A 45183-nucleotide genomic window follows, 5' to 3' on the forward strand; every position below is an offset into this window, starting at 1 on the left:
GGTATTAAAGCCTCATTCAGCAGTTCGTTAAGCGGGCATCTCGGGGTGGGGTATAGCCATGGTGCCGGTGTGGAATCCCCGTGGAACGCGGTGGCTGGTGTGAACTGGTCGTTCTGACCATCAACGAAAAAGCCCACATCTGTGGGCTTTCATATCACCAGGAGCCGCGGCTCCTTTGCGTATCCTTTTATGTCTCCTCACCGTCTGGTCGGTGTCTTGCTGAGACTTCTAACTTCCTGTTTTTGTTGGTGTTGTCCTTGTACCGTCCAATCATGATTGCTGGCGTCTCTGTAATTAGTTATGTAATAACATGATAAATAAATGGTTATTTGATTTAATAATAATTTAGGGTGCTAAAAAGGAACCATTAAATCTAAACTATCTGGTATTGCCGCATTTCTTATCAACCATATGATGGGCAAGATAGCACAACCATCAGTTCAGCTACCATCAGGGAGTTGAATTCAAAGTCATCACAACAAAACCCTCTCTGTTTGCTATAAACGAGATGAAGATTGGTATTGCCACCACTACCGTATCAATCAGGGCGAAAGGTTGAGCTAAAGAGGGTAAAGCTCGACCTCACGTCTTAGAAAATGCTGTCCTTCAAACATGATTAGTGCAGAATTTAAACTGATTACTCGTAATGCCCTAATAAATATGAATATTTTAAAATAGGTTAAAACAGCCAAACTTATAGCACTTTTTGCTAAAGTCCTTAAAGCCTCGTCCTGTCACCTCATCCACGCTGCTCTTCGCCATCTGTGTAAAAAATGCTCAATAACGAAATAATTCCGGCAAAGCAGGTGTTGATTGTCATACGCGATATTCGAATAATAACTCCATCAAAACAACAATGGAGAAATATATGGCAGTAAGAAGATTTATTCGTTTACCTGAAGTTATCAACAGAACTGGCTATGGCAAAACATGGATTTATCACCTTATCAAGCGGGGTGAATTCCCTGAACCTATAAAGACTGGTGCAAGAACAATAGCATTTATTGAAAGTGAGATTGATGAATGGATTGAAGCTATTATTCGAAACTCACGCCAGAACGCAGCATAAAAACAGAAATAGGATCTCGTGTCGAACAGATATCTGTTCGCTCAGGGAATCTTATTACCCTAAACAATAATGGAGAAGAGTATGAAGATAGAACTTATTACGACAAAACAGTTTATTGAACAAGCCGAATGTTATTTCAGGAACTATATAGACGGATTGCGGAGGAATGCACCAGATGATTTTTATTATTTTCTCAACAATAAATACAATATGAATGACATTATGGAAAGTATCATTAAAAAAACGAGATATCATTTTTATGATGACACAGAAGAAGGTAAAAGGAATCGGATTTATGGAGAAGTAAGCCACAGTAAGGTAAAGCAACACCTTCGTCAGCTTTGGATTGTCTATAAATGTGTATACCGCTAATACTTATACAAATATTTTGCTATTCCAATATTAAACTAAATAGGAAATAAAAATGAATACATTTAAAAATAAATCTACTGAAATCTTTTATGTTGTGTCCTTGCATATCTACGCGGAGCTTTTTAACTCAAAGGATAAAACGACCAGCAATATGATTATAACGCATGTAATGGATCATGAGTTTGTCTGTAGGCTAATCGATCTGGCGATGAGAAATGCTGAGAAGCATCTTCTGAAAAAAGCATGGAAAAAGAACGCTGCTGAAAAACTGTCTGAGGTGGATTTTAAAGGGGTTAAGCAGGCATTAGCTAAAATGCATTACACTGTTCTGGCGGAATCAATATGTTGATATGTTCTGACGTCTATCGGCCCCTTCTTGGGGCTGATAATCGGATGATTAAGGTGCTATTCTGCGGCGAGCTTTGTTTTGCTGCTGTTCAATGGTTGAGGCTATGGTCGATAGTTGCTCAAGACTCTGTTCAATTGAACGCTGGAACGCAACAGCGGCTTCAGTACGTTGTTTTATGACCAAGGCTACTATTTCTTCATCGCTCTTTTCTGAAATGGCCTTACGGTATAATACGCGTTCGTTAAATAAATCGAGATTACCAGTTGGTCTCGCTGATGTATTAGCTTTTGAACTGCTGATGGGATTTAACTCGTCAATAAAGTATTCAATAAGAGATTCTCTCTTCTTTTCAAGTCTGCGAAGTTCGGTATGTGCAGATTTAAATTTCTGAGCCTTAACTAATGGAATATCATCGGAACGCAGTTTGCGATATTCATTTCTTTATTCTTCTATCGAAATATGATTTTATAGTTCTTTGACTGTATTTACACATTCGATTAAATCACTGTTGTCTGTTTTTACTTTTCTCATAAGAAATACCTCGTAAATAAAATGGTTGATATATTTATATTACGAGATATGGTGTTAGTGTCAAATTAGCTCTTTAGCTCTCTTGGCAAGAAAATACCTTTAATGCAATCGTAGTTTATTACGGTGATTTTTTTAACCTGTTTCCCGCTGGTAATTAATTTTTATTATTCACTGGTTTCTTTTTTTCCTTCAAGTAATAAGTTTTCATGAAAGTCAAACGATCACCATTAAACATATAGTCTGGATTAATAAAATAATAGTTTTGTATCATGGTCTCAGCAATAAATTTCTTGTCAGCAAGTTCTTTCATCCCTTTGAAATATGTCGTTCTTGATATTTTTACAATCTCTTGATCAACAATATCGAATGACATTAATATCGTATCTGTATCTTTATTGTCTCTAATAGCAAGATACAGTATCTTAAATACTTTCTTACCTGATGAGGATAAACCCTCAATAGCTGATACGCCATCCACATAAAGTTTCACGAACTGTGTCTTGTCTACTTCCATTGACTGAAAGAAACCACCATGTCCAACCTGTTCTCCTGTATTTTCATTTACTACGGCTAAGCGATCTTTTCCTGTTGTGATACGTCTGATACCTGTTTTTGTATGTATATTTGTATCATTAAGGAATGGGTTTTTTACATGGCGAGGTAGACCTCTTCTTGATTTCTTTACTTCCGTTTGTATTTTATTTTCTATCATGATATTTACTCCTTTATTTTTTTAGTTATACATTTAAGTAAATACTATATTTTGTGTGCAAGTCAATACTTAAAATTTATATTTTTTAAAATAACTAACACTTGATGTTTTTACGTATAAAACTTGTAGTGCTACAGAATATATACAAATAACACTTTATTATTTTTATTTGAGAATAGTTATCAACTTAAGTACCGGGATTCGGGACTTTAACTCCCGAGAGTGCGTACTTTGTTTTAAGCTATAGCTGGCTTGAGAGCAGTTTTCTTCTTCATTATTCAAATAGCGAAGCTTTGGATGACATTTTAAAGAATGTAATATTGAAAATAGTTCTTCTTTTTAGTTTATTGGTGCCTTATCAAAATGGCACCAGTGGTGTTATCTGTTTTATTTTTCCGACTATGTTATTACAGCGAAGTGATTGTGTGGAACAATCACGAATCGCTGCTTTTATTGTGAGAGCTTAATTAATTTTTCTTTTACTTTATATGCGTCTTCGACGCGATCTTTTTTTGGATAAATCCATCATTAACAGGGGCAAGCCCTGTCCAGCAAAGTGATTGTCGGCAACAATCACGAAATGCTGCTACTAAAGATATAGTTTTCCTATACGTTTAAGAGCAAATGCTATATGTCAGATGGGGAATGCTATGTTTAAACATAGGATCTGAATTAAAAGTTAAAAGGAAAATAGATCTAACTATGTTCGAATACATTCGCTTATTACCTCATAGTAGTAAAATAAAATACAAAATGTCAGTTTTAGGGCGTAGCCGTGCGTAAGCATAGAGATAAATATCTTTTCAAAAAGAAGTTTAAAAATAATAAGTAAAAGCATGAAGAAAACACAGATATATTTGATTTTTACGCTTACGATAGAGTATTAAGCAGTAATAAATAAAAAAGGGAAAACACAATGAACAATATCAAAATGATTACGCTCTTCTATCCCCATGAAAAAACACCATTTATGATCTGTATTGTAAACAAAGTAGAAGATACAGAACTTGGATTGAAATTAACTCTTGAAAACGGCAACAACATTTGTGTCAATAATTATAGTCATTATCTGTTATCAGAGTCTGTAAATCGTTGTAATAAAGAAAGGTTAAAGAGTATTTATATTCGCTTGGTTTCAGAACTCACGCAGATGAGTGAAGAAACTATAAAATCGCAGATGTTTTAAAAGTTATATTGAACATAATAAATATTTTTGATATTACGGTCAGTTGCATGGTATTAAATAAAAGAATAACAGGAAAAATATCATGCGAAAAATAAAAACAAAAATCTACTTGCCTACAGCTTTAACAGGAAACATGGATAAACACTATATCCCTGTTCTAGAGGATTTAAGAAAAGCGATATACAGCGACAGAATGTTATCAAGGCTTGCAGATAACGGTAGTATTGTTATCCATAGTTCAGTTGGGTATCCGGTTGCTAAATACAAAAACACGGGGATTAGCATAGGTATAGAACCATTGAATCCAATGATAAGACAAGATCTGACTCTTGGATATATCGTGGTCGTCAGAAACGGGAAATCATCACAGGAGATTAATGGTTTACTTAACAGGTCATTGCCAAAAGCAATAAGCACTTTTAAGGATCACATCAATGAATATGAAGCAGTAAAAAGTAAAATGCGACAACAAACTATGATCTGGTAAAATATTTAATCTGATAACTTCAGGAGGAGGATGAGCGATGGAAGGTAAGTTAATTTTTTGTTCCGATGCAATACTACGGTTTCAGTCCGATTACGATGAAACCGCTGCCGTTCCATTGCTATCCATCCAGAACGTCATAGCCGATACCGATCCGTTCTTTCTTCTCCGTTTCTTCCACCATACCGTTCTGATTGAAGAAGGAACAACGCTGGCAAGTATCTTTCTGGCAATAGAACCGTGGAAGGCTTTGTTAGCGGCTTATCTGGACAGAGATGTTGGTGCTTATATAGATGAGGTAAGAAAACCGTCCGGGCCAACGACATGGGATATTGAATGGATTGGGATTGATCGTCGTAGCATGGTTTACCGCGCTTATAAACGTCAGGAGATGCAGGATGGAGAGGATTTTTCTGACTATTTAAACCGGGAACGCGTTCTGACCGATGAATTTGAAATTGAAAGTGGCTGTGAGGCTTCTGGCTACATTAAAGGTGATAAAGAACGCTGGAGCATCAGTGGTGATGTTCACGAGATAAAGAATCTGCCTGTAATCCTCTATAGCAAACAGACATTGATGACTTCACCGAAAGACGGTTTGCTGAAGAAAAACGTATCGGGTGTGAAGAGTTCCAAGCACAGTTGCTTCGTTTATGGCGATACCTCGTTTTCATTGAGAGAGGTTATGGAAGCCATCTACATTAGCGGGCTGTTCTTCTATGCGCCAAGAGACGCCGCCAGTAGTCTTGATGCGCTGAAAGCGAGTGTGGCTGGACTGGAAGACGAACTGACCGAGGTGCCTGAAACAGAATCGGATAATAATGAAACAGATGAAGAACCTACCATCGTCGTAGCCGACGGTGCTTTTGATTCGCTCGCTGCTCACATGGAGTCTGAAAAAGCGGAGTGGCAATACATTAAGAAGTTGTGCCAGCAAGATAGCGAGCTGCCCATACGTATTGGTAGTATCAGAATAGCTGAGCCTGCGGAGCTATGTATTGGCGGGAAAATCTTACATGAATAGGTACAGGCAACAGTTAGCATTGTGGTGAAAGGATATGGTGTATGTTTGCTCACTTTTTTGTGTTATCTCCTGATCAACCCTATGTCGACTATGGTAAAATTCCCAACTTTAACACCAACGTAGCAAGTGTTTTATGAGCGCGTAGTCAACCAGTAAGGACATTGAATTGAACATTAACGCAACACCAGTATTAATTACACTTGTCTACGAAGCGCTTTTAAGATCCTTTTGGCGTAAACCCGCACTCAAAAAATTTTTGTTATCGTCGCATATTTCTGAAAGCTTCATTTCAACTTGGAGAGAAGATGAATCAAAAAGAAATTTTTTAGATCGTTTGTTCCCTAAATTACAAAGTAGTGCAAAAGGAAAAAATGTTATCTGCCATATGGCAGTTAATCTTTCTGAACAGACTTCTTTTCCTGATTTAAAAGGCTGGGAAGATTCTCTACAAATGATTCAATCTGCAACTGATGCCATAAAAGATTTAAAAAACTATATAACAAAACAAAATGAAGAACATCAGACTGAAAAAGAAAAACAAGAGTTCAGAGCACGAGCAGAAAAAGAGAGAACTGAAATAAAACGCTCTGAGACGGATTTGATGAAATTAAAGAATGAATTTGAGTGTTTGCATAATGAAATAGGAACTCAAAATGGTGGCTACGCATTTGAAAAGTGGTTTTTTAAACTTGTAGACTACTGTGAAATTGTCTGTAAAAAACCATATAAAACTAATGGTAGGCAAGTAGATGGAGCCATAACTATTGAAGGCACTACGTACCTTGTTGAATTAAAATTTCAGAAAACACAGGCTGACGCCATCGACATCGACTCATTAAAAGCTAAAGTGAGTAAAATGGCTGATAACACGATGGCTGTAATGATTTCTGTATCAGGTTATTCCTCTGTTGCCATAACTGAATCATCGGGTAGTCGAACCCCTTTATTATTATTAGATTATAGCCATTTATATTTATTCTTGAGTGGTGGAATGAGATTTGATGAAATAATTACACGGATAAGACGCCATTCTTCACAAACAGGAGAATCTTACCTATCTGTAAATTCATTTGGTGGATTTTAAATAAACAATAATGCTGTATGAAGTAATCTCAGCATTATTGTTTCCAATAATTAATGTTGGTTAATCCATCAAGCCGCGTGAAGTCTTACTTGCAGTATGACGAAAATCATAACGTTCCACAACATCACCCTTAAACCAGATATCCAGTGATTTAATATGTGCTGTGCTGCTATTGGTCAACAGAGCAAGGCCCGGTATGTAGTTAGATAGCTGGCTTTCTCCCGTCATACTTGAGTAGTTCCACATCTCCTGTCCATCATTCGTAGCGCGTGTCTGAGGCTCTCCAAAGGCAGCAAGAATTTCTTGTTGGGTTGTTTTTCCATTGACGATTTTAACTTTAACCGTCTGATGATTTTCATCAGTTAGGGATTTATTACCATGAACGGTACAGCCACTAAGTGGTAATATGATAAAAATAGCAAATAACAATTTTTTCATTTTAGTTCCATAAATAGATGATAGATGAGACTCAGAAAACATACTTTTTGAATACCAGCATCCATCGCTCGCAAAGTTCGTGATTTGAAGTGCTTTTATTTTTTAGGGGAACATTAACTTTCCACATGGGATTTTTAATATCATCGGTTAAAATATTGAGGCCAGACCGTTTATTCGCTGAAAGTTGTTCTCTCCAGTTAGCAATAGCCGCATTATTCATACCTCGTAATGTTCCATTGCCGTAAAACTTACCACCCTCTGAAAGCGTGTAATTTATTTCCCGGATTTCATCAAAAGTATATGTGCTGTCTTTATCTTTATTGAAAATACGGACAGTATGTTTTTGAGTATCAATTACAATACCTGTCTGCTGGCATTCATAAGAAAGAATGTCGCCGTCCAGAACTTCCGTAAAGCTGTTGTAGTGCTTTTTCTTCTGTATATCTGCTGCGGTCATGATAATGACGAAGAGCACCACTAAAAATACGATACCTGTTGCTTCCACTCTTACTTCCTCCATGTAAATGAGTTAAAGAGACTGAACCCGCTCACAGAGCTTTGCTTCGTTTTATACGTGCTACAGCACCAAACTCATGGCGTCGGTCTCGGCGTTGCAAGGCTATCAGAACTTGAAATTATGATCGATATAAAAGATCGATAATTTGTTATTGATAGATAATAACGATTGAAAGCGCGATATCGATCGGTGCTTAATTGTTATTATCGATCGAATATCTATTTATGATAGTTGTAAGCTATCGTGCGGTCGTTTTTGATCGTTTTAAACGATATGACGAGACGCTAAAAGAATTGAATCCTATCAATTGGTTAAGCGGTGGTTTTGCCATGTGATATCAGCCGGATCCCGCAACAACTCTAGCCCTGACCGGATTAGGTCAAAAATTTAGGCACTTTGATTATCAGGATGGATAAGCAGATGAAGAAGATTTTACTCGTTGCTGGCGCAGCTCTGGCACTGGCGGGATGTGGTGAGAAAGGTGAGTTTGAGAAAGCGATTAATGCCAAGATTGGGCAAGACAAATACTGCTTCTCGCTGGATAACAATAACACCAGCTTCCCTATCCGTCTTGCCAAGCCACTACTTGATTCGACTGGCACAGGGACGAATTCAGTGATCCTCGATGGTTTTATTGAGCAGGGCCTGATGGTTTTTGAGCAGGGTTATGATTCGAATGTATTAGGGATAACAGAGGAAGGCAAAAAAGCCAAAGTCTGGAGCACAACAGACGGTGCCTGTGTTGGTCGTCGTGCTGTTGACGATATTAAGGAATGGACTGAGCCGGGCAACGGTAATCAGAAAGTCGTTCGCGTGTCTTATACGTGGAAGCTGGTTGACGTTCCGGGCTGGATTGACAAAAAAGCGTTCGCCAACGTCAAAGGAATGAATGAACCTGCTGATGGTGCAATAAATCTCGTTAAAACCAGTAATGGCTGGAGAGCTAACTAAAAGGATGCTGGATCGTTAAATGCCCCTGCTACGCTGTGGAAAGTGACAGAAGGGGCATGAATTGTATTTCATTTAATGTAGTGAATGATATTTTATTGTATCGATTTGTTAGATACTTTCATCAATTTCTCTTGAATTTTTCTTATTCTTTCAAGTTCTTCAACAATGGGATTTTTCTCGCCTTCACTTTGCATGAAAGGGCTTAAGTCTATATTGTTTTTTTCAACAACTTCTTTATTCATATAACTGTACGTTGCGGTTATTGTAAATTGTTGTGGTAACGGATTTTTCGATTCTCCAAAAATAACCCAACCTTGACCAAGGGCGAAGAATAACTCTTGATTGGGCGCTAAGCTATCAATAGTCGATGTAAAAATACTTGTTTCTTTTAGGTTTTTAGTTGGCTCATCGAACTGATAAAAATCCTTATCTAATTCTAATTTTACATTCAGGGCTGGTGTCTTACCGCTATTATAAATTTTCAGGTATAGGAATTGCGAGTGAGGTCTTACCATTGGCTGGATTATTATATAAGGACGAGACATTGCCTCGGTTTGCTCATTCATTATCTGAGCTGTTCGTTCGCTTATTCTCGACATCTTGTATGTCAAAAATGCATAAATTCCTGTAATGATAACAAGAATTGCTGTAAGTATTTCCATTGTCATGATTAACTCCTAAGTATAATGATTCATACCAGTAAGGTATAATATTTTAACTATTATTGCATTTTTTTTCTGTTGAATAGTTGATTATATCCAAGTTCCATTTCTTCAATAAAATCTTCATTAAATGTTGGAAATCCACACGCCAGTGGTTCTTTCCCTCGAATTTTGAATAAGTTATAAAGATAACTACTTTCTTTATATGCGACATGAATGGCAGGATATGGCCTATTTTTTATAATCTTATTGTTTAGTTCCTTATCATTGATAATGTTATATTGATCCCCCGTTATATCAACTACAATATTATCTATCTCAAGCCAGTAATGGGTTATTTGACTATTTTTTCCGGTAGTTGCGCTAACTCCTTTTAGCTCACATTCAGGCCATAGGGTCAGAAAATGGTAAGAAAGAAGCATTGAGGTAAGCTTACAACTCATAACAGGAAAACAGTCTATAACAAGACTGGTGTTCTTTTTATCACAACTTTCAATTAATCTACGAAGCTTAACTGCTTCTTCTTTTATTTCGATAATGGTTGGCAAGATCAGCTCCCTAACTACATGATGTGCCGAGCATTTAATATATACGATACATAGGTCATTAAAAAGTATGTTCTAAATTTAGTGTTTCTTATGGCTCGGTGGACTCAGTTTTGGCGCGCTTCCTTGCCTCATGTGTTCTGGTGGCATTGAAGGTGTGAGATTTATGCTTCTATTAACTTCCGGCTGTTCCTGATTAGGACGGCTTGGTAAACGTTTGATTTCATCAGGTGTTAATTTATAGTCACCATTGTTAAATTTGGTACGTTTTTCAAACTCCGAGCGTGGAACATTGACACCCAGCACTTCATCATAGACATAGTTCTCTGCGATACGCTTATCATGGTCAGCATCAATGGTATCGGGTTTCCTTCTGGCCCATACAAATCTCTCTTTGAAGAAGCCCACCACAAGCAGTGTGAAACGCTTAAACAAACCATTTTGTCGTGGCTTAGTCTGTTTCCTACTTCTCATCGGAGCACGGTTTATCGCTCTGGTGTTTCGAGAAGAAGGGGTTTCCAGTTTAGTGGATGCAGTTGGTTCAGGAACAATCAGAACGGGAGATTTCTTCCCTGAAATACTTACTTTACTGACCTTATTAGGATTACGGTATGATTTTGCTGCTGGTCTTCTGCTTGTAGTTGCTGTTGCCACAATCGGCTGTTGTTCTACTGTTACCGGGTCGTCTGGAAGAACAATCTCTTCGGGGTCAGGAAGAATTGTTATCTCAAAGCTTCTGACATCAACAACGATCTCCAGTGGTAGCTCACTGAATGTGGTGTAGACCTTCTTGGCCTCTTCAATTTGATGATCGCGTTGAGCTTGTTCAACAGATCGCTGTTCCTGAGACTCTTTGTCATTCCATTTAGCACGATGAACACGTTGCATTGCCGGGCGGTTAGTTTCCGTTGCTTTGGCAAGCCAGAACGCTTTTTCTTCAGCGCTGAATGCTTCTTCTGCCTGAGCAAGGGCATCAGCACATTGAGTTCTGAGAGAACGGTGATCGATACGTTCTTCACTGCCTGCAGTCTCAAGGTAGCTGTTTGACATCGTGGCCCATGACTCACGCCACTGAACAACCATCTTCTTATCATTCCAGCTTCTGTCTTTTTTACCGAAGCCTTCGGGACCGATAGTTTTCAGGGTTAACATGACGTGAGCATGGGGATTCTTACCATCTAAATCGTGGAATGCGATATCAGCAATCATTCCTTTATCAGCAAAGTTCTTCTGGCAGTATTCGGCAACTAATTTTTTCTTGTCATCATTGCTGAGTTCTACGGGAATAGCGACATCAAAATAACGGGCTGTTTGACCATTGTTCTGGCGTTCCACTCTTTCAACTTCATTCCAGAGTGCTGACGAGCTTTCAACAATATGAGCAGGTGCGGAAACAGGGGCTAATATAATATGACCATGAAGATCTGTTCTGTGGCTGAAATCAAATGTCTCGCCAATGCGATCATCTTTAATACGTGTACGGGCATGGTAGGCAGCTTTCGCAACAGAAGTCATGCCTTCGCTTCGTTTCACAATTTTAAAATCCAGATGAAAAATCGCCATTAAAAATATAACCTCAAATAAAAGTAATGCTGTTAGTTTTTCGTAAGAAAAACTTCGGGGTTGACGTTGACCTTGGTTTTACTTTTAGCCTGCGGCAGCAACCGTCGGTAGACCCCACACACTGCGTAGCAGTGTATAGGTGGGCATTGTCTTTAAGAAAATAAGCCAATGTAAAATGCCCCTCTTATTAATTAATACGAAATATATGTATGGTTGTAAAATAATACGCCGGAATAAGCGGCGCAAACTGGATTAAAGGTGTAGGTTTCACGTCCACAGAACAAAAAGAGTAAAGAAAAGGCCCGTAAGGGCAAAAGAAATATTAATTATTCCCGCCGTAAGGCGGGATAGCTAAATTTGATGGAAAAAAACCAATAAAACAGAGAGTGTTATGTGTTGCACAATTCACAGGTTGAGATTGGAAAATAGAGTTTAAAATTGACAGGTGAAAATAAAAGCACAAATGCGCAAAAATAAGTAACGCGGAGAGTGCCAGATGTTTTTGGTTAGTGAATACTATCATATGCGTTGCACATATTTATAAAGAAATGTATCAGAATCATTCTCTCTGACAAAACAGACTAAATTTGACGTTATTTATCTTTGTGATAATTAAAATAAGATATAATAATAGAAGGAGGTAGTATGGATAATGAAAGTAAAAGACCAAGAACAGAAAAAACATTAAAGCAAAAGGTTGCTTTTGCTCAGCTTGAACTTAATCGTCTTAAGTCTCTGGAAAAATCAGAGCGAAAGAAAGTTGAAACAAGACTCAAGATTATACTTGGTGCGGAAGTGGCTAAGGCTATGAATTGTAGTGTCGAACAGGTGGATAAAGAGCTTGTTATGGGGATTTTGCTTTCAGCATCTGACCTGAATGATATTGAAAAAATAACATATATAAAAGCAGGCAGTAAGTTTCTCGCGCAAATGGAGGGAAGACAAAAATAATAATATTTAAATTTATTTTGATTCAGGTATTGATATCTGATTATTATCTGTTATCTATATAAAAGAACAGAACGCAGGATCATCCTTTATTAATATTTTTTCCTTTTCAATCATGCGTTCTGTTCGACCAGTAATCTGTTAATTTTTATCTTTATGTAGTGAACGTTATTATTACTTTTTTATCAGATATGATAAATATCCCATGAGGAAGTAATAATAACAGTAGTAGTGATAACAAATGTTGTTTTTAAATCTCCCGGAAGGCAAAGAGAAATCTTTGCCTTTTTTAATTCATCCGTCTGTCAGATAGAATTAAATATATCTTTCTATTTCTATTGCCAGATATGAGAGAAGCGTTATAACAGGAGTTATCATTAAAACAAAAAAGGAGATGATAATGGTTTTATTAAATAACAAAAGAAAAGGCAAGAAAGGTTTCTCACTACTCGAGCTATTACTTGTTTTAGGCATCATTGCTGCATTAGTGGTAGCGGCTTTTATCGTTTATCCCAAGGTTCAGGCTTCACAAAGAGCACAGGCCGAATCCAATAACATTGCCACCATACAGGCAGGTGTTAAAGCGTTATACACATCGGCTTCAAGTTTTACTGGCCTGACAAATACTGTGGCTGTTCAGGCAAAAATCTTCCCTGACAATATGTTAAGTGGGTCAGGAACGGCTGCTAAACCCATCAATGCCTTTAAAGGTAATGTGACGCTGGCTGCTACAGCTACAGGACCATCATCAGCGGCTGGCTCTTCTTTCACTATCACATACGATAATGTGCCAGCAGCGGAATGTGTGAAGATTGCGACAGCGGCAGCAGGTAATTTCTACATTACCACGGTTGGAACCAAGGTTGTTAAAGCCGCAAGAGGAACACTTGATGTGGCAGCTACGGCAGCGGCCTGTAATAACGCCACAAGTAATACATTAGTTTTCACGTCTATCTAATGAAGAGGGCGCAGGCCCTTTTCTTTCTTATTGCTAAAACAGGGAGATAATTATGATAAAGAATAAAGGATTTACCTTACTGGAAGTCAGTATTGTGTTAGGCATTGGAACACTTATCGCTTTTATGAAGTTTCAGGATATGAGAAACAATCAGGAAGCGGTATTGGCTGATAATGTTGGAACACAGATTAAACAGCTTGGCGAAGCTGTTAACCGCTATATCAGTATTCGCTATGACAAGATTTCCACACTGTCATCATCCAACAATCAAAGTAGCGATCCGGGGCCAAGAACATGTTCGGCTGCTGGTTGTGAAATCACTTACCAGACGTTAATTAATGAAGGTCTGTTGCCTGTCGGCTATACAGGAACTAACGCGCAAAAAGCATCTTACAAGATTGTGTTAAAGCGTTCAGGAACAGCGCCTGATTACGTTATTAATGGTCTTATAACAACCGCTAGCCCGTGGGAAGAAGGTGGTCGTATTCGTTATGATCTATTAGGTAAAGCGGTTCAGGCGGCAGGTGTTGATGGTGGTATGAGCAGAAACACCAAGATAGCTTCCGGCTATGGTGGTCAGTGGAGTGAGAACTCTAATAGCTACAGCAATATCACGGGTGGTGGATTGCTGGCTTACCGCGTGGGGTATAACTCTTCAATGTATTCTGTTTATCTGCGTCGTGATGGAACGTTGCCAATGACGGGTGATCTGAATCTTGGTGGGAAGAGCATCAAAAACATCAAAGATATGACAGCATCAGGGACAACAACAACCGGAGCACTTAAGACAACGGGTAATGCGTCTGTTGCGTCAGATCTGAGTGTGGGTGGAACCTCGACCCTTAATGGTCCTGTAAATATCAACAACAACCTGAAAGTAAAATTTGATACCTATCTTAATACGCTATCAACAACAGGTCTGGCGAAGTTTGGTAGCCGTATTGCGACGAACGGACTTAATCCAAACGATCTGCCCGCTGGCTGGGCTGGCGGTGTTCGCACCTATGATTTGTATGCGTCGGGGACTGTTGGTGTTGGAACCGGTAAAACAGTTAAAGCTTACATGAACAATGCGGGTAATATTTATGCGTCAGGTAATCTTACCGCCGGGACGATAAAATCCAACGGAACAATTGAATCAACAGGCAGAATCAAAGCAGGTGAATATCTCCACCTGAATGGTCAGGCAACGTTGAATGCGAAATGTACGCCTAATGGTTTGGTGGGACGAGACAGTACAGGTCGAGTGTTATCGTGTGTTAACGGTAAATGGCAGACAGCAAGTGGTGATGGCCTGAAAGGTATTTTTATAACGATAACAGATCAAATCTCTGGTTATAAATGCGTTATACCGAATAGTGATACTGGAACATGTGCCTGTCCGGGATCAACGTATAGTCCTCAGTTTGGTTATATATCTGGAACCCTTATTGCAGAATATAATGAGGAGCGTTGTAGTGGTGGTAGGAATACACATTGTTATAGTAATTTCAGAAGGTTATATGCATGTCGGTAATCTCGCTATGGATGATTTCATAAATTACAGGTAAGAAGGGCCGATAGGCCCTTTCAGCTATTATGAGGTTTGTAATAAAGAGAAGGCGTCATCCAATAGAATTTTCTCGCTATTGTTTATCTCTTTATTTAATAGAAATGATCTCACTGATTTTGCATTACCGATACAAATTTGTTTCGCTTTTCCTGCGAAATATTTCTTATTTATTTCATTGATATCAAAAAGTGGATTGTCATTAATTTCGTTTTTTTTATATTCTGCTACGGTAAATAGCATTTGCTCATTATTACCAGATTCATTTCCTAAGAACTTAAAAATAAGATCTCTATTTCCAATATCTATATCTTCTTTGAATATAGCATCTAACAAAAATGGAAATTTATGGATTGTTTTTCTTTTATTGATTAATTTAATAAAGGAAAAATGATAAGCCATGATTATTTTATGTAATTCAACCCCTTGGAAGGGGAAGGATGTAATGGAATAAAGATTTTGATACCTTGGATTATTAGGTATTATTATCTTCAAAGCTTTTGCTTTTTCGCTGAAAATAGTTAAAAATTCCTTGTCAATGTTGTTTCGGAGAGAGTTAATTTGTGAATCTGTGAGTAGGTTGTCAATTTGGGTGTTAAGGTTTGATATTTTTTCGACATAATTAGCTTCTTTAATTTTAATATCATTTAAAATGGTGATATTTGCACGGTGATTAACCCAATGGTCAAAGTCAATATTTTCGATTCTCGATTCTTTTAACACCTCATACTCAAGCTTTATTTTTTCACTATCGTGTTTGATCTTTCTTTCAACAGAATTTAATGATGACGAAACATTTTTAATTTCTTCAGTTATACGTTCTTTTTCTCGTAACGCATCGTTAATATCTTGAGTATAGATATATAATTGTCTAAGATCGCCGGGTAGCGTTTGTTCGCATACAGGACATGTGTCAACGCTGGGTTTTTGAAGTTTTAAATTTCGAATAGTTTGTAAAAGTACTTTTTGACGCCCACGTAACATACTGAGTTTATTGCATAGTTTTTCATAATTAGCTTCTTCCGTAATCAGATTTTCTGCTAATATGTTGTATTTTTTTAAGTAATCAATTGCTTCCCCTTTGAATCGAGACTCTAATATCTCAGAGATTTTAAGAGAGCTATCTTTTGTTTTGTATTGAATTAATTGCTCTCTTTCATATTCAATTTGTTGTTTTTCTTTTTGCAACATATATTTTTGCAATCTGTCCGTACGATCTTTTATGCCTGCGTAGTAATCAAGGTAGTCATATTTGAAGTCTTTATAAAATCTATAATCACCTATTGATTCTCTTAGATAAACCCAACCAACAGATTGAGATATATAGAATGGCAAGAATGCAGCTTCTATCGGTGCATCAGTAAACTTAGTTTGGTTCTGTAATGTTAGATTAAAGTCAAATAAGTGGTTAAATAATTTTTTGTATCTTGCATATTCATATGAGTTATTTCCATTAATGCCATCAAACCGTAGGGGGACTCTATCATCAATGCGAACGACGAGAGTATCATCAAATCGAACAAATACAACCGTATGAGATGATTTTACTTTTATTATTTCACACTCAAGACGAAAGAGTACTCTTTCTGTAAGAATGTCGTGCAAATTTTCTTTGGAATCATTAACACCCATTGTGTACAAAATTGATTGCATTAATGTACTTTTCCCTGATGTGTTCCTCCCGTGAATAATATTGACTGAGTCACCAAAATCAGTGCAAAAAAAACCTTTATTATTCATAGAGTATGCTAAAATGCTTTTCAGAATTAATTTAGACATACATTCCTCTTGTCTCAACATATGCAGCTATTATCGCAAATGCAATCATGTGTTTTTCTAACCTTGAATTATATGTGTTAATATAAGTTTGATATAATTCAGTAATACAATCTGCTTCATCTGTATGTTTATAATCTATTTGTGTGTTTTCTGATACAAATTTATAAATCTTTTTGTATTCTACTTGTTGAAAATCTTTAAAAAAATCGAAACAGTTATCTAATAATTCTTGCGCTCTTCTTTTTATAGGGAGCTTAATTGATAATCCTTTCGCCAATTTATCTGCATGAGAACGCCAAAAGTTGAAAGCTTTTTTACTTTCTTGGAACATACTGAATGTTGCATCAATTTTTTGTTTGGTCAAACGCTTTGACCTATCTGTAAGTAAAGCATATCCAGCATTATTATATGTTAACTCAACATCTTGCAATAAAGCCATTAGAGTTGTTATTACAGCGTCATGATCACTAACCTTACAACCTAGAACCTCAGTAGATAAACCTGTTAGCGTTCTTCTCCACCCTTTATAAGTTTGAGGAAGGTCAATGAAACTAAATTTTACATTAGAGAGTTGCTTAAAATCTGCAATTTCTCCATCTATTAGTTTTGATTGAATGTTTTCTTTGATTTCATCATGTAGATCAGAATAATTTTTAGAGATGTTTGTTACTTGTATTTTTTCTACTTTGCATTTTTTACCTTTTTCTTTCTTACCCTGAAGTATAATATTTCGATTTGTCAAGAAAGATAGAGTGTGTTTGTAATCATCAGATTTGGGGTGTTTATCGTTGATAAGTTCATTTCCAACAAGCGATATTTTTCCGATGATCTCACAAAATTTTTGATCCGTTTTCCAGTCATCTCTTGATTTTTTAGCTTGATAAGTATCAATGCGACTAATGTCACCATTTTCATCAACAAAGGCAAAAAGAAAATCTTCATGGTGTTCAACACATATAAAATAATCTAGCAATGGAGAGTTTAGTTTTTCGTAATCATCAAAAAGAAGGTATACAACACAACAACGTTGGAATGTATATCCTGAGCCTCCCTCAACTCCTGAGTTGACGCTTTCTGACATTTTTTGTTGCCCCTGTTAATCAAATCATAGCGTAAATCTATTAATACATATTTAACATTGGCTTTATGTATGAAATACGCATTCTCCTTAGCTAAAGGATATTATAAAGTGGACTAAAAATCATCTAACACCTTGCAAAATGTGAAGTTTTTCTTCATGTAAAACTCATAAATAACGTTACTATTCTGTTAGTAACGAAATAATCGGGAAACTTGCTATTTACGGTTTACAGGAATCTTAATCAAAGTTGTGTAAAAGTTTAATCTTACTTATTGAGCAAATTCAAACTGCCTGACCATCCCATCCCGGTTAGCATCAAGAAAATCTGCCCACCACTGTAGCATTAACCTTCGCTGCTCAAGATGCTTGGCCTTATGGGTATAGGCAGCACGAACACTGTTGCTTTCCTTGTGGATCATCTGGAGTTCCACCGCATCTTCAGACCATAGCCCTGATTTAATCAGAGCACTACATGCCAGTGTGCGGAAACCATGACCAGAGATGTCCTGTGTGGTGTCATAGCCCATTTATGCATTCTCTTGTTATCAAGCAGCCATAGCCCTATACTTTTGCGCCTTAACGTAATCTCCCCACCATTGCATAAGCACTTCTCGCTCCCCTAAATATTCAGCTCGATTGTAGGCTGCTATGATTTCAGTGCTTTTGGTATGGGCCAATGCTGCTTCAAGAACTTCTGTTCTGAATTTGCCACTCTCTTCGGCGGCTGTTCTGGCAATAGAACGCATACCATGAGCTACCAGTTCACCACCCAACCCCATACGAATCAATGCGGCGTTGGCTGTCTGCTCATGCATGTGGGCCAATGGTGTTTTTATGCTGGGAAATACCCATTCACGATGACCGCTGATAGGCTGCATGTTTTCCAGAATGCGAAGTGCCTCTTTGCTTAATGGCACTTTATGAGGCCGTTTCATCTTCATAAACTCTGGTGGGATGTTCCAGATTTTATTCTCTGTATCGATGTCAGCCCAACGAGCACGAACAGCCTCACCGGGGCGAACCCATGTCAGCAGTTGCCATTCAATCAGCATACGGGTTTCCAGACGGATGGATGCGTTTGCCAGTGCAATCATAAACCGGGGGATTTCGCTTGGTGGTAATGCTGGCATATTTTGTTTTTTGGGCTTACTGAAACGTTGACCAAGGTTGTCGGCTGGGTTGAACTCAATGAGTTCTTCTGTGGCAGCATAGCGAAAAATTTCATTCAGGCGGGAAATGATGCGACGTAGAGTTTCAAGCACACCCCGTTGTTCAATTGGGTCGAGATGCTGCTTGAGCATTTTGGGGCGGATCTCTTTGATAGGGACATCACCCAGAGTGGGAAAGATGTTCCGTTCAAGGCTACGCCAGATGTCTTCTGCATGATCTTGGGATATACCGGAAGTCTTAATCTTTTCATCCAACCACTTTCTTGCAACAGCCTGTAGCGTGTTTTCAGTCGCATCTTTTAGTGCATTGGCTTTTTCGTTGTTATGGACTTGAGGATCGATACCGTTGGCAAGTAGGGAGAGATACTCATCCCGCAAAGTTCGTGCCTTAGCCAAGGTAAGGTGAGGGTAGGTTCCAAGACTCATTTTTGTGCGTTTTTTGGTCACTGGCACTGAATACCTGAAATACCAGTTTTTCTTCCCTCCTTTTGTGTCTGGCGCTATGCGTAGCAGTAATCCATCTCCATCAAAGAGGTTGATTTCCTTATCGCCGGGTTTGGTATTTTTGATTTCAGTATCAGTAAGTTTTTTTGCGAGCTTTGCCATTTGGGACCCTCAAGTTTTGGACCCTTTCCGTTGGGTCCCAAAAAGGGTGCCATAAGTTGTGGTTCTCAGCAATTCTCCCTGAACTATAGTGAACGTAAAAAAGCCCGCAGAGCTTGTGCTGTGCGGGCTTAGTGAACTTCACTGAACGTTAGTGTATCAATATTTGGTGGAGCTGGCGGGAGTTGAACCCGCGTCCGAAATTCCTACATCCTCGGTACTACATGCTTAGTCAGTCTTTACATTCGCTTGCCAGCTGCGGACGGACACGCCACTAACAAACTAGCCTGATTAAGTTTTAACGCTTCAACCCCAGGCAGGGCTTCCACGCGATCTCTTTTGGGTTTGACCTCTCTTGATCCCCGTCCTAAGAGCGGAGGCTAGGGAGAGAGGGCTCTAAGCAGGTTATTAAGCTGCTAAAGCGTAGTTTTCGTCGTTTGCGACTATTTTTTGCGGCTTTTTACGAGGCCAACCGCCCCTCGGCATGCACCTTGGGTTTCGCAAATCCCGTCGAATCCAGAATCAGCCCCAATGTGTAACGGTAAGTATACCAGATTCATGAGTGCCATGACCAGCCTCAATGGCGTTATCGTTAAAGATTTAGCACCCGTGTAGCCTGATTTTTATTCGATTAAGCAATGGGATGGCAACATTTGGGTCGGATGTGATAGCCAATAAGATGTTCATTCGCGCCGCCGGAGAGGGTGGCGCGGTGAGGAACCGGTCAATAATTGGAGTGCAGATTTAACGGTGGGCGTTTTTCATGATACGCGCTTTATCCACCTGCCATTCGCGTTCTTTGATGTCTGAACGTTTATCGTGCTGTTTCTTACCTTTAGCGACGCCGATTTTCACTTTGCACCAGGCATTTTTCCAGTACAGGGAGAGCGCCACTACGGTATAGCCTTCTCGATTGACGCGACCGTACAATGAGTCCAGTTCGCGCTGGTTGAGAAGTAACTTGCGGGTACGGGTAGGATCGCACACCACATGCGTGGATGCCACAGCCATTGGCGTGATGTTAGCGCCAAACAGAAATGCTTCTCCATCACGTAGAAGGACGTAGCTGTCGCTGATATTGGCTTTTCCTGCGCGCAGGGATTTAACCTCCCAGCCTTGCAGGGCAAGTCCCGCTTCGAACTCTTCTTCGATAAAGTATTCGTGACGGGCGCGCTTGTTAAGCGCGATGGTCGCTGAACCAGGTTTATGTGCTTTTTTCTTCGTCATAAGCGTTGTGAATCATCGGTAATCTGAAATCGAAAACACCCCATATCAATCCTGCGGGGGACAAGGCTCTATCTTAGCATGAACCCGATGTTACCCAGCGCCGGGATAGCGTTTTTTTTACAGCAGGATAAATGATATTATTTGTTGGATTTTTGTTGATGGAAATTGTTATGCCTCAGATTAGCCGGACCGCACTGGTACCCTACAGCGCGGAGCAAATGTATCAGTTAGTGAATGACGTTCAGTCTTATCCTCAGTTTTTGCCGGGTTGTACCGGAAGTCGGATTCTGGAGTCCACTCCTGGGCAGATGACCGCGGCGGTAGATGTCTCTAAGGCTGGGATCAGCAAAACGTTTACTACCCGCAACCAGTTGACCAGTAACCAAAGTATTCTTATGAATCTGGTGGATGGGCCGTTCAAGAAATTGATCGGTGGATGGAAGTTTACGCCGCTGAGCCAGGAGGCGTGTCGTATCGAGTTTCATCTCGACTTTGAGTTTACCAATAAGTTGATTGAACTCGCCTTTGGCCGCGTGTTTAAAGAGCTGGCGGCTAATATGGTCCAGGCTTTTACGGTTCGTGCGAAAGAGGTTTACAGTGCCAGGTAAAATTGCCGTTGAGGTGGCTTATGCTCTACCTGAGAAGCAGTACCTGCAGCGCGTGACGCTGCAGGAGGGCGCGACGGTTGAAGAAGCTATTCGCACCAGTGGCTTGCTGGAATTGCGTACCGATATCGATTTAACTAAAAACAAAGTCGGCATTTACAGCCGTCCGGCAAAACTGAGCGATACCGTGCATGATGGCGATCGGGTGGAGATTTATCGTCCTCTCATTGCCGATCCGAAAGAGCTTCGCAGGCAACGAGCAGAAAAATCAGCGAATAAATAACAGACGTTAAAAAAGGTGCTCATTGAGCACCTTTTTTAACGTCTTTGAGAGCAACTTTATTATTAGTTACCACTCAGCGCAGGTTTGTTATCAATGTTGGTCAACACCCCGCTACTGTTAAAGGTCAGCGTCAGCGTTTGCTGCGTTACACCTTCATGACCTGGTTGCTGGCGGAAGACATAGAACCAGGTATTCGTACCAAATGGATCGGACATCAGCGGTGTACCCAATGCGTACGCAACTTGTTGTTGCGTCATGCCAACACGTATTTTGGATACGTCGTTAGCGGTCAGATAGTTCCCCTGGTTGATGTCAGGACGGTAAACCACTCGCTCCAGAGTGGAACAGCCTGCGGTCAACATCAATAGTACTGCTGCTGCAGCAGTCAGCGTTTTACAGCGCATAGTGATTTGATTCCTTTTCGGGCCCGAGCAGTACGTGGCTCATCTGTAATATGCCGATGATAATAGACCTTTCATCACTTTAAAACCTTTTGCTTTCCGGTCTTACGGCGTTTTGCTGTTTACTCTGACCGTGAAGCAGGAAAAAAGTTTACGCCGCAAGCAGTTCTTTCGCATTCGCCAGTGTGTTACGTGTGACTTCACTGCCACCAAGCAGGCGCGCCAGCTCTTGTAACCGCGCTTTTTTGTCCAGCGACTCCATATGCGTTTCTGTCATCGCACCATCGGTTTCTTTGCTGACAAAATAGTGTTGATGACCACATCCCGCGACTTGTGGCAGGTGGGTAACACACATCACCTGAGTTGATTCGCCGAGTTGACGCAGCAGTTTGCCGACAACTGCCGCTGTTGGACCGCTAATCCCTACATCCACTTCATCAAAAATCAGTGCCGGGGTTTCCATTTTACGCGCTGTGATGACCTGAATTGCCAATGCGATGCGGGACAATTCACCACCAGATGCGACTTTGGCAATAGGCTGCATTGGCTGACCTGGGTTGGTGGTTACCCGAAACTCAATACGATCAGCGCCGTCAGCGCCCAAGTGATGCTCGTCAAATTTAACATCAATCGTAAACTGCCCATGCGGCATAGAGAGTGCATGCATACTATCGGTGATCAGCTGTGCCAACTCATTTGCATAATGCTGGCGTTGCTGGTGTAACGCGCGTGCCGTTTCCAGTGCTTGCTGATGATGTTTCGTTACCGCCAGCGCGAGCGTTTCTTGTGAGTCGGCCTGATCGTCCAGTTGCTGCTGTTCTTCCAGTAGCGACTGGTAATACTGTGGCAATACCTCAGGGCTGACGTGATGTTTACGTGCCAGCGAAATCTGTTTTGAGATGCGCTGTTCAAGTTCAAACAGTCGGTTGGGATCGAGATCCAGACGATCGCAGTAGTGGCGTAGTTCGTCGCTGGCTTCAACAATCTGGATGGTAGCTTCTTCCAGCATATCAAGTACGCCGGACAGTTTGCTATCCATGCCAATCAATTCGCTCACCAGTTGTTTAGCCGTGTAAAGCTGGCTTTGCAGGTTTGCGTCTTCGCCGTCGGCCATTAATGCCAATGCATTCTGGCTGGTGGTCAGTAATTGACCGCTGTTCGCCAGACGTTTGTACTCTTCGTCGATTTGCTCAAACTCTCCGGGCTGCGGATTAAATTCGTTAAGTTCTTTTAATTGGTATTGCAGCAGTTCCGCACGAGCGGCGCGTTCCTGACTTAACTGTTGATGATGCGCGAGGTCACGGCAGCTCTGATGCCACAACTGATAACGTGCGGTCATTTCCTGGAGCAGAGAGGTTTCATTGGCATAGCCATCAAGCAGGAATTTTTGGTGCTCGGGTTTGGTGAGTAATTGATGGGCGTGCTGACCATGGATCTGAATGAGCAACTGGCCCAGTTCGCGCAGTTGTGACAGTGGAACAGCTGTACCGTTGATAAAACCACGAGAGCGACCATCGCTACTGATTACGCGACGAAGCAGGCATTCACGGCCATCTTCCAGTTGGTTTTCTTCCAGCCAGCGCAGTGCTGCGGGTGTATCTTTCAGAGAAAAACGGGCGCACAGATCTGCGCGAGCAGCTCCGGTACGCACCATGTCGGCTTCAGCGCGACCGCCGAGACAAAGGCCCAGGGCATCTATTGCAATAGATTTACCCGCGCCAGTCTCGCCGGTGATTACGGTCATGCCGCTGTGAAAATCAATCTCAAGCTCACGAACGATAGCAAAGTTGCTGATGGTCAGTTGTGCCAACATAGTTGTTTTCCTGTATGAAAAACCATTACTGATATTGTGTACAGTATAAACTGGTTTTATATACAGTAAAGAGGCTGGCGTAAAATTAGAATAATTTTTTTGACCAGCCGAGCTTGGTGCTTAATGTATTGAAATAACTGTAATCTTTCGGATGAATCAGATTCAGATGGTAATCACAGCGACGAATCAGGACATCTTCTCCTTCCTGAATCGGTAGTGCTATCTGGCTGTCGCAACTGATTTCCAGGTCGTTACGGCGATGTGAAAAACGCAGACGGATCGTGCTGCTGCTGTTTATGACCAGTGGTCGTGCTGACAACGTATGCGGGAACATGGGCACCAGGGTAATTGCATCCAGAGAAGGCGTCAGGATTGGACCGCCTGCCGAGAGAGAATAGGCAGTAGAGCCTGTAGGTGTCGAAATAATCAGGCCATCGGAACGCTGCGAAAACGCAAAGATCTCGTCGATATATACTTCGAATTCAATCATATGCGCCACTTTTCCTGGGTGAAGCACCACTTCATTTATCGCGGTGCTGATGCGCTTTTGGCAATCTTGCTGACAGACTTGCGCTTCCAGCAAAAAACGTTTCTCGCTGATGTAGTGACCTTCCAGCACATCGGCTAATTGTTGCTGAGCGTTATCGGGGTCAAGGTCGGTCAGGAAACCTAGGTTGCCACGGTTGATTCCAATAACTTTAATATCGTAACGGGCGAGTGTGCGCGCCGCGCCCAGCATATTACCGTCGCCACCAACGACTACCGCGAGATCAGCCAGTTGCCCAATCTCCGCGAGCGTGCCAGTTTTCACATTCTTCAGTTGCAGTTCGTGAGCGATTTGTTGCTCGACGATGACCTCGTAACCTTTTGTGCACAGCCAGCGGTAGAGCATTTCATGTGTTGTCAGTGCAGTAGGGTGCCGTGGGTGTCCCACAATGCCAATACACTTGAAATGATTATTCATTTTTCCGAGGTCCTTGTTGCGAAGATTGATGACAATGTGAGTGCTTCCCTTGAAACCCTGAAACTGATCCCCATAATAAGCGAAGTTAGCGAGATGAATGCGAAAAAAAACGCGGAGAAATTCATGAGTAGTAAAGAACAGAAAACGCCTGAGGGGCAAGCCCCGGAAGAAATTATCATGGATCAGCACGAAGAGATTGAGGCAGTTGAGCCAGAAGCTTCTGCTGAGCAGGTGGATCCGCGCGATGAAAAAATTGCGAATCTCGAAGCTCAGCTGGCTGAAGCCCAGACCCGTGAACGTGACGGCATTTTGCGCGTAAAAGCCGAAATGGAAAACCTGCGTCGCCGTACTGAACTGGATATCGAAAAAGCACATAAATTCGCGCTGGAGAAATTCATCAACGAATTGCTGCCGGTGATTGATAGCCTGGATCGTGCGCTGGAAGTGGCTGATAAAGCTAACCCGGATATGTCCGCGATGGTTGAAGGTATTGAGCTGACGCTGAAGTCGATGCTGGATGTTGTGCGTAAGTTTGGCGTTGAAGTGATCGCCGAAACTAACGTGCCGCTGGACCCGAACGTGCATCAGGCCATCGCAATGGTGGAATCTGATGACGTTGCGCCAGGTAACGTACTGGGTATTATGCAGAAGGGTTATACGCTGAATGGTCGTACGATTCGTGCGGCGATGGTTACTGTAGCGAAAGCAAAAGCTTAATTTCTGCTTTCGTAATAAATCACGGCCCAGCATGCGAATGCCGGGCCGTTTTCGTTACTCCGCCACACTCTCACGCAGCGGTTTTACAGGAAAAACTTTTACCTGTTTAATCATATTGTCCTGTACGTCGAGAATATCGATATCGTACTCGCCAATACGCACGCGAGTTCCTGCGACAGGAATCTCTTCCAGTGCCTCAAGAATGACGCCATTAACCGTTCGTGCATCATCTTCCGGTAGATGCCAGTTAAAGGCTTTGTTGATTTCCCGCACGTTGGCAGTGCCATCGATAATCACCGAACCGTCGTTTTGCGGCGTGACCTCTTCGGCGAGCGTTGGCGACATCGACGTGGTGAAATCACCAACAATCTCTTCGAGAATATCTTCGACCGTCACCAGCCCCTGAATATCTCCATACTCGTTGACGACCAGGCCGACTTTCTTTTTGTTGCGCTGAAACTTCACCAGCTGCGTGCTGAGCGGCGTACCTTCCGGGACAAAATAGATTTCGTCCGCGGCGCGTAGCATGGTTTCTTTGGTGAACTCTTTTTTCTCCGACATCAACCGCCAGGCTTCACGCACACGCAGCATACTGATGGCATCGTCCAGCGAGTCACGGTAGAGCACGATGCGTCCGTGAGGTGAGTGGGAGAGTTGGCGGAGAATCGATTTCCAGTCATCGTTGATATCAATACCGATAATTTCACTGCGCGGCACCATGATGTCATCGACAGTCATTTTTTCCAGATCGAGTACCGACAACAGCATATCCTGATTGCGACGGGAAATTTGTGACCGCGATTCGTGCACAATGGTGCGTAATTCTTCTTTGCTTAAAGAGCCACTAACCACGATATCGGTTTTGATGCCCATCATGCGCATTAACATGCGGGTAATAGCGTTTAGCAACCAGACCAGCGGCATCATCAAAATTTGCAGCGGTGCCAGCAGAAAACTACTTGGATAGGCGACTTTTTCCGGGTACAGCGCGGCAATGGTTTTCGGCAATACTTCAGCAAAAACCAGTACGACAAAAGTAAGCACACCAGTCGCAATTGCCACGCCCGCATCCCCGTACAAACGCATCCCCACAATAGTGCCGAGCGCGGAGGCAAGAATATTGACCAGGTTATTGCCGATTAACACCAGGCTTATCAGGCGGTCTGGCTTACGCAGCAATTTTTCGACACGTTTGGCCGAGCGATTACCCTGTTTCGCCATATGCCGCAGACGATAGCGGTTGAGGGTCATCATTCCGGTTTCGGACCCGGAAAAATAGGCTGAAATGACCACCATGATGATCAGAATAATGATCAACGTGGTAGTAGATATGTGTTCCAGGGGAAACTCCTTTTCTGGGGTTAGCTGATTAACTGCTGGACAATTCGGCTACCGAAGTAGGCCAGTGTCAGAATGACCGCACCCGCAACGTTAAACCAGACGACGCGGCGTCCACGCCATCCTTCATGATAATGTCCCCACAGCAGCACAATATAGACAAACCACGCCACGATAGAGAGCACGGCCTTGTCGATATTTTCCATGCTAAATAAGTTGTGCATGTAGAAGAGACCAGTGCAAAGAGTGAGCGTTAACAGCACCACGCCAATCTGCGTGATGTGGAACATTTTACGCTCGATACTCATCAACGGCGGCATTTCCTGGTTAAACGCCAGCTTCTTGTTCTTCAGTTGGTAATCAATCCACGCCAGTTGTAATGCATACAGAGCGGCGATAATCAGCGTGGCATAGGAAAAGAGCGATAAGCCAATGTGAACCAGCATCCCAGGCGTTGCTTCCAGATGGGTGATGTATTCATTGGGCATAAAGGTGGCCAGCGCCAGGTTGATAAGCGCAAAGGCATAGACAATGGGTAGCAGTAACCAGCCACGATTGCGGGAAGCCACGATGGTCATTACCGTACAGATCATCAAACTGACCAGCGAACCAACGTTCAGTAAGCTGAGGTTTTGTCCGCTATCACCGTCGGGCAGGATGCGGGCTTCCAGAGCGATTGCGTGGCAGACCAGCGCGATGACCGCAGAAATAATAGCCATGCGCCGCCAGCCGCCGTTTTTTTGCAGCAGACCGGGAACAATCAGCGCAAGACTGACGGAGTAGGCGACAAGCGCGAGCAGAGCAAAAACGGGCATAGTAATGTCGACAGTTTGAGCAATAAGAAAGAGAAGCAGTATAGCGTCAGGTGAACGCTGCTCCAACCGTTGCATAACAACAAAGACGCCTTCATGTTATACTGCGGCAAAATACTGATGATGTGTCGCGATTGCGGCCAACCGTTTCCACCCCAGGCGAGAGACAATGTTTGATAATTTAACCGATCGTTTGTCGCGCACGCTGCGCAATATCAGTGGCCGTGGACGCCTCACTGAAGACAACGTAAAAGATACGCTGCGCGAAGTGCGCATGGCGCTGCTGGAGGCGGACGTCGCCCTGCCGGTAGTGCGTGAGTTTATCAATCGCGTAAAAGAGAAAGCGGTTGGTCATGAAGTTAATAAGAGCCTGACGCCGGGGCAGGAGTTCGTCAAAATCGTCCGTAACGAACTGGTTGCGGCGATGGGCGAAGAGAACCAGACCCTGAATCTGGCTGCGCAACCGCCAGCGGTGGTACTGATGGCGGGCCTGCAAGGTGCCGGTAAAACAACCAGCGTGGGCAAGCTCGGTAAGTTCCTGCGTGAGAAGCACAAGAAGAAAGTGCTGGTGGTTTCTGCTGACGTCTATCGCCCGGCGGCAATCAAACAGCTTGAGACGCTGGCAGAGCAGGTGGGCGTTGATTTCTTCCCTTCTGATGTTGGTCAGAAGCCGGTTGATATTGTTAACGCGGCGCTGAAAGAAGCCAAACTGAAATTCTACGACGTGCTGCTGGTGGATACCGCTGGTCGTCTGCACGTTGACGAAGCGATGATGGACGAGATCAAACAAGTCCATGCGTCGATTAACCCGGTTGAAACCCTGTTTGTGGTTGACGCCATGACCGGTCAGGATGCGGCCAATACGGCAAAAGCATTCAATGAAGCGTTACCGCTGACCGGTGTGGTACTGACTAAAGTCGACGGCGATGCTCGTGGCGGTGCGGCGCTCTCTATTCGTCACATTACGGGCAAACCGATCAAGTTCCTCGGTGTTGGCGAGAAAACCGAGGCGCTGGAGCCGTTCCATCCGGACCGCATCGCTTCCCGTATTCTCGGCATGGGCGACGTGCTGTCGCTGATCGAAGATATCGAAAGTAAAGTTGACCGCGCGCAGGCAGAGAAATTAGCCAGCAAGCTGAAAAAAGGCGACGGCTTCGATCTCAACGACTTCCTTGAGCAACTGCGCCAGATGAAAAATATGGGCGGCATGGCTAGCCTGATGGGCAAACTGCCGGGCATGGGGCAGATCCCGGATAACGTCAAGTCGCAGATGGACGATAAAGTGCTGGTGCGTATGGAAGCCATCATCAACTCGATGACGATGAAAGAGCGCGCTAAGCCAGAAATCATCAAAGGTTCGCGTAAACGCCGTATCGCTGCCGGTTGCGGTATGCAGGTGCAGGACGTTAACCGTCTTCTGAAACAGTTCGACGACATGCAGCGCATGATGAAGAAAATGAAGAAGGGCGGAATGGCGAAGATGATGAGAAGCATGAAAGGGATGATGCCGCCGGGATTTCCTGGTCGCTAAATGACCTTATGCGACAGAGTTATTAACTGCTGATTGCATTTTCTCCAGAAATCAGTAAAATTTTCGGGCTTTTAATATGACACCGGACTCCGTTCCTCGATGGGGTCCGGTTGTTTTATTCACACAAGAGGATGTTATGGTAACTATTCGTTTAGCACGTCACGGCGCTAAAAAGCGTCCGTTCTACCAGGTTGTTGTCGCTGACAGCCGTAATGCACGCAACGGTCGCTTCATCGAGCGCGTTGGTTTCTTCAACCCAATCGCTAGCGAAAAAGAAGAAGGCACTCGCCTGGATCTGGATCGCATCGCTCACTGGGTTGGCCAGGGCGCAACTATTTCTGATCGCGTTGCAGCGCTGATCAAAGAAGTAAACAAAGCAGCTTAATCTGTCACGGTGGTCATGATGAGCAAACAACTCACCGCGCAAGCACCTGTTGATCCCATCGTTTTGGGAAAAATGGGTTCGTCTTACGGTATTCGTGGGTGGCTCAGAGTGTTTTCTTCCACCGAAGACGCCGAAAGCATTTTTGACTATCAGCCCTGGTTTATCCAGAAGGCGGGTCAGTGGCAGCAAGTCCAGCTGGAAAGCTGGAAGCACCACAATCAGGACATGATCATCAAGCTGAAAGGCGTTGACGATCGTGATGCGGCGAACCTGCTGACGAATTGTGAAATTGTCGTGGATTCATCGCAGCTGCCTCAGCTTGAAGAGGGTGACTACTACTGGAAAGACCTGATGGGCTGCCAGGTAATAACCACTGAAGGCTACGATCTCGGTAAAGTCATCGATATGATGGAAACCGGATCTAATGACGTTCTCGTCATTAAGGCAAACCTGAAAGATGCGTTTGGTATCAAGGAACGTCTCGTACCGTTCCTCGATGGGCAGGTTATCAAGAAAGTCGATCTCACTACTCGTTCAATCGAAGTAGATTGGGATCCTGGTTTTTAAACCACCGGATAAACGGTAAAAGACGGCGCTATGTGGATTGGCATAATTAGCCTGTTTCCTGAAATGTTCCGCGCAATTACCGATTACGGGGTAACTGGCCGGGCAGTTAAAAATGGCCTGCTGAGCATCCAGAGCTGGAGTCCTCGTGACTTCACGCATGACCGGCACCGTACTGTGGACGATCGTCCTTACGGCGGCGGACCGGGGATGTTAATGATGGTGCAACCTTTACGGGACGCCATTCATGCAGCAAAAGCCGCGGCGGGTGAAGGCGCAAAGGTGATTTATCTGTCACCGCAGGGGCGCAAGCTTGATCAAGCAGGCGTCAGCGAACTGGCAACGAATCAAAAATTGATTCTGGTGTGCGGTCGCTACGAAGGTATAGATGAGCGCGTGATCCAAACCGAAATTGACGAAGAATGGTCAATCGGCGATTACGTTCTCAGTGGTGGTGAGTTACCAGCAATGACGCTGATTGACTCCGTTTCCCGGTTTATTCCGGGAGTACTGGGACATGAAGCTTCGGCAACGGAAGATTCCTTTGCTGAAGGATTGCTGGATTGCCCGCACTATACACGGCCTGAGGTGTTAGAAGGGATGGAAGTTCCGTCAGTGTTACTGTCGGGCAACCATGCTGAGATACGTCGCTGGCGTTTGAAACAGTCGCTGGGCCGTACCTGGCTTAGAAGACCTGAACTTCTGGAAAACCTGGCTCTGACTGAAGAGCAAGCAAGGTTGCTGGCGGAGTTCAAAACGGAACACGCACAACAGCAACATAAACATGATGGGATGGCGTAAGCCCCCGAGATATCAGTTTACCCAGGATAAGAGATTAAATTATGAGCAACATTATTAAGCAACTTGAACAAGAGCAGATGAAGCAGGACGTACCTTCCTTCCGTCCGGGTGATACCGTGGAAGTGAAAGTATGGGTTGTTGAAGGTTCCAAAAAACGTCTGCAGGCATTCGAGGGCGTGGTTATCGCTATTCGTAACCGCGGTCTGCACTCTGCATTCACTGTTCGTAAAATTTCCAACGGCGAAGGCGTTGAGCGTGTCTTCCAGACTCACTCTCCGGTAGTTGACAGCATTTCTGTCAAACGTCGTGGTGCTGTTCGTAAAGCTAAACTGTACTACCTGCGTGAGCGTACTGGTAAGGCTGCTCGTATCAAAGAGCGTCTTAACTAAGATTTCGCTTAAGCGACATCCTGTTAAGAAGGGCTGGCCAATTGGCTGGCCCTTTTTTTATCTGTTTGCTCGTGTTTTAAGGGGTAGTAATCACTACTGCGACGCGGCGGTTCTCGGCGCGGCCCTGGGCGGTCTTGTTACTGGCTATGGGATATTTTTTTCCTAAACCCTGTGTGGTGAGGTTGCTGCGCGGAATTTGTCCACCTATAGCCCATGCATCGGCCACAACATTCGCCCGTTTCAATGATAAGGCTTCGTTGTAACTGTCTTCACCATAGTTGTCGGTGTGTCCATCCATACGGGCATGCGTTAGCCCTGTCGAGGCCAATTTGGCTGCCATGGTTTGGATCTGTTGCTGGCTTTCCGGGAGCAATTTGTAGTCATTTTTTGCGAACAGAATGGCATCTGATAATCCCAGCGACCAGTCGCCGGCGGATTCAGTAAATCCATAAGATTGCATAGCGGCAACTTGCTCAGGAGTAAACTTTCCCTGAGGGGACTGGCAGCCAGTCAGTACTAGCGAGGTGAAAATCAGGGGTGCTACCAGGTGCTTTATCATATCGATATATCCTTGTTATCTCACCAGCTTTTCGGCACGCTGGTGTTTGGCCTGATACATATTGTGATCGGCCAGCTCTTGTAATTTTTCCGCAGAGGCATGCTCAATGGTCATCGCGTAACCAATGCTTAATGTCATGGTGGTCTGATGACCATTATGAAGATCAAACGGGCGATTAAAGATTTGTGTCAGTGCTGAGCATATCCGCTGCACTTCAGATTCCGACTGTACACCATAGAGCACCATCGCGAATTCATCGCCGCCTATGCGGTATGCTTTATGTTGCAGCCCGCCAAATTCTGCTAACCGTTTTGCTACCTCAATCAAGACCCGATCGCCCGTCGCATGACCCCAGGTATCGTTGATATATTTAAAATTATCGCCATCAAGAAACAGTAACGCCGACGTTTTTCTGGCATCGGAACTGCTCATCAACGTGTTGATGCCGCTACGAAACGCAGCCCGGTTCGCCAGCCCGGTTAATGGGTCATGTAGCGCGGTACGTAGAAGCTGCGCATTTTTGGCCTGTAAACGAAGCTGCCACTCTTCCATTTCATCCAGCAGACTGTTGAAGTCGAGAGCGAAGCGGTGAAACTCAGCGATACGTTCTTCCGAAACTCGTCGGGAAAAATTGCGGTTGGAACGCACATCATGTACGACATCGGTGATATTTTTCAGCGCTTCCACCAGGCCATTGTGCAAATGGCGGGTGAGGGTAATTGCGATGCCTGATGCCAGCAGAATACAACCGGTCAGGACAGCGAGCGAAAACCAGATAAAATGGCTGATCGAGCTGTCGCGAGCGGTTAAGCGTACTTCGCCAATGGTTTCACCATTGTGACGAATCGGCTGAGTGATGGGGGCAGGGAAGAGCCAGTGGCTTATGAAATTGCTGAAAGTATCGCCTGGATCCTTACGGGTGTAATGCCAGGATGCCAGAATATTTTGCTGCTTATCACGCACTTCTGCAGTTGAAAATTGCCCTTGCTTCCCCAGCGCTGCCAGTGTTTGAGTTGCTGCAGGGCCATCGGCAAAAACGACCGCTGCTTCCAGACTGTAAGTCATTGTTGCTGCTGTCAGTGCCAGGTTTTTTTGCGCGTACTGTTTCAGGGTCAGCACCGAGGTCACGGAAAGCAGCAACCAGATCAGCATCATAGTGATAAATATGCTGGTCATACTGATGTTGCGTAATGCTCTTTTAAACGTGGGGCGCTTATTAAGAGAATTATCGTTATCCATCATTTTTCTTCCGTGCGAGCATTAAGACATCTGGGTTCACCTTTACACCGCTACGCGATAAGGCATCCAGGTTTACGGCAAATCTGACGTCATTATTGTGGATGATCAGACAAAAGGCGCTGCCAATAATGCACTCGGCATTTTGTTCGGCAATTAATAATAACGCCTTTGACGGATATTGTTCGGTTAATTCCATCTGGAATGTTGGTGACTCGTTGCCAAAATAAAAACCATTGCAGCCTGATATCATCGCCTCTTGTTGAGAGTGAATGATGACAGGCAGATAAGGCAAAGATGTCGCGCCATTCTCTTGTAGGGCGGTACTAAAACGTGAAGATGAAAAGATACATAACTTTGGTAGGCCTGATAGCGCAGGCCAGCGAGTGTAACTGACAATACCGGAAACCATCGTACGCACGTTTTTCGCAACGTCTGAAGGTTCCTGAGCGAGTATTGGTGCTCCCGTCAGGAGGAGAATCAGCAGTAAGAACAGACGATGAGAAAAACGCATTCAGGGATCCTCACCATCTTCGCTTGCAATGCATCGATAATTTTTCAGAATGCTCATTAAAATATCATTCTTTCATGCGGTCGTCATCAATGTGAGAAATAAAACACAATGAGTAGAATCTCATGTTTAATTTATTTGTGGGGGGTTAATTAATTTAATCGTATTGTGCTGGCATTTTCATCAGCCCCTTTTTGCCATACTTCATGCAGTTGGCTGGCATTTTCAACATTGTTGCAGCTGGCAGGAAAGCTTTTACCGGAAAGTCCTCGGGCATAAGTAAAATCGGTCTGGCAAGTTTTCTTTTGTCCTTCGGCATATCCTTTAAGGTATAGACCGCGATCCGCCTGTGAATCGCTAAATGCATCGTCATCTTTTATGGCGTTGCCCGATATCGCATCTTCCATACCAACATCATACCAGTCGGTGCTGGTCAAGGTTGGCGCGTGAGTATAAGGATCAATCTGACATCCGCTAACCAGTAAAGCCAACAAGGGGGCGATAAACTTTTTCATCATTTCTTTCTCCTTTTTCAAAGCATAGCGGATTGTTTTCAAAGGCGATGTAAATTTATTTATACATAAACAAGGATTAAAAGCGCGAATAAATTGCTTGTGTAAAGAAAAATGTACGAAATATGGATTGAAAACTTTACTTTATGTGTTATCGTTACGTCATCCTCGCTGAGGATCAACTATCGCAAACGAGCATAAACAGGATCGCCATCATGCAAAAAGACGCGCTGAATAACGTACATATTACCGACGAACAAGTTTTAATGACTCCGGAACAACTGAAGGCCGCTTTTCCATTAAGCCTGCAACAGGAAGCCCAGATTGCTGACTCGCGTAAAACTATTTCAGATATTATCGCCGGGCGCGATCCTCGTCTGTTGGTAGTATGTGGTCCTTGTTCCATTCATGATCCGGAAACTGCTCTGGAATATGCTCGTCGATTTAAAGCCCTTGCCGCAGAGGTCAGCGATAGCCTCTATCTGGTAATGCGCGTCTATTTTGAAAAACCCCGTACCACTGTCGGTTGGAAAGGGTTGATTAACGATCCCCATATGGATGGCTCTTTTGATGTAGAAGCCGGGCTGCAGATCGCGCGTAAATTGCTGCTTGAGCTGGTGAATATGGGACTGCCACTGGCGACGGAAGCGTTAGATCCTAATAGCCCGCAATACCTGGGCGATCTGTTTAGCTGGTCAGCAATTGGTGCTCGTACAACGGAATCGCAAACACACCGTGAAATGGCCTCCGGGCTTTCCATGCCGGTTGGTTTTAAAAACGGCACCGACGGCAGCCTTGCAACGGCTATTAACGCTATGCGTGCCGCCGCCCAGCCGCACCGTTTTGTTGGCATTAACCAGGCAGGGCAGGTTGCGTTGCTACAAACTCAGGGGAATCCGGACGGGCATGTGATCCTGCGCGGTGGTAAAGCGCCGAACTATAGCCCTGCGGATGTTGCGCAATGTGAAAAAGAGATGGAACAGGCGGGACTGCGCCCGTCTCTGATGGTAGATTGCAGCCACGGTAATTCCAATAAAGATTATCGCCGTCAGCCTGCGGTGGCAGAATCCGTGGTTGCTCAAATCAAAGATGGCAATCGCTCAATTATTGGTCTGATGATCGAAAGTAATATCCACGAGGGCAATCAGTCTTCCGAGCAACCGCGCAGTGAAATGAAATACGGTGTATCCGTAACCGATGCCTGCATTAGCTGGGAAATGACCGATGCCTTGCTGCGTGAAATTCATCAGGATCTGAACGGGCAGCTGACGGCTCGCGTGGCTTAAGAGGTTTATTATGGTTGCTGAATTGACCGCATTACGCGATCAAATTGATGAAGTCGATAAAGCGCTGCTGAATTTATTAGCGAAGCGTCTGGAACTGGTTGCTGAAGTTGGCGAGGTGAAAAGCCGCTTTGGACTGCCTATTTATGTTCCGGAGCGCGAGGCATCTATGCTGGCCTCGCGGCGTGCAGAGGCGGAAGCTCTGGGTGTACCGCCAGATCTGATTGAGGATGTTTTGCGTCGGGTGATGCGTGAATCTTACTCCAGTGAAAACGACAAAGGATTTAAAACGCTTTGTCCGTCTCTGCGTCCGGTGGTTATCGTCGGTGGTGGCGGTCAGATGGGACGTCTGTTCGAGAAGATGCTGGCACTCTCGGGTTATCAGGTGCGGATTCTGGAGCAACATGACTGGGATCGAGCGGCTGATATTGTTGCCGATGCCGGAATGGTGATTGTTAGTGTGCCCATCCACGTTACTGAACAGGTTATTGGCAAATTACCGCCTTTACCGAAAGATTGTATTCTGGTCGATCTGGCATCGGTGAAAAATGGACCATTACAGGCCATGCTGGCGGCGCATGATGGTCCGGTGCTGGGGTTACACCCGATGTTCGGCCCGGACAGCGGTAGCCTGGCAAAGCAAGTTGTGGTCTGGTGTGATGGACGTAAGCCGGAAGCATACCAATGGTTTCTGGAGCAAATTCAGGTCTGGGGCGCTCGGCTGCATCGTATTAGCGCTGTCGAGCACGATCAGAATATGGCGTTTATTCAGGCACTGCGCCACTTTGCTACTTTTGCTTATGGGCTGCACCTGGCAGAAGAAAATGTTCAGCTTGAGCAACTTCTGGCGCTTTCTTCGCCGATTTACCGCCTTGAGCTGGCGATGGTTGGGCGACTGTTTGCCCAGGATCCGCAACTGTATGCCGACATTATTATGTCGTCAGAGCGTAATCTGGCGTTAATCAAACGTTACTATAAGCGTTTCGGCGAGGCGATTGAGTTGCTGGAGCAGGGCGATAAGCAGGCGTTTATTGACAGTTTCCGCAAGGTGGAGCACTGGTTCGGCGATTACGCACAGCGTTTTCAGAGTGAAAGCCGCGTGTTATTGCGTCAGGCGAATGACAGTCGCCAGTAATAATCCAGTGCCGGGTGGCGTGTTTCACCCGGCACGATTTCATTATGCCGGATCGACTGGTACCACATTCTCGCTTGGGTAACAGCCCAGGACTTTCATCGAGCGAGTGATTTCACCTAGCTCTTTCAACGCCTGTTGCATTTCCGCTGATTCCAGATTGGCCTGAATATCCAGATAAAACATCTCTTCCCACGGGTTTCCGTGAATCGGGCGTGATTCCAGACGGGTCATAATCAGATTGTGGTTGCGCAGTACCAGCAACGCTTCAACCAGCGCACCAGCTTGTTGTCCGGTCGCCATTAACAACGTCGTTTTCGCCGGAACCTGGTCAGAAACGTTAATGGCTTTACGTGCCAACACCACAAATCGGGTGAAGTTTTGTCGCTGATTCGCTTCAATATGCTCCAGTACCTGCAAACCGTACAAAGTGCCGCCAGCTTCGCTTCCCAACGCAGCAACATGCGGTGATTTTGCCTGTGCAACCTTTTCCATTGCCGCAGACGTACTTTCGGTATATTCAATCTTCCAGTGCGGATAACGATTAAGGAATTTGCTGCATTGCTGGAATGGCTGCGGATGGCTGTAGACCGTATTAATGGTGGATAAATCAGTAGTGCCGGAGACCAACAAACAATGATCGATAGTTAACGTCATCTCGCCAACAATCGACAAACTGGTATGTTGCAGCAGATCGTAAACGTCGTTTATGGCACCGGAGCTGGTATTTTCAATCGGTACGACGGCATAGTCGGCCTGGCCGGTTTCCACCTGATTAAAAATATCGGCAAATTTGGCGCAGCCACTTTCAATGAATTGCTCAAAGTGACGCGCAGCGTACTGACGAGCGGCAAGATGTGAATAGGAGCCTTTGGGGCCGAGAAAAGCGATGCGTGCTGAGTGCGGATTAATTTTATTGAGATGTTGCTGGAGCAGTGCCTGCTGAGTTAATACGGAATCTTCAATGATGAGTTGGAACAGGCGAGTAATGTAATGGGCGTCCAGATGGTGCACTTTACCGAGCGTAATTAATCTTTCCAGCAAATCGCGTTCGCGATCAATATCACGTACCGGGCGATGAGAGAGCAGTTTGGCTTTTCCCACCTCGACGGCCAGTTCGCGCCGCTCTGCCAGTAATGCTAATAATTTTTCATCCAGCGCGCTGATTTTCTCTCGCAGCGCCAGTAACGGGTTTTCCGATGTCATAGTGTTGCCTTTTTGTTATCAATAAAAAAGGCCCCCCGGTTTGGGAGGCCTTATTGTTCGTCTTCGCATTCTGTTTCACACGACGAAACGCCTCCCATTCAGGGGAAGGTAAAAAAGAATGCGAAGAAAAACGGCGTGTGTTTCATGTTTGTTTCCTTAGGTGACTTCAGTACAGTACCCGTACTGTTTTCTCGCTGTCAACAAAAAACGCGCCCGAAGGCGCGTTGGCGATACACTCAATATAAAGGACTACTCTTCTTCAACTTCTTCGACGAAGTTGGCGTCTTTCACCGATGTTGCGGCACGACGTGCTTCGCCTTTGTGCTGCAGTTTATTGAGCTGCCGTTCCAGCTTGTTGATCAATTCGTTAATTGCGGTGTACATATCTTCATGTTTACCACTGGCAACCAGAACGCCGTTAGGAGTATTGATTGTGGCGTCAGCAACAAAACCTTGTGGCTCTTTGGACAGAATGATATGTGGATTAATCAGATGTGTTTGCCATTTTTCCAGTTTGGCGAGACGGTCTGCGACATGTTGGCGGATGGCCGGAGTAATTTCCATTTGTTTGCTGGTAATGTTCATTGTCATAAATTTTACCTCTTGTCTTCCCGTCTTGGTGAATTCAGCATACCGTTCCTGATGTCAAAATGTGTGATGGAAATCTCATAATTTTGTCACTTTTTGTCAACGAATCTTTTTTGTGAGAAATCGCAGGAAGAGGTGTTTTTTTACTTGAGGAATATCTCAAAGCGAGCCATATTTGATGAGATCGATAGTGACTAAATCGCTTCAGTTTCACAACTAACAGAATAAAAAAACGGCAGCTCAAGGCTGTAATGCCAGTCAGTTAAGCAACTGACTGGCTCTTTTTCGGGGCTGTGGGGTATTTCCAGGGCCTCTCCTTTACCACTCTCGGGAAGGCCCTTTCCCTTCTTGTCGGTAATTTCACTGGCTGTCCCATACTTGCAAGATCGCGCATCAGCTCCGGTATACGTCCCGGTGAAGCGCATGGCGTCCGTCATCGACGTCAGCAGATGGCTGGTCAGTTCCATCTGGCAGACCATTTTGACCTGCGGGTAGAGCGCCGGGTTCCCGGCATGTGTCTGGCGGGGGAAGGCTGCATCGTTCTCTGGTGTATCCGGTGTGCGCCAGAACACACCATCGATGGCCAGCAGGGTCAGGCTGCACCAGTGCGGATGCAGCGTGGCGTTATGCCAGAGCTGCGCTGTTTTCGTGAACACGCGGCGGACAGCCTCACTTCCCAGGCGCTGGCGGGCCTGAATAACGGCACTGGGGGCAACGAAGGGGCGATTGCCCGGCAGCATGATGTCCAGGCGATTCACAATCTGGTGAAGAGGTTCTTTACGCTCAAGCGCCATGCCAACAATACACCAGACCATCATTTCGAGGGGAAGACGGCGCTTGCGTAGCGTTACAGTACCTGATTCGGCAAGGCAACGAGAGATGAGTTCGGGGTCGAGGTAATCCCCCAGAAAAGTCAGTGGGTTACGCAGAGAATCGTAACGGGATACCAAATCAAGGGCCTGTCCAATGAGCATAAAAAAATCCGGAAACGAGTGAGCGTTTCCGGATTCTTACACAGCCACTGAATCGGTCAACTGATCCTTAACTGATCGGCATTACAGCTCAAGGGCTGCCGTTTTTTTATTTCAATCTTCTGTTATGTATTGCTGCTGTTAGCAGCGATAATCTTCGCTACCTTTTCAGCTTGCGCATTCATCTGCATCTGACGGTATGCATTTTCCATCAGCGGCAGCGCATCACGCGTAGCCTGGGTATCCGGATAGTCGCGCAACATGCCTTCTACGCGGTTAACGACAGCAACCCATGCACCACGTTCTGTATAATACTCGGCAACGGAGTATTCATATTTCGCCAGACGATCTTTCAGGAATACCAGACGTTTGGTGGCATCGGTGGTGTACTGACTGTTCGGATAGCCGCGCACCAGTTTGGAAAAGTCACTAAACGCAGCTCGTGCATGTTGAGGATCGCGATCGCTACGGTCAACGCCAAAGAACCCTTGCAGCGCACTGTCATCCAGCGCCATATTGGTCAGGCCACGCATGTACATGACATAATCGATATTCGGATGGGTCGGGTTAAGGCGAATAAAACGATCGATGGCAGCCTGTGCTAACGGCAAATCGGCGTTTTTATAGTAGGCGTAGATGAGATCCAGCTGCACCTGCTGCGAATACGGACCAAACGGATAGCGATTATCTAACGCTTCCAGTTGCGTTATTGCCTGTCTCCAGTTACCGTCCTGCAGCTTTTGTTGTGCAGTCGCGTAAATTTCATTTGGCGGATTATCAGGTACTTCTTCCTTTGACCCCGAGCAACCCGCCAAAAACAGGCTTAGTGTGGCGGCTGCCACCAGATATTTCATGCGCGTCATGACGTTTTGACTTTCCTCAAAATGTAATACGGGAGATTCTCTGTTCCTGCTCCCGGTTAAGACCAGCTACAATAGCACACTATATTAAACGGCAAAGCCGTAAAACCCCAACGATAAACGAAGAAGCAGTATATATGGCACAACGAGTACAGCTCACTGCAACGGTGTCCGAAAACCAACTCGGTCAACGCTTAGATCAGGCTTTGGCCGAAATGTTCCCGGATTATTCACGTTCGCGAATAAAAGAATGGATCCTCGACCAGCGCGTGCTGGTTAACGGCAAAGTTTGTGATAAGCCGAAAGAAAAAGTATTGGGTGGCGAGCAGGTGGCCATCAACGCTGAGATTGAAGAAGAAGCGCGTTTTGAACCGCAGGATATCCCGCTGGATATCGTCTATGAAGATGAAGATATCATCGTCATTAATAAACCACGCGACCTGGTGGTACATCCTGGCGCGGGTAACCCGGATGGCACGGTACTGAATGCGTTGCTTCATTATTATCCGCCCATTGCCGATGTACCGCGTGCGGGCATCGTCCATCGTCTGGATAAAGACACCACCGGCCTGATGGTTGTGGCAAAAACCGTTCCGGCTCAGACGCGTTTAGTCGAATCTTTGCAACGGCGTGAAATTACTCGTGAGTATGAAGCGGTGGCAATTGGTCATATGACCGCTGGCGGTACAGTAGATGAACCAATCAGCCGCCACCCGACCAAACGTACTCACATGGCGGTGCATCCGATGGGTAAACCGGCGGTCACTCACTATCGCATCATGGAACACTTCCGTGTGCACACGCGTCTGCGGTTGCGTCTGGAAACCGGACGTACGCACCAGATCCGCGTGCATATGGCCCATATCACTCATCCGCTGGTGGGCGATCCGGTTTATGGCGGCCGTCCGCGTCCGCCAAAAGGTGCTTCGGAAGCGTTTATCTCCACGCTGCGTAAGTTTGACCGCCAGGCGCTTCATGCAACCATGCTGCGTCTTTATCACCCGATCTCCGGCATCGAAATGGAATGGCATGCGCCTATTCCACAAGATATGGTGGAGCTGATTGAGGTGATGCGCGCCGATTTCGAAGAGCATAAGGATGAAGTGGACTGGTTATGAGTAAGCTGATTGTCCCGCAGTGGCCGCTGCCAAAAGGTGTTGCGGCCTGTAGCTCTACCCGTATCGGCGGCGTGAGCTTGCCGCCGTATGACTCGCTCAACCTCGGTGCCCATTGTGGCGATAACCCGGATTACGTCGAGGAAAATCGTAAGCGACTTTTTGCTGCGGGCAATTTGCCTTCAAAACCGGTCTGGCTTGAGCAGGTACACGGCAGAGATGTGCTTAAGCTTACTGGCGAACCTTATGCCTCAAAACGAGCAGATGCCTCTTATAGCAATACGCCCGGCACGGTTTGCGCCGTGATGACGGCCGACTGCCTCCCCGTGCTGTTTTGCAATCGAGCGGGAACGGAAGTCGCCGCCGCTCATGCTGGCTGGCGTGGACTGTGCGCTGGCGTGCTGGAGGAGACGGTTTCCTGTTTTGCTGATAATCCGGAAAATATTCTCGCCTGGTTAGGGCCGGCAATTGGTGCACGCGCGTTTGAAGTGGGGGCGGAGGTTCGCGAGGCGTTTATGGCAGTAGACGCCAAAGCGAGTACAGCTTTCATTCAGCATGGTGATAAGTATCTGGCGGATATTTATCAGCTTGCCCGGCAGCGTCTGGCGAGCGTAGGTGTTGAGCAAATTTTCGGCGGCGACCGTTGTACATATACGGAAAATGAGACATTCTTCTCTTATCGTCGCGACAAGATCACCGGTCGTATGGCAAGTTTCATTTGGCTGATATAACCTAAAGAATCAAGACGATCCGGTACGCGTGATTTTCTTTTCACATTAATCTGGTCAATAACCTTGAATAATTGAGGGATGACCTCATTTAATCTCCAGTAGCAACTTTGATCCGTTATGGGAGGAGTTATGCGTCTGGATCGTCTTACTAATAAATTCCAGCTTGCTCTTGCCGATGCCCAATCACTTGCACTCGGGCACGACAACCAATTCATCGAACCTCTTCATTTAATGAGCGCCCTGCTGAATCAGGAAGGGGGTTCGGTTAGTCCTTTATTAACATCCGCCGGCATCAATGCTGGTCAGTTGCGCACAGATATCAATCAGGCATTAAATCGTTTACCGCAGGTTGAAGGCACTGGTGGCGATGTCCAGCCCTCACAGGATCTGGTGCGCGTTCTTAATCTTTGCGACAAGCTGGCGCAAAAACGTGGTGATAACTTTATCTCGTCAGAACTGTTCGTTCTGGCGGCACTTGAGTCTCGCGGCACGCTGGCCGACATCCTGAAAGCAGCAGGGGCGACCACCGCCAACATTACTCAAGCGATTGAACAAATGCGTGGAGGTGAAAGCGTGAACGATCAAGGAGCTGAAGACCAACGTCAGGCTTTGAAAAAATACACTATCGACCTCACCGAACGAGCCGAACAAGGCAAACTCGATCCGGTGATTGGCCGTGATGAAGAAATTCGCCGTACCATTCAGGTACTGCAACGTCGTACTAAAAATAACCCGGTGCTGATTGGTGAACCAGGTGTTGGTAAAACAGCCATCGTTGAAGGTCTGGCTCAGCGTATTATCAATGGCGAAGTACCGGAAGGGCTGAAAGGCCGCCGCGTACTGGCGCTGGATATGGGCGCGCTGGTGGCTGGGGCGAAATATCGCGGTGAGTTTGAAGAACGTTTAAAAGGCGTACTTAACGATCTTGCTAAACAGGAAGGGAACGTCATCCTGTTTATCGACGAATTACATACCATGGTCGGCGCGGGTAAAGCCGATGGCGCAATGGACGCCGGAAACATGCTGAAACCGGCGCTGGCGCGTGGTGAATTGCACTGCGTAGGTGCCACGACGCTGGACGAATATCGCCAGTACATCGAAAAAGATGCTGCGCTGGAACGTCGCTTCCAGAAAGTGTTTGTTGCCGAGCCAACCGTGGAAGACACCATTGCTATTCTGCGTGGCCTGAAAGAACGTTATGAACTGCACCACCATGTGCAAATTACTGACCCGGCAATTGTTGCAGCGGCGACGTTGTCTCATCGCTACATTGCTGACCGTCAGCTGCCGGATAAAGCCATCGACCTGATCGATGAAGCAGCATCCAGCATTCGTATGCAGATTGACTCAAAACCGGAAGAACTCGACCGACTCGATCGTCGTATCATCCAGCTCAAACTGGAACAACAGGCGTTAATGAAAGAGTCTGATGAAGCCAGTAAAAAACGCCTGGATATGCTCAACGAAGAACTGAGCGACAAAGAACGTCAGTATTCCGAGTTAGAAGAAGAGTGGAAAGCAGAGAAAGCCTCGCTCTCTGGTACGCAGACCATTAAAGCGGAACTGGAACAGGCGAAAATCGCTATTGAACAGGCTCGCCGTGTGGGTGATCTGGCGCGGATGTCTGAACTGCAATACGGCAAAATTCCAGAACTGGAAAAGCAACTGGAAGCCGCAACGCAGCTCGAAGGCAAAACTATGCGTCTCTTGCGTAATAAAGTGACCGACGCCGAAATTGCTGAAGTGCTGGCGCGTTGGACGGGGATTCCGGTTTCTCGCATGATGGAAAGCGAGCGCGAAAAACTGCTGCGTATGGAGCAAGAGCTGCACCATCGCGTTATTGGTCAGAACGAAGCGGTTGATGCGGTATCTAACGCTATTCGTCGTAGCCGTGCGGGGCTTGCTGACCCGAATCGCCCGATTGGTTCATTCCTGTTCCTCGGCCCAACGGGTGTGGGGAAAACTGAGCTTTGTAAGGCGCTGGCGAACTTTATGTTTGATAGCGACGAGGCGATGGTCCGTATCGATATGTCCGAGTTTATGGAGAAACACTCGGTGTCTCGTCTGGTTGGTGCGCCTCCGGGATATGTCGGTTATGAAGAAGGTGGCTACCTGACCGAAGCAGTGCGTCGTCGTCCGTATTCCGTCATCCTGCTGGATGAAGTGGAAAAAGCGCATCCGGATGTCTTCAACATTCTGTTGCAGGTACTGGATGATGGGCGTCTGACTGACGGGCAGGGGAGAACGGTCGACTTCCGTAATACGGTTGTCATTATGACCTCTAACCTCGGTTCCGATTTGATTCAGGAACGCTTCGGTGAACTGGATTATGCGCACATGAAAGAGCTGGTACTCGGTGTGGTAAGCCATAACTTCCGTCCGGAATTCATTAACCGTATCGATGAAGTGGTGGTCTTCCATCCGCTGGGTGAACAGCACATTGCGTCGATTGCGCAGATTCAGTTGAAACGTCTGTACAAACGTCTGGAAGAACGTGGTTATGAAATCCACATTTCTGACGAGGCGCTGAAACTGCTGAGCGAGAACGGTTACGATCCGGTCTATGGTGCACGTCCTCTGAAACGTGCAATCCAGCAGCAGATCGAAAACCCGCTGGCACAGCAAATACTGTCTGGTGAATTGGTTCCGGGTAAAGTTATTCGCCTGGAAGTTAATGAAGACAGGATTGTCGCCGTCCAGTAATGATAAAACGAGTCCTTCGGGGCTCGTTTTTGTCTATAAATTAGACGGAAAAGACTATATTCAAGATGTTTTGCCTGAAAAATGAGCGAACGATAAAGTTTTTATATTTTTCGCTTGTCAGGCCGGAATAACTCCCTATAATGCGCCACCACTGACACGGAACAACGGCAAACACGCCGCCGGGTCAGCGAGGTTCTCCTGAGAATCTCGACAGAGAAAAGCAAAAAAATGCTTGACTCTGTAGCGGGAAAGCGTATTATGCACACCCCGCGCCGCTGAGAAAAAGCGAAGCGGCACTGCTCTTTAACAATTTATCAGACAATCTGTGTGGGCACTCGAAGATACGGATTCTTAACGTCGCAAGACGAAAAA

Annotated in this window: 48 protein-coding genes, 1 other RNA gene, 3 pseudogenes and 1 other annotated feature; of the genes and pseudogenes, 25 read left to right on the forward strand and 27 right to left on the reverse strand. The window is 44.8% G+C overall.

Annotated features, from left to right (window positions below):
* The 4 genes from BGE37_RS26060 to BGE37_RS22900 form a co-directional block, all read left to right on the forward strand.
* Nucleotides 1-117, forward strand: a 117-nt coding sequence (locus tag BGE37_RS26060; protein WP_123057350.1) for an autotransporter outer membrane beta-barrel domain-containing protein, incomplete at its 5' end; no start/stop codon positions are given.
* Nucleotides 118-868: 751 nt separating this feature from the next.
* Complete coding sequence (locus tag BGE37_RS22890) at nt 869-1069, forward strand: helix-turn-helix transcriptional regulator (RefSeq protein ID WP_094882064.1); 201 nt, start codon at nt 869-871, stop codon at nt 1067-1069.
* A gap of 81 nt (nt 1070-1150) precedes the next feature.
* Entirely contained in the window at nt 1151-1441 is a 291-nt protein-coding gene (locus BGE37_RS22895) for a hypothetical protein (RefSeq protein ID WP_105288478.1), read from the forward strand.
* 52 nt (nt 1442-1493) lie between these two features.
* Nucleotides 1494-1790 carry a hypothetical protein gene (locus BGE37_RS22900; protein WP_105288479.1) on the forward strand — a complete coding sequence of 99 codons (297 nt, stop codon included), beginning with the start codon at nt 1494-1496 and terminating at the stop codon, nt 1788-1790.
* Nucleotides 1791-1838: 48 nt separating this feature from the next.
* Here BGE37_RS22900 and BGE37_RS22905 read toward each other — a convergent pair.
* A pseudogene (locus tag BGE37_RS22905) lies at nt 1839-2321 on the reverse strand (DUF4756 family protein).
* A gap of 154 nt (nt 2322-2475) precedes the next feature.
* Nucleotides 2476-3033 (reverse strand): replication/maintenance protein RepL, encoded by a 558-nt coding sequence (locus BGE37_RS22910; protein ID WP_105288480.1) that lies wholly within the window; start codon nt 3031-3033, stop codon nt 2476-2478.
* A gap of 916 nt (nt 3034-3949) precedes the next feature.
* Here BGE37_RS22910 and BGE37_RS22915 point away from each other — a divergent pair.
* From BGE37_RS22915 to BGE37_RS22930, 4 genes are all read left to right on the forward strand, one after another.
* Nucleotides 3950-4219, forward strand: coding sequence for a hypothetical protein (locus BGE37_RS22915; protein ID WP_105288481.1), 270 nt, complete (start codon nt 3950-3952; stop codon nt 4217-4219).
* A gap of 82 nt (nt 4220-4301) precedes the next feature.
* Nucleotides 4302-4706 (forward strand): hypothetical protein, encoded by a 405-nt coding sequence (locus BGE37_RS22920; protein ID WP_105288482.1) that lies wholly within the window; start codon nt 4302-4304, stop codon nt 4704-4706.
* A 37-nt stretch (nt 4707-4743) separates the two neighbouring features.
* Entirely contained in the window at nt 4744-5727 is a 984-nt protein-coding gene (locus BGE37_RS22925; RefSeq protein WP_105288483.1) for a hypothetical protein, read from the forward strand.
* Nucleotides 5728-5893: 166 nt separating this feature from the next.
* Nucleotides 5894-6811, forward strand: coding sequence for a hypothetical protein (locus BGE37_RS22930; RefSeq protein ID WP_198598474.1), 918 nt, complete (start codon nt 5894-5896; stop codon nt 6809-6811).
* A gap of 60 nt (nt 6812-6871) precedes the next feature.
* Here BGE37_RS22930 and BGE37_RS22935 read toward each other — a convergent pair whose 3' ends face one another.
* Both BGE37_RS22935 and BGE37_RS22940 read right to left on the reverse strand, forming a co-directional pair.
* On the reverse strand, nt 6872-7249 hold the full coding sequence (locus tag BGE37_RS22935) for a membrane lipoprotein lipid attachment site-containing protein (RefSeq protein ID WP_105288485.1): 378 nt from the start codon (nt 7247-7249) through the stop codon (nt 6872-6874).
* A gap of 31 nt (nt 7250-7280) precedes the next feature.
* Entirely contained in the window at nt 7281-7754 is a 474-nt protein-coding gene (locus BGE37_RS22940) for a DUF4755 domain-containing protein (RefSeq protein WP_000388421.1), read from the reverse strand.
* Nucleotides 7755-8186: 432 nt separating this feature from the next.
* On the opposite strand from BGE37_RS22940, the gene BGE37_RS22945 reads away from it, so the two are divergent.
* Complete coding sequence (locus BGE37_RS22945; protein WP_105288486.1) at nt 8187-8717, forward strand: lipoprotein; 531 nt, start codon at nt 8187-8189, stop codon at nt 8715-8717.
* A 92-nt stretch (nt 8718-8809) separates the two neighbouring features.
* Here BGE37_RS22945 and BGE37_RS22950 read toward each other — a convergent pair whose 3' ends face one another.
* The 3 genes from BGE37_RS22950 to mobQ form a co-directional block, all read right to left on the reverse strand.
* Nucleotides 8810-9385: a hypothetical protein gene (locus BGE37_RS22950; RefSeq protein ID WP_105288487.1), complete on the reverse strand. Its 576-nt coding sequence runs from the start codon at nt 9383-9385 to the stop codon at nt 8810-8812.
* Between the two features lie 53 nt (nt 9386-9438).
* Nucleotides 9439-9927 carry a hypothetical protein gene (locus BGE37_RS22955; RefSeq protein WP_105288488.1) on the reverse strand — a complete coding sequence of 163 codons (489 nt, stop codon included), beginning with the start codon at nt 9925-9927 and terminating at the stop codon, nt 9439-9441.
* A 78-nt stretch (nt 9928-10005) separates the two neighbouring features.
* Nucleotides 10006-11487 carry a MobQ family relaxase gene (gene mobQ / locus BGE37_RS22960; protein WP_105288489.1) on the reverse strand — a complete coding sequence of 494 codons (1482 nt, stop codon included), beginning with the start codon at nt 11485-11487 and terminating at the stop codon, nt 10006-10008.
* A gap of 645 nt (nt 11488-12132) precedes the next feature.
* Here mobQ and BGE37_RS22965 point away from each other — a divergent pair.
* From BGE37_RS22965 to pilV, 3 genes are all read left to right on the forward strand, one after another.
* Nucleotides 12133-12438: a conjugal transfer protein TraD gene (locus BGE37_RS22965; protein ID WP_105288490.1), complete on the forward strand. Its 306-nt coding sequence runs from the start codon at nt 12133-12135 to the stop codon at nt 12436-12438.
* Nucleotides 12439-12835: 397 nt separating this feature from the next.
* Nucleotides 12836-13393, forward strand: a complete 558-nt coding sequence (gene bfpA / locus BGE37_RS22970) for a type IV pilus major subunit protein BfpA (protein ID WP_105288491.1) — start codon at nt 12836-12838, stop codon at nt 13391-13393.
* 52 nt (nt 13394-13445) lie between these two features.
* Nucleotides 13446-14909: a shufflon system plasmid conjugative transfer pilus tip adhesin PilV gene (pilV, locus tag BGE37_RS22975; protein ID WP_105288492.1), complete on the forward strand. Its 1464-nt coding sequence runs from the start codon at nt 13446-13448 to the stop codon at nt 14907-14909.
* Nucleotides 14910-14969: 60 nt separating this feature from the next.
* On the opposite strand, the gene BGE37_RS22980 is transcribed toward pilV, so the two are convergent.
* The 6 genes and pseudogenes from BGE37_RS22980 to smpB form a co-directional block, all read right to left on the reverse strand.
* On the reverse strand, nt 14970-16721 hold the full coding sequence (locus BGE37_RS22980; RefSeq protein WP_105288493.1) for a hypothetical protein: 1752 nt from the start codon (nt 16719-16721) through the stop codon (nt 14970-14972).
* Nucleotides 16714-17802 (reverse strand): hypothetical protein, encoded by a 1089-nt coding sequence (locus BGE37_RS22985; RefSeq protein ID WP_105288494.1) that lies wholly within the window; start codon nt 17800-17802, stop codon nt 16714-16716. Before BGE37_RS22985 ends, BGE37_RS22980 begins: the two co-directional genes overlap by 8 nt.
* A 269-nt stretch (nt 17803-18071) precedes the next feature.
* A pseudogene (locus tag BGE37_RS22990) lies at nt 18072-18329 on the reverse strand (tyrosine-type recombinase/integrase); the annotation flags it as partial.
* An 18-nt stretch (nt 18330-18347) separates the two neighbouring features.
* On the reverse strand, nt 18348-19577 hold the full coding sequence (locus BGE37_RS22995; RefSeq protein WP_105288495.1) for an integrase domain-containing protein: 1230 nt from the start codon (nt 19575-19577) through the stop codon (nt 18348-18350).
* Between the two features lie 164 nt (nt 19578-19741).
* Nucleotides 19742-20104: a transfer-messenger RNA gene (gene ssrA, locus BGE37_RS23000) on the reverse strand.
* Nucleotides 20105-20318: 214 nt separating this feature from the next.
* A complete protein-coding gene (smpB, locus tag BGE37_RS23005; RefSeq protein WP_000162574.1) occupies nt 20319-20801 on the reverse strand; it encodes an SsrA-binding protein SmpB in 483 nt (160 codons plus the stop codon).
* Between the two features lie 170 nt (nt 20802-20971).
* On the opposite strand from smpB, the gene ratA reads away from it, so the two are divergent.
* Nucleotides 20972-21409 (forward strand): type II toxin-antitoxin system toxin RatA, encoded by a 438-nt coding sequence (gene ratA, locus BGE37_RS23010; RefSeq protein WP_001300750.1) that lies wholly within the window; start codon nt 20972-20974, stop codon nt 21407-21409.
* Nucleotides 21399-21689 carry an RnfH family protein gene (locus tag BGE37_RS23015; RefSeq protein ID WP_001117842.1) on the forward strand — a complete coding sequence of 97 codons (291 nt, stop codon included), beginning with the start codon at nt 21399-21401 and terminating at the stop codon, nt 21687-21689. The genes ratA and BGE37_RS23015 overlap by 11 nt, the downstream gene beginning before the upstream one ends.
* Before the next feature lie 62 nt (nt 21690-21751).
* On the opposite strand, the gene bamE is transcribed toward BGE37_RS23015, so the two are convergent.
* The 3 genes from bamE to nadK all read right to left on the reverse strand — a co-directional run bounded on the left by bamE (nt 21752) and on the right by nadK (nt 24867).
* On the reverse strand, nt 21752-22093 hold the full coding sequence (gene bamE, locus BGE37_RS23020; protein WP_001203437.1) for an outer membrane protein assembly factor BamE: 342 nt from the start codon (nt 22091-22093) through the stop codon (nt 21752-21754).
* A 148-nt stretch (nt 22094-22241) separates the two neighbouring features.
* A complete protein-coding gene (gene recN / locus BGE37_RS23025; protein ID WP_000880951.1) occupies nt 22242-23903 on the reverse strand; it encodes a DNA repair protein RecN in 1662 nt (553 codons plus the stop codon).
* An 85-nt stretch (nt 23904-23988) separates the two neighbouring features.
* Nucleotides 23989-24867, reverse strand: a complete 879-nt coding sequence (gene nadK, locus BGE37_RS23030) for an NAD(+) kinase (RefSeq protein ID WP_001059169.1) — start codon at nt 24865-24867, stop codon at nt 23989-23991.
* 123 nt (nt 24868-24990) lie between these two features.
* Between nadK and grpE the strand changes: the two genes are divergently transcribed.
* Nucleotides 24991-25584, forward strand: coding sequence for a nucleotide exchange factor GrpE (gene grpE, locus BGE37_RS23040; RefSeq protein ID WP_001296310.1), 594 nt, complete (start codon nt 24991-24993; stop codon nt 25582-25584).
* Nucleotides 25585-25638: 54 nt separating this feature from the next.
* Here grpE and BGE37_RS23045 read toward each other — a convergent pair whose 3' ends face one another.
* Entirely contained in the window at nt 25639-26925 is a 1287-nt protein-coding gene (locus tag BGE37_RS23045; RefSeq protein WP_010723175.1) for an HlyC/CorC family transporter, read from the reverse strand.
* A 20-nt stretch (nt 26926-26945) separates the two neighbouring features.
* Complete coding sequence (locus BGE37_RS23050) at nt 26946-27737, reverse strand: cytochrome C assembly family protein (protein ID WP_001338897.1); 792 nt, start codon at nt 27735-27737, stop codon at nt 26946-26948.
* A 166-nt stretch (nt 27738-27903) separates the two neighbouring features.
* Here BGE37_RS23050 and ffh point away from each other — a divergent pair, with 166 nt between their 5' ends.
* The 5 genes from ffh to rplS all read left to right on the forward strand — a co-directional run bounded on the left by ffh (nt 27904) and on the right by rplS (nt 31404).
* Nucleotides 27904-29265, forward strand: a complete 1362-nt coding sequence (gene ffh / locus BGE37_RS23055; RefSeq protein ID WP_000460035.1) for a signal recognition particle protein — start codon at nt 27904-27906, stop codon at nt 29263-29265.
* 136 nt (nt 29266-29401) lie between these two features.
* Complete coding sequence (gene rpsP / locus BGE37_RS23060) at nt 29402-29650, forward strand: 30S ribosomal protein S16 (RefSeq protein ID WP_000256450.1); 249 nt, start codon at nt 29402-29404, stop codon at nt 29648-29650.
* Between the two features lie 18 nt (nt 29651-29668).
* On the forward strand, nt 29669-30217 hold the full coding sequence (gene rimM / locus BGE37_RS23065) for a ribosome maturation factor RimM (protein ID WP_105277833.1): 549 nt from the start codon (nt 29669-29671) through the stop codon (nt 30215-30217).
* 30 nt (nt 30218-30247) lie between these two features.
* Nucleotides 30248-31015, forward strand: coding sequence for a tRNA (guanosine(37)-N1)-methyltransferase TrmD (gene trmD, locus BGE37_RS23070; protein WP_000264781.1), 768 nt, complete (start codon nt 30248-30250; stop codon nt 31013-31015).
* Between the two features lie 41 nt (nt 31016-31056).
* The gene (gene rplS / locus BGE37_RS23075; protein ID WP_000065253.1) at nt 31057-31404 is read left to right on the forward strand and encodes a 50S ribosomal protein L19; all 348 of its coding nucleotides are present in this window, start codon (nt 31057-31059) and stop codon (nt 31402-31404) included.
* A 76-nt stretch (nt 31405-31480) separates the two neighbouring features.
* On the opposite strand, the gene BGE37_RS23080 is transcribed toward rplS, so the two are convergent.
* The 4 genes from BGE37_RS23080 to BGE37_RS23095 form a co-directional block, all read right to left on the reverse strand.
* Complete coding sequence (locus BGE37_RS23080) at nt 31481-31963, reverse strand: OmpA family protein (RefSeq protein WP_039021299.1); 483 nt, start codon at nt 31961-31963, stop codon at nt 31481-31483.
* Between the two features lie 15 nt (nt 31964-31978).
* On the reverse strand, nt 31979-33205 hold the full coding sequence (gene dgcN, locus BGE37_RS23085; protein ID WP_077757002.1) for a diguanylate cyclase DgcN: 1227 nt from the start codon (nt 33203-33205) through the stop codon (nt 31979-31981).
* Nucleotides 33195-33713: a YfiR family protein gene (locus BGE37_RS23090; protein ID WP_001212405.1), complete on the reverse strand. Its 519-nt coding sequence runs from the start codon at nt 33711-33713 to the stop codon at nt 33195-33197. The genes dgcN and BGE37_RS23090 overlap by 11 nt, the downstream gene beginning before the upstream one ends.
* Before the next feature lie 149 nt (nt 33714-33862).
* Nucleotides 33863-34228, reverse strand: a complete 366-nt coding sequence (locus BGE37_RS23095) for a DUF2799 domain-containing protein (protein ID WP_001353010.1) — start codon at nt 34226-34228, stop codon at nt 33863-33865.
* Between the two features lie 209 nt (nt 34229-34437).
* On the opposite strand from BGE37_RS23095, the gene aroF reads away from it, so the two are divergent.
* Both aroF and tyrA read left to right on the forward strand, forming a co-directional pair.
* The gene (aroF, locus tag BGE37_RS23100; protein ID WP_001168045.1) at nt 34438-35508 is read left to right on the forward strand and encodes a 3-deoxy-7-phosphoheptulonate synthase AroF; all 1071 of its coding nucleotides are present in this window, start codon (nt 34438-34440) and stop codon (nt 35506-35508) included.
* A 10-nt stretch (nt 35509-35518) separates the two neighbouring features.
* On the forward strand, nt 35519-36640 hold the full coding sequence (gene tyrA / locus BGE37_RS23105; protein ID WP_000225210.1) for a bifunctional chorismate mutase/prephenate dehydrogenase: 1122 nt from the start codon (nt 35519-35521) through the stop codon (nt 36638-36640).
* A gap of 42 nt (nt 36641-36682) precedes the next feature.
* On the opposite strand, the gene pheA is transcribed toward tyrA, so the two are convergent.
* The 5 genes and pseudogenes from pheA to bamD all read right to left on the reverse strand — a co-directional run bounded on the left by pheA (nt 36683) and on the right by bamD (nt 40265).
* Complete coding sequence (gene pheA / locus BGE37_RS23110) at nt 36683-37843, reverse strand: bifunctional chorismate mutase/prephenate dehydratase (protein WP_032184936.1); 1161 nt, start codon at nt 37841-37843, stop codon at nt 36683-36685.
* A gap of 21 nt (nt 37844-37864) precedes the next feature.
* Nucleotides 37865-37990, reverse strand: a sequence feature (Phe leader region).
* Nucleotides 37942-37989 (reverse strand): pheA operon leader peptide PheL, encoded by a 48-nt coding sequence (gene pheL, locus BGE37_RS23115; RefSeq protein WP_001386991.1) that lies wholly within the window; start codon nt 37987-37989, stop codon nt 37942-37944. Its footprint overlaps the feature before it by 48 nt.
* Before the next feature lie 102 nt (nt 37991-38092).
* Complete coding sequence (raiA, locus tag BGE37_RS23120) at nt 38093-38434, reverse strand: ribosome-associated translation inhibitor RaiA (RefSeq protein ID WP_000178456.1); 342 nt, start codon at nt 38432-38434, stop codon at nt 38093-38095.
* A gap of 259 nt (nt 38435-38693) precedes the next feature.
* A pseudogene (locus tag BGE37_RS23130) lies at nt 38694-39405 on the reverse strand (IS4 family transposase).
* A 122-nt stretch (nt 39406-39527) separates the two neighbouring features.
* Nucleotides 39528-40265 (reverse strand): outer membrane protein assembly factor BamD, encoded by a 738-nt coding sequence (gene bamD / locus BGE37_RS23135; RefSeq protein WP_000197686.1) that lies wholly within the window; start codon nt 40263-40265, stop codon nt 39528-39530.
* Between the two features lie 134 nt (nt 40266-40399).
* Here bamD and rluD point away from each other — a divergent pair, with 134 nt between their 5' ends.
* The 3 genes from rluD to clpB all read left to right on the forward strand — a co-directional run bounded on the left by rluD (nt 40400) and on the right by clpB (nt 44811).
* Entirely contained in the window at nt 40400-41380 is a 981-nt protein-coding gene (rluD, locus tag BGE37_RS23140) for a 23S rRNA pseudouridine(1911/1915/1917) synthase RluD (RefSeq protein ID WP_000079112.1), read from the forward strand.
* Nucleotides 41377-42108, forward strand: coding sequence for a purine nucleoside phosphorylase YfiH (yfiH, locus tag BGE37_RS23145; RefSeq protein WP_032184934.1), 732 nt, complete (start codon nt 41377-41379; stop codon nt 42106-42108). The genes rluD and yfiH overlap by 4 nt, the downstream gene beginning before the upstream one ends.
* 129 nt (nt 42109-42237) lie before the next feature.
* Nucleotides 42238-44811: an ATP-dependent chaperone ClpB gene (clpB, locus tag BGE37_RS23150; protein ID WP_002431841.1), complete on the forward strand. Its 2574-nt coding sequence runs from the start codon at nt 42238-42240 to the stop codon at nt 44809-44811.
* Nucleotides 44812-45183: the final 372 nt, after the last annotated feature.

It is taken from the genome of Escherichia sp. MOD1-EC6300 (assembly GCF_002965045.1).
GTDB classification, from domain to species: domain Bacteria; phylum Pseudomonadota; class Gammaproteobacteria; order Enterobacterales; family Enterobacteriaceae; genus Escherichia; species Escherichia coli_F.

What these genes read in the sequence shown, in the direction of transcription:
- BGE37_RS22935 (WP_105288485.1), bottom strand. Translation starts at nt 7,249, where the DNA reads ATGAAAAAATTGTTATTTGCTATTTTTATCATATTACCACTTAGTGGC.
- bfpA (WP_105288491.1), top strand. Translation starts at nt 12,836, where the DNA reads ATGGTTTTATTAAATAACAAAAGAAAAGGCAAGAAAGGTTTCTCACTA.
- BGE37_RS23050 (WP_001338897.1), bottom strand. Translation starts at nt 27,737, where the DNA reads ATGCCCGTTTTTGCTCTGCTCGCGCTTGTCGCCTACTCCGTCAGTCTT.
- BGE37_RS22950 (WP_105288487.1), bottom strand. Translation starts at nt 9,385, where the DNA reads ATGACAATGGAAATACTTACAGCAATTCTTGTTATCATTACAGGAATT.
- BGE37_RS22910 (WP_105288480.1), bottom strand. Translation starts at nt 3,033, where the DNA reads ATGATAGAAAATAAAATACAAACGGAAGTAAAGAAATCAAGAAGAGGT.
- pilV (WP_105288492.1), top strand. Translation starts at nt 13,446, where the DNA reads ATGATAAAGAATAAAGGATTTACCTTACTGGAAGTCAGTATTGTGTTA.
- rpsP (WP_000256450.1), top strand. Translation starts at nt 29,402, where the DNA reads ATGGTAACTATTCGTTTAGCACGTCACGGCGCTAAAAAGCGTCCGTTC.
- rimM (WP_105277833.1), top strand. Translation starts at nt 29,669, where the DNA reads ATGAGCAAACAACTCACCGCGCAAGCACCTGTTGATCCCATCGTTTTG.
- ffh (WP_000460035.1), top strand. Translation starts at nt 27,904, where the DNA reads ATGTTTGATAATTTAACCGATCGTTTGTCGCGCACGCTGCGCAATATC.
- BGE37_RS22915 (WP_105288481.1), top strand. Translation starts at nt 3,950, where the DNA reads ATGAACAATATCAAAATGATTACGCTCTTCTATCCCCATGAAAAAACA.
- BGE37_RS22980 (WP_105288493.1), bottom strand. Translation starts at nt 16,721, where the DNA reads ATGTCTAAATTAATTCTGAAAAGCATTTTAGCATACTCTATGAATAAT.
- BGE37_RS23080 (WP_039021299.1), bottom strand. Translation starts at nt 31,963, where the DNA reads ATGATAAAGCACCTGGTAGCACCCCTGATTTTCACCTCGCTAGTACTG.
- smpB (WP_000162574.1), bottom strand. Translation starts at nt 20,801, where the DNA reads ATGACGAAGAAAAAAGCACATAAACCTGGTTCAGCGACCATCGCGCTT.
- yfiH (WP_032184934.1), top strand. Translation starts at nt 41,377, where the DNA reads ATGAGTAAGCTGATTGTCCCGCAGTGGCCGCTGCCAAAAGGTGTTGCG.
- trmD (WP_000264781.1), top strand. Translation starts at nt 30,248, where the DNA reads ATGTGGATTGGCATAATTAGCCTGTTTCCTGAAATGTTCCGCGCAATT.
- recN (WP_000880951.1), bottom strand. Translation starts at nt 23,903, where the DNA reads ATGTTGGCACAACTGACCATCAGCAACTTTGCTATCGTTCGTGAGCTT.
- bamD (WP_000197686.1), bottom strand. Translation starts at nt 40,265, where the DNA reads ATGACGCGCATGAAATATCTGGTGGCAGCCGCCACACTAAGCCTGTTT.
- clpB (WP_002431841.1), top strand. Translation starts at nt 42,238, where the DNA reads ATGCGTCTGGATCGTCTTACTAATAAATTCCAGCTTGCTCTTGCCGAT.
- aroF (WP_001168045.1), top strand. Translation starts at nt 34,438, where the DNA reads ATGCAAAAAGACGCGCTGAATAACGTACATATTACCGACGAACAAGTT.
- ratA (WP_001300750.1), top strand. Translation starts at nt 20,972, where the DNA reads ATGCCTCAGATTAGCCGGACCGCACTGGTACCCTACAGCGCGGAGCAA.
- mobQ (WP_105288489.1), bottom strand. Translation starts at nt 11,487, where the DNA reads ATGGCGATTTTTCATCTGGATTTTAAAATTGTGAAACGAAGCGAAGGC.
- grpE (WP_001296310.1), top strand. Translation starts at nt 24,991, where the DNA reads ATGAGTAGTAAAGAACAGAAAACGCCTGAGGGGCAAGCCCCGGAAGAA.
- BGE37_RS22985 (WP_105288494.1), bottom strand. Translation starts at nt 17,802, where the DNA reads ATGTCAGAAAGCGTCAACTCAGGAGTTGAGGGAGGCTCAGGATATACA.
- BGE37_RS22920 (WP_105288482.1), top strand. Translation starts at nt 4,302, where the DNA reads ATGCGAAAAATAAAAACAAAAATCTACTTGCCTACAGCTTTAACAGGA.
- pheA (WP_032184936.1), bottom strand. Translation starts at nt 37,843, where the DNA reads ATGACATCGGAAAACCCGTTACTGGCGCTGCGAGAGAAAATCAGCGCG.
- BGE37_RS22900 (WP_105288479.1), top strand. Translation starts at nt 1,494, where the DNA reads ATGAATACATTTAAAAATAAATCTACTGAAATCTTTTATGTTGTGTCC.
- tyrA (WP_000225210.1), top strand. Translation starts at nt 35,519, where the DNA reads ATGGTTGCTGAATTGACCGCATTACGCGATCAAATTGATGAAGTCGAT.
- BGE37_RS22945 (WP_105288486.1), top strand. Translation starts at nt 8,187, where the DNA reads ATGAAGAAGATTTTACTCGTTGCTGGCGCAGCTCTGGCACTGGCGGGA.
- BGE37_RS22965 (WP_105288490.1), top strand. Translation starts at nt 12,133, where the DNA reads ATGGATAATGAAAGTAAAAGACCAAGAACAGAAAAAACATTAAAGCAA.
- BGE37_RS22890 (WP_094882064.1), top strand. Translation starts at nt 869, where the DNA reads ATGGCAGTAAGAAGATTTATTCGTTTACCTGAAGTTATCAACAGAACT.
- nadK (WP_001059169.1), bottom strand. Translation starts at nt 24,867, where the DNA reads ATGAATAATCATTTCAAGTGTATTGGCATTGTGGGACACCCACGGCAC.
- rplS (WP_000065253.1), top strand. Translation starts at nt 31,057, where the DNA reads ATGAGCAACATTATTAAGCAACTTGAACAAGAGCAGATGAAGCAGGAC.
- BGE37_RS22995 (WP_105288495.1), bottom strand. Translation starts at nt 19,577, where the DNA reads ATGGCAAAGCTCGCAAAAAAACTTACTGATACTGAAATCAAAAATACC.
- dgcN (WP_077757002.1), bottom strand. Translation starts at nt 33,205, where the DNA reads ATGATGGATAACGATAATTCTCTTAATAAGCGCCCCACGTTTAAAAGA.
- BGE37_RS22925 (WP_105288483.1), top strand. Translation starts at nt 4,744, where the DNA reads ATGGAAGGTAAGTTAATTTTTTGTTCCGATGCAATACTACGGTTTCAG.
- rluD (WP_000079112.1), top strand. Translation starts at nt 40,400, where the DNA reads ATGGCACAACGAGTACAGCTCACTGCAACGGTGTCCGAAAACCAACTC.
- BGE37_RS23090 (WP_001212405.1), bottom strand. Translation starts at nt 33,713, where the DNA reads ATGCGTTTTTCTCATCGTCTGTTCTTACTGCTGATTCTCCTCCTGACG.
- bamE (WP_001203437.1), bottom strand. Translation starts at nt 22,093, where the DNA reads ATGCGCTGTAAAACGCTGACTGCTGCAGCAGCAGTACTATTGATGTTG.
- raiA (WP_000178456.1), bottom strand. Translation starts at nt 38,434, where the DNA reads ATGACAATGAACATTACCAGCAAACAAATGGAAATTACTCCGGCCATC.
- BGE37_RS22895 (WP_105288478.1), top strand. Translation starts at nt 1,151, where the DNA reads ATGAAGATAGAACTTATTACGACAAAACAGTTTATTGAACAAGCCGAA.
- BGE37_RS23095 (WP_001353010.1), bottom strand. Translation starts at nt 34,228, where the DNA reads ATGATGAAAAAGTTTATCGCCCCCTTGTTGGCTTTACTGGTTAGCGGA.